This window comes from Microbacterium sp. CCNWLW41 (genome assembly GCF_037083505.1).
Map to the genome: position 1 here is coordinate 115,343 of NZ_JBAOJP010000001.1, position 57,671 is coordinate 173,013.

At 71.5% G+C, this 57,671-nt stretch carries 46 protein-coding genes (2 of these 46 running past the window's edge); 18 read left to right on the forward strand and 28 right to left on the reverse strand.

Going from position 1 to position 57,671, the window contains the following annotated elements; translation table 11 throughout:
* From V6R91_RS00450 to V6R91_RS00470, 5 genes are all read right to left on the reverse strand, one after another.
* A protein-coding gene (locus V6R91_RS00450) for a class I SAM-dependent methyltransferase (RefSeq protein WP_336393630.1) crosses the window boundary here: on the reverse strand, positions 1-914 show its 5' portion. It extends 175 nt beyond the left edge of the window; the window shows 914 of its 1,089 coding nt (coding positions 1-914); its start codon is at positions 912-914; its stop codon lies beyond the left edge, outside the window.
* Positions 915-1,096: 182 nt separating this feature from the next.
* Positions 1,097-2,722, reverse strand: coding sequence for a LuxR C-terminal-related transcriptional regulator (locus tag V6R91_RS00455; protein WP_336393631.1), 1,626 nt, complete (start codon positions 2,720-2,722; stop codon positions 1,097-1,099).
* 52 nt (positions 2,723-2,774) lie between these two features.
* A complete protein-coding gene (gene xylB / locus V6R91_RS00460; RefSeq protein WP_336393632.1) occupies positions 2,775-4,079 on the reverse strand; it encodes a xylulokinase in 1,305 nt (434 codons plus the stop codon).
* Between the two features lie 140 nt (positions 4,080-4,219).
* Positions 4,220-5,410: a xylose isomerase gene (gene xylA, locus V6R91_RS00465; protein WP_336393633.1), complete on the reverse strand. Its 1,191-nt coding sequence runs from the start codon at positions 5,408-5,410 to the stop codon at positions 4,220-4,222.
* Between the two features lie 68 nt (positions 5,411-5,478).
* Positions 5,479-7,881, reverse strand: a complete 2,403-nt coding sequence (locus V6R91_RS00470; protein ID WP_336393634.1) for a glycoside hydrolase family 3 N-terminal domain-containing protein — start codon at positions 7,879-7,881, stop codon at positions 5,479-5,481.
* Between the two features lie 240 nt (positions 7,882-8,121).
* On the opposite strand from V6R91_RS00470, the gene V6R91_RS00475 reads away from it, so the two are divergent.
* Positions 8,122-10,014: a glycoside hydrolase family 30 protein gene (locus V6R91_RS00475; RefSeq protein ID WP_336393635.1), complete on the forward strand. Its 1,893-nt coding sequence runs from the start codon at positions 8,122-8,124 to the stop codon at positions 10,012-10,014.
* Between the two features lie 98 nt (positions 10,015-10,112).
* A complete protein-coding gene (locus tag V6R91_RS00480) occupies positions 10,113-11,312 on the forward strand; it encodes a COG1470 family protein (RefSeq protein WP_336393636.1) in 1,200 nt (399 codons plus the stop codon).
* Here the strand turns inward: V6R91_RS00480 and V6R91_RS00485 are convergent.
* Positions 11,267-12,268: a LacI family DNA-binding transcriptional regulator gene (locus tag V6R91_RS00485; RefSeq protein WP_336393637.1), complete on the reverse strand. Its 1,002-nt coding sequence runs from the start codon at positions 12,266-12,268 to the stop codon at positions 11,267-11,269. The genes V6R91_RS00480 and V6R91_RS00485 overlap by 46 nt on opposite strands.
* A 111-nt stretch (positions 12,269-12,379) precedes the next feature.
* Between V6R91_RS00485 and uxaC the strand changes: the two genes are divergently transcribed.
* Genes uxaC through V6R91_RS00500 form a run of 3 tightly spaced genes read left to right on the forward strand, consistent with a single transcriptional unit; the run spans position 12,380 to position 17,198 of the window.
* Complete coding sequence (gene uxaC / locus V6R91_RS00490; protein WP_336393638.1) at positions 12,380-13,924, forward strand: glucuronate isomerase; 1,545 nt, start codon at positions 12,380-12,382, stop codon at positions 13,922-13,924.
* A complete protein-coding gene (manD, locus tag V6R91_RS00495; RefSeq protein WP_336393639.1) occupies positions 13,921-15,159 on the forward strand; it encodes a D-mannonate dehydratase ManD in 1,239 nt (412 codons plus the stop codon). The genes uxaC and manD (V6R91_RS00495) overlap by 4 nt, the downstream gene beginning before the upstream one ends.
* Before the next feature lie 47 nt (positions 15,160-15,206).
* Positions 15,207-17,198 carry an alpha-glucuronidase gene (locus V6R91_RS00500; protein WP_336393640.1) on the forward strand — a complete coding sequence of 664 codons (1,992 nt, stop codon included), beginning with the start codon at positions 15,207-15,209 and terminating at the stop codon, positions 17,196-17,198.
* A 12-nt stretch (positions 17,199-17,210) separates the two neighbouring features.
* Here V6R91_RS00500 and V6R91_RS00505 read toward each other — a convergent pair whose 3' ends face one another.
* The 5 genes from V6R91_RS00505 to V6R91_RS00525 form a co-directional block, all read right to left on the reverse strand.
* Complete coding sequence (locus tag V6R91_RS00505) at positions 17,211-17,903, reverse strand: DUF624 domain-containing protein (RefSeq protein ID WP_336393641.1); 693 nt, start codon at positions 17,901-17,903, stop codon at positions 17,211-17,213.
* A 35-nt stretch (positions 17,904-17,938) separates the two neighbouring features.
* Complete coding sequence (locus V6R91_RS00510) at positions 17,939-19,951, reverse strand: beta-galactosidase (RefSeq protein ID WP_336393642.1); 2,013 nt, start codon at positions 19,949-19,951, stop codon at positions 17,939-17,941.
* 133 nt (positions 19,952-20,084) lie between these two features.
* Positions 20,085-21,764: an ABC transporter substrate-binding protein gene (locus tag V6R91_RS00515; RefSeq protein WP_336393643.1), complete on the reverse strand. Its 1,680-nt coding sequence runs from the start codon at positions 21,762-21,764 to the stop codon at positions 20,085-20,087.
* A gap of 38 nt (positions 21,765-21,802) precedes the next feature.
* Positions 21,803-22,726, reverse strand: coding sequence for a carbohydrate ABC transporter permease (locus tag V6R91_RS00520; RefSeq protein ID WP_378880243.1), 924 nt, complete (start codon positions 22,724-22,726; stop codon positions 21,803-21,805).
* 20 nt (positions 22,727-22,746) lie between these two features.
* Positions 22,747-23,661: an ABC transporter permease gene (locus V6R91_RS00525; RefSeq protein ID WP_336395008.1), complete on the reverse strand. Its 915-nt coding sequence runs from the start codon at positions 23,659-23,661 to the stop codon at positions 22,747-22,749.
* 286 nt (positions 23,662-23,947) lie between these two features.
* On the opposite strand from V6R91_RS00525, the gene V6R91_RS00530 reads away from it, so the two are divergent.
* From V6R91_RS00530 to V6R91_RS00555, 6 genes are all read left to right on the forward strand, one after another.
* A complete protein-coding gene (locus tag V6R91_RS00530) occupies positions 23,948-24,955 on the forward strand; it encodes an acetylxylan esterase (protein WP_336393644.1) in 1,008 nt (335 codons plus the stop codon).
* Complete coding sequence (locus V6R91_RS00535; protein ID WP_336393645.1) at positions 24,952-26,274, forward strand: mannitol dehydrogenase family protein; 1,323 nt, start codon at positions 24,952-24,954, stop codon at positions 26,272-26,274. Before V6R91_RS00530 ends, V6R91_RS00535 begins: the two co-directional genes overlap by 4 nt.
* Before the next feature lie 30 nt (positions 26,275-26,304).
* The gene (gene manD, locus V6R91_RS00540; protein ID WP_336393646.1) at positions 26,305-27,543 is read left to right on the forward strand and encodes a D-mannonate dehydratase ManD; all 1,239 of its coding nucleotides are present in this window, start codon (positions 26,305-26,307) and stop codon (positions 27,541-27,543) included.
* Positions 27,544-27,650: 107 nt separating this feature from the next.
* Entirely contained in the window at positions 27,651-28,658 is a 1,008-nt protein-coding gene (locus V6R91_RS00545) for a LacI family DNA-binding transcriptional regulator (protein WP_336393647.1), read from the forward strand.
* 254 nt (positions 28,659-28,912) lie between these two features.
* Positions 28,913-29,206 carry a hypothetical protein gene (locus V6R91_RS00550; RefSeq protein WP_336393648.1) on the forward strand — a complete coding sequence of 98 codons (294 nt, stop codon included), beginning with the start codon at positions 28,913-28,915 and terminating at the stop codon, positions 29,204-29,206.
* Between the two features lie 33 nt (positions 29,207-29,239).
* Positions 29,240-30,403, forward strand: a complete 1,164-nt coding sequence (locus tag V6R91_RS00555) for an ROK family protein (RefSeq protein WP_336393649.1) — start codon at positions 29,240-29,242, stop codon at positions 30,401-30,403.
* A 9-nt stretch (positions 30,404-30,412) separates the two neighbouring features.
* Here the strand turns inward: V6R91_RS00555 and V6R91_RS00560 are convergent, their stop codons facing one another.
* A complete protein-coding gene (locus V6R91_RS00560; protein WP_336393650.1) occupies positions 30,413-31,408 on the reverse strand; it encodes a LacI family DNA-binding transcriptional regulator in 996 nt (331 codons plus the stop codon).
* 173 nt (positions 31,409-31,581) lie between these two features.
* Between V6R91_RS00560 and V6R91_RS00565 the strand changes: the two genes are divergently transcribed.
* From V6R91_RS00565 to V6R91_RS00580, 4 genes are read left to right on the forward strand one after another with little or no spacing between them, the layout of a single operon-like run.
* A complete protein-coding gene (locus tag V6R91_RS00565; protein WP_336393651.1) occupies positions 31,582-32,871 on the forward strand; it encodes an ABC transporter substrate-binding protein in 1,290 nt (429 codons plus the stop codon).
* Positions 32,872-32,888: 17 nt separating this feature from the next.
* Entirely contained in the window at positions 32,889-33,887 is a 999-nt protein-coding gene (locus V6R91_RS00570; RefSeq protein WP_336395009.1) for a carbohydrate ABC transporter permease, read from the forward strand.
* Positions 33,888-33,901: 14 nt separating this feature from the next.
* Positions 33,902-34,780 (forward strand): carbohydrate ABC transporter permease, encoded by an 879-nt coding sequence (locus V6R91_RS00575; protein WP_336395010.1) that lies wholly within the window; start codon positions 33,902-33,904, stop codon positions 34,778-34,780.
* Positions 34,777-37,080 carry a beta-glucosidase gene (locus V6R91_RS00580; protein ID WP_336393652.1) on the forward strand — a complete coding sequence of 768 codons (2,304 nt, stop codon included), beginning with the start codon at positions 34,777-34,779 and terminating at the stop codon, positions 37,078-37,080. The genes V6R91_RS00575 and V6R91_RS00580 overlap by 4 nt, the downstream gene beginning before the upstream one ends.
* Before the next feature lie 387 nt (positions 37,081-37,467).
* Here V6R91_RS00580 and V6R91_RS00585 read toward each other — a convergent pair whose 3' ends face one another.
* Genes V6R91_RS00585 through V6R91_RS00600 form a run of 4 tightly spaced genes read right to left on the reverse strand, consistent with a single transcriptional unit; the run spans position 37,468 to position 41,952 of the window.
* Positions 37,468-38,973 (reverse strand): alpha-N-arabinofuranosidase, encoded by a 1,506-nt coding sequence (locus V6R91_RS00585; protein ID WP_336393653.1) that lies wholly within the window; start codon positions 38,971-38,973, stop codon positions 37,468-37,470.
* Positions 38,970-40,049 carry a Gfo/Idh/MocA family protein gene (locus V6R91_RS00590; protein WP_336393654.1) on the reverse strand — a complete coding sequence of 360 codons (1,080 nt, stop codon included), beginning with the start codon at positions 40,047-40,049 and terminating at the stop codon, positions 38,970-38,972. Before V6R91_RS00590 ends, V6R91_RS00585 begins: the two co-directional genes overlap by 4 nt.
* Complete coding sequence (locus V6R91_RS00595) at positions 40,046-40,738, reverse strand: ThuA domain-containing protein (RefSeq protein ID WP_336393655.1); 693 nt, start codon at positions 40,736-40,738, stop codon at positions 40,046-40,048. Before V6R91_RS00595 ends, V6R91_RS00590 begins: the two co-directional genes overlap by 4 nt.
* Positions 40,735-41,952, reverse strand: a complete 1,218-nt coding sequence (locus V6R91_RS00600) for a Gfo/Idh/MocA family protein (protein WP_336393656.1) — start codon at positions 41,950-41,952, stop codon at positions 40,735-40,737. Before V6R91_RS00600 ends, V6R91_RS00595 begins: the two co-directional genes overlap by 4 nt.
* 197 nt (positions 41,953-42,149) lie before the next feature.
* Between V6R91_RS00600 and V6R91_RS00605 the strand changes: the two genes are divergently transcribed.
* Complete coding sequence (locus V6R91_RS00605) at positions 42,150-43,148, forward strand: LacI family DNA-binding transcriptional regulator (RefSeq protein ID WP_336393657.1); 999 nt, start codon at positions 42,150-42,152, stop codon at positions 43,146-43,148.
* 275 nt (positions 43,149-43,423) lie between these two features.
* Complete coding sequence (locus V6R91_RS00610) at positions 43,424-44,839, forward strand: aspartate aminotransferase family protein (protein WP_336393658.1); 1,416 nt, start codon at positions 43,424-43,426, stop codon at positions 44,837-44,839.
* A gap of 12 nt (positions 44,840-44,851) precedes the next feature.
* On the opposite strand, the gene V6R91_RS00615 is transcribed toward V6R91_RS00610, so the two are convergent.
* Both V6R91_RS00615 and V6R91_RS00620 read right to left on the reverse strand, forming a co-directional pair.
* A complete protein-coding gene (locus tag V6R91_RS00615) occupies positions 44,852-45,169 on the reverse strand; it encodes a DUF7882 family protein (protein WP_336393659.1) in 318 nt (105 codons plus the stop codon).
* A 20-nt stretch (positions 45,170-45,189) separates the two neighbouring features.
* The gene (locus V6R91_RS00620) at positions 45,190-45,765 is read right to left on the reverse strand and encodes a TetR/AcrR family transcriptional regulator (RefSeq protein ID WP_336393660.1); all 576 of its coding nucleotides are present in this window, start codon (positions 45,763-45,765) and stop codon (positions 45,190-45,192) included.
* A 102-nt stretch (positions 45,766-45,867) separates the two neighbouring features.
* Between V6R91_RS00620 and V6R91_RS00625 the strand changes: the two genes are divergently transcribed.
* On the forward strand, positions 45,868-46,902 hold the full coding sequence (locus tag V6R91_RS00625; protein ID WP_336393661.1) for an SDR family NAD(P)-dependent oxidoreductase: 1,035 nt from the start codon (positions 45,868-45,870) through the stop codon (positions 46,900-46,902).
* Between the two features lie 51 nt (positions 46,903-46,953).
* On the opposite strand, the gene V6R91_RS00630 is transcribed toward V6R91_RS00625, so the two are convergent.
* The 10 genes from V6R91_RS00630 to V6R91_RS00675 form a co-directional block, all read right to left on the reverse strand.
* On the reverse strand, positions 46,954-49,020 hold the full coding sequence (locus V6R91_RS00630; protein WP_336393662.1) for an oxidoreductase: 2,067 nt from the start codon (positions 49,018-49,020) through the stop codon (positions 46,954-46,956).
* A 165-nt stretch (positions 49,021-49,185) separates the two neighbouring features.
* The gene (locus V6R91_RS00635; RefSeq protein WP_336393663.1) at positions 49,186-50,346 is read right to left on the reverse strand and encodes a cystathionine gamma-synthase; all 1,161 of its coding nucleotides are present in this window, start codon (positions 50,344-50,346) and stop codon (positions 49,186-49,188) included.
* Positions 50,343-51,368 (reverse strand): pyridoxal-phosphate dependent enzyme, encoded by a 1,026-nt coding sequence (locus V6R91_RS00640; RefSeq protein WP_442928081.1) that lies wholly within the window; start codon positions 51,366-51,368, stop codon positions 50,343-50,345. The genes V6R91_RS00635 and V6R91_RS00640 overlap by 4 nt, the downstream gene beginning before the upstream one ends.
* Positions 51,369-51,573: 205 nt before the next feature.
* The gene (gene msuE / locus V6R91_RS00645) at positions 51,574-52,257 is read right to left on the reverse strand and encodes an FMN reductase (RefSeq protein WP_336393664.1); all 684 of its coding nucleotides are present in this window, start codon (positions 52,255-52,257) and stop codon (positions 51,574-51,576) included.
* Complete coding sequence (locus V6R91_RS00650) at positions 52,254-52,880, reverse strand: alkylhydroperoxidase domain protein (protein ID WP_336393665.1); 627 nt, start codon at positions 52,878-52,880, stop codon at positions 52,254-52,256. The genes msuE and V6R91_RS00650 overlap by 4 nt, the downstream gene beginning before the upstream one ends.
* A complete protein-coding gene (locus V6R91_RS00655; protein ID WP_336393666.1) occupies positions 52,877-53,485 on the reverse strand; it encodes a CMD domain protein in 609 nt (202 codons plus the stop codon). The genes V6R91_RS00650 and V6R91_RS00655 overlap by 4 nt, the downstream gene beginning before the upstream one ends.
* Positions 53,482-54,549, reverse strand: a complete 1,068-nt coding sequence (locus tag V6R91_RS00660) for a putative FMN-dependent luciferase-like monooxygenase (protein ID WP_336393667.1) — start codon at positions 54,547-54,549, stop codon at positions 53,482-53,484. Before V6R91_RS00660 ends, V6R91_RS00655 begins: the two co-directional genes overlap by 4 nt.
* A complete protein-coding gene (locus V6R91_RS00665) occupies positions 54,546-56,183 on the reverse strand; it encodes an ABC transporter ATP-binding protein (RefSeq protein WP_336393668.1) in 1,638 nt (545 codons plus the stop codon). The genes V6R91_RS00660 and V6R91_RS00665 overlap by 4 nt, the downstream gene beginning before the upstream one ends.
* Positions 56,180-57,136 (reverse strand): ABC transporter permease, encoded by a 957-nt coding sequence (locus V6R91_RS00670; RefSeq protein ID WP_336393669.1) that lies wholly within the window; start codon positions 57,134-57,136, stop codon positions 56,180-56,182. The genes V6R91_RS00665 and V6R91_RS00670 overlap by 4 nt, the downstream gene beginning before the upstream one ends.
* Positions 57,133-57,671 carry the 3' portion of an ABC transporter permease gene (locus tag V6R91_RS00675; RefSeq protein WP_336393670.1) on the reverse strand. The gene runs 439 nt beyond the window's last position, so 539 of the gene's 978 nt are visible here — the last part of the coding sequence; the start codon falls outside the window, past its right edge; it ends in the stop codon at positions 57,133-57,135. The genes V6R91_RS00670 and V6R91_RS00675 overlap by 4 nt, the downstream gene beginning before the upstream one ends.

The following is a 57,671-nucleotide window of genomic DNA, read 5'->3' on the forward strand; positions in this document are numbered from 1 at the left end:
TACAGCAGACGCTCGAGCTCGCTCGCCTGCGGCGCGAAGCGCTCCTCGGCTGCCTCGTCCATGATGACGACGATGCCGTCGTCGCGGACCGCCTCGCGCGCCGCGGCGAGGACGGCGACCGGATGCGGCATGTCGTGCAGGCACTCGAAGGCGAAGACGGCGTCGAACGGCCCCTGCGAAGCGGCCAGCGCCGCGTCGGAGAGCAGGAACTCGACCCGGTCGCCGACGCCGGCCTCCGCGGCGTTGCGCCGCGCGGCCTCGACCGATGCCTCGTCGATGTCGAAGCCGACGACGCGAAGCTGCGGGTAGGCCTGCGCCAGAGCGATCGAGGACCATCCGCCGCCCGACCCGAAGTCGGCGATCCGGGCCCCGGGGCGCCGCAGCACGTCGTCGATGCGCTCGATGCCCGCGAAGAGCGAAGGGAGCTGCTCGAACCACGGGCGGTTCATATCGGCCTGCGCCTCACGCGCGTGCCGGCCGAGCTGCTCCCAGCTCACGCCCCCGCCCGTGCGATAGGCATCGAGCAGGGCGTCCACCTGCCCCGAGACGGCCGCCGCCATGCGGGCGAGCGGCTCGAGGTACGACAGGCTGCCGCGGTCGAGCAGGACCTCCTCCACGCCGGGCGCGAGCAGGAAGCGGCGGCCGGCGTGCTCCGCGGCGTCCTCAGCGTGCAGGATGCCGCTCGCGGCCTGCTGCTCGAGCCACTCGCGGGCGTACCGGGCGTCGGTGCGCGTGCGTGCGGCGAGCTGCGCCGCCGTGAGTCCGCCCGGCTGCGACAGGGCGGCATACCAGCCGAGCTGCGAGCCCAGGTGCACCGCCATGAGGTCGAACCAGCCGAGCGTGGCGCCCATGAGCCGGTCCGCGAACGCGGCCGTCGCCTCCGGATCGGTCCGGGTGATCGTCGTCGTGGACATCGTGGTCTCCTTCGTCGAGGTCCATCGGGTGTGTGTCTGGGGACGACGCTACGGACGCCACCCGGGCGGCCGCCTCGGGCGAACGGCGCAACTTCGTCCACGCGCCTGCACCATTCCATGCAGACCGCCGCGCCGGCCGGGCGGCGGGCGCCCGCCGCCCGGCCCGCGCGGGGAGCATCGGCCTACCGCCCGCGCGGCCCGCCCTGCTCGTGCCACCAGGCCACCGCGGCGGTGCGCGAGCCGACGTCGAGCTTCACGTACACGTTCGCGAGGTGCCGGCTCACGGTCTTCTCGCTGATGAAGAGCTCCGCGGCTATCTGCCGGTTGGACTTGCCCTGTGCCACGAGCTCCACGATCTGCCGCTCCCGGGCGGTCAGCGGGCCGTCGGACGCGGGCGCCGTCCCCGACCGCACCACGACCGGCGGAGCGCCGAGCCGCTCGAAGATCGCGCCGGCCTGGTCGCGCAGCTGTGTGGCCAGGGCGTCGTCGCCGCGCCGCTCGTGCGCGGACGCGAGCCAGCACAGCACGTTGGCCTGCTCCCATGGCTGCCGCAGGCGCCGGAAGATCTCCAGCGCGGAGTGCAGGCGGCTGATCGCACCGTCGGCGTCGCCGGCGTGGATCAGCGCCATCCCACGGGCGTGCGCGGCCCACGCCCGGAAGCCGTCGCTGCCGAACTCGCGCGCGTCGTCCTCGAGCTCGTCGAGCAGCCGATGCGCCTGCTCCGGCGTGCCGCCCGCGAGCGCGATCTCGACGCCGGGGCGCAGCAGCCGTGCACGGCCCAGGCGATCGCGCTGAGCCAGCGAGGTCGAGATCATCGCCGCCGCCCGCTCGAGGTCGCCCTCCGCGAGCACGAGCAGCGCCTCGCCCGGAACCGGGTCGACACCGGCCGCGCGCGCCCGGTCGTACGCCTGCCGAGCACCCGCGGCATCGCCGCGCAGCCGGCGGACCTCGCCGACCTGGTACCACCCCTCGCCGGCGACCCAGGGATGGTCGGATGCGAGGTCTGCGCATGCCCGCTGCAGCGCCGCCTCCGCGGCATCCCACTCCCCGCTCGCCGACTGCAGCTCGAGGCGGTGCACGCGGCACACCCCGGCGTAGACGACATCGGTGCCGTGCGACGCGCACCATGCTTCGGCGGCGCGCGTCCAGTCGGCCATCCGCCGGAAGTCGGCCAGCTCGTGGCAGACGTGGATGGTCGTGCACAGCACATCGCCCGCCCACTCCGCCTCGAGCTCGCCCGACACCACGCTGAGCATCGCCTCGTCGAGCTCGGCGAAGCCCTCCGCGGTGCGGCCGGCGCGGATGGCGTGCATCCCCGACACGACGGCGCTGAGCGCCGACACCGCGGGGATGCGCAGCGACGACGCCAGCTGCCGCATCCGCGACACGCTCGCGGCGGGCCACAGCGCACCGGTGGCGTCGAGATCCATGCTCGCCGTCAGGTAGACGTCGTACGCGTGCGCCCGGGCGTCGGGGAGGTCCGCGAGGATCCGGTGCGCGCGGCGCGCCCACGCCGTGCCGACCGTCATCTCGGCACGCGTCAGCCGTACGAGGGCGATGACGAGCGCGGCTTCCGCGGCGGCCATCGCCTCGCCGTCCGCCGAGAGGATGCGGTAGGCCTCGTCGAGGATGTCGAGGCACGACTCCTGCCGCCCGAGCCACCACTCGCACGCCGCGAGCGCGCGCAGATCGGGGCCGGTGGCCGCCGCCCCATCGCGCGCGGTGGCGAAGCCGTCCCGCGCCGTCTCCCAGTCACCGGACCGATATGCCGTCCGCGCTCGCTCGAGCACGGCGGAGGTGTCCGCCATGGCGGAATGGTACCGCCGCGGAGGCTCCGGCACCCGGTGTCGGCGTGCGCGCCTAAGGGGAGAGGACGGATGCCGCCTGCCGCGCCGCCCCCAGCGCCACGTACTCGCCCGGCTCGGGCACGTCGACGGGCAGCCCGAGCACGAGCGGGGCGATCCGGCGGACCGCGTCGGACTGGGCGCCGCCGCCGACGAGCAGGGCGCGCTCGAGCGGCACGCCCAGGCCGCGGAGCGCCTCGAGCCCGGCAGCGAGCCCGGAGAGCATCCCCTCGACCGCGGCGCGCGCCAGGTTCTCGCGCGTCGTCGAGGCCAGCGTCATGCCCGTGAGCGACGCGGTCGCGTCGGGCAGGTTCGGCGTGCGCTCGCCTTCGAAGTACGGCACGAGGGTGAGCCCCGCGGCGCCCGGTTCGGCGGCGAGGGCGAGACGCGACAGCTCGGCGTGGTCGACGCCCAGCACGCGGCCGATCGCGTCGAGGACGCGGGCGGCGTTGAGGGTGGCCACGAGCGGGAGGAACCGCCCGGTGCAGTCCGCGAACCCCGCGACCGTGCCGCTGGGGTCGATCGTGCGCTCCTCGCTGACGGCGAAGACCGTGCCGCTGGTGCCGATCGACACGACGACGTCGCCCGGTCCGGCGCCCAGGCCCAGCGCCGCGCCGGCGTTGTCGCCCGCACCGCCGCCGACGCGCCGGCCGTCGGCATCCGTCACCCATTCCGCGGGTCCGAGCACGCGCGGCAGGACCGCGTCGTGGCCGAGCGCCGCGATCAGCAGTTCGCGGTCGTACCCGCCGGTCGCGGGGTCCCAGTAGCCGGTGCCAGAGGCGTCGGAGCGATCGGTGACGAGCTCGTCGAGCACCGCGCCGCGGGACGACTCGCCGGCGGGTCCGAAGCCGCGCAGGCGCCACGTCAGCCAGTCGTGGGGAAGGGCGACGGCCGCCACGCGAGCGGCGTTGTCGGGCTCGTGGTCGCGCAGCCACCGCAGCTTCGTGATGGTGAACGATGCCACGGGCACGAGGCCCGTGCGGTGCGCGAGCAGGTCGGCGCCGAACTCGGCGACGAGGTCGGCGGCGGCCTGCGCGGAGCGGGTGTCGTTCCACAGCAGCGCGTCGCGGACCACCCGGCCGTCGGCATCCAGCGCCACCATGCCGTGCTGCTGGCCGCCGATCGCCCACGCCTCGACGTCGTCGAGCCCGCCGGCGTCCTCGATCGCCCGCTGCAGCGCCGTCCACCAGGCCTCGGGGTCGACCGAGGTGCCGTCGGGGTGCCCCGCACGCCCCTGGCGCACGACAGCGCCGGTCGAGGCATCCGTGATCACGACCTTGCACGACTGCGTCGACGAATCGACGCCCATCACCAGAGCCATCGCTCCTCCTTCTCGCTTCGCGCGCCCCCGACCCGGCTCACGTGCGCTGAACGTACGCCGCACCGGGTGCAGAGCGTGCATTCAGCGCACGTGAACGACGGGAGGGGGCGCGCCGGGGCGTATGACGACGGACGGATGCCTCAGCCGCGGGCGCCGAGCAGGTGCTCGGTGGCCAGCTGCTGCAGGCGGACGAAGCCGAAGCCCTTGCCACCGAGGTAGGCATCGGCGTCGAAGTCCTCGTACGCCGAACGGTCGGCGAGGAAGTCGTCGTAGCTCTCGCCCTCGTTGAGGGTGGGGACCGACAGCTCCGGCACGCGGGCGGCTTCGAGCGCCTCCTGCACCTCGGGGTCGGCACGGAAGGCCGCGGCGCGCTCCTTGAGCAGCAGGTAGGTGCGCATGTTGGCCGCCGCGGAGTCCCAGACACCGGTCTCGTCCTCGGTGCGCGACGGCTTGTAGTCGAAGTGACGCGGGCCGTCGTAGGCGGGGACGCCGCCGGGGCCGCCGTTCTCGAGCAGGTCGACCAGCGCGAACGCGTTGTGCAGGTCGCCGTGGCCGAACACGAGGTCCTGGTCGTACTTGATGCCGCGCTGACCGTTGAGGTCGATGTGGAAGAGCTTGCCGTGGAACAGCGCCTGCGCGATGCCGGCGGCGAAGTTGAGGCCGGCCATCTGCTCGTGGCCGACCTCGGGGTTGAGGCCGACCAGCTCGGGACGCTCGAGCGAGTCGATGAACGCGATCGCGTGGCCGAGCGTCGGCAGCAGGATGTCGCCGCGGGGCTCGTTGGGCTTGGGCTCGATGGCGAAGCGGATGTCGTAGCCCTTGTCGGTGACGTAATCGCCGAGGAGGTTGACGGCCTCGCGGTAGCGCTCGAGGGCGGCGCGGATGTCCTTGGCCGAGTCGTACTCGGCGCCCTCGCGTCCGCCCCACATCACGAAGGTCTTGGCACCGAGCTCGGCGCCGAGGTCGAGCTGGCGGAACACCTTGCGCAGGGCGTAGCGACGCACGCCGCGGTCGTTCGAGGTGAAGCCGCCGTCCTTGAACACCGGAGCGGAGAAGAGGTTGGTCGTCACCATGGGCACGATGAGGCCGGTGTCGGCGAGGGCGCCCTTGAGGCGGTCGATCTGGGTCTGACGCTCGGCGTCGGTCGAGCCGAAGGCGAACAGGTCGTCGTCGTGGAACGTGAGTCCGTAGGCGCCGAGCTCGGCGAGCTTCTCGACCGCGTGCACGACATCGAGGGCGGGACGGGTCGGCCCGCCGAAGGGGTCGGTGCCGTTGTAGCCGATCGTCCAGAGGCCGAACGAGAACTTGTCGTCGCGGGTGGGGGTGGGCATGACGCTCCTTTGCGGGTAAATGTTGCTGACGACAACCTATACCAGAACGGATGCCCCGTCCAGCGGCATCACTCCTCGTCGACGGCCGGCGAGACGTCGATCCCGGCGCGCAGTCGCCGACGGTGATCCACCCGCCGCTCCGGCCCCGCGAGCACCACCGGGTGCGCCGAGACGAGGTCGCCGCTGGACCTGCCGGCCGAGAGCACGATCTCGCCGGCGTCGACGACGCGCTCGCCCGCCGAGCCGGTATACGCGGAGAGGTCGGCGTGCACGCGGAAGCGGACGTCGGCAGCCTCACCCGGCTCGAGGGACACCCGAGCGTAGGCGATCAGCTTCTGCAGCGGCCGCGCCACCGAGGCGACAGGGTCGTGGAGGTACAGCTGCACCACGTCGCTGCCGGCGCGCTTCCCTTCGTTGGTCACGCGCAGGCCGACCGTCAGCTCGCCGTCCGTCGCGATCTCGGCGGCGTCCGCGGTGAGCGGCGACCACGCGAACGACGTGTACGACAGCCCGTGGCCGAACGGGAATGCCGCCGTCGGGTCGATGTTCGAGACGTCGGTGCGGCGCGCCAGCTTGGCAGCGAGGTACGTCGTCGGCTGGCTGCCGGGCGACGACGGCACGCTGACGGGCAGGCGCCCGCTCGGGTTGACCCGTCCGCTCAGCACCCCGGCGATCGCCGCCGCGCCCTCTTCGCCCGCGAAGAACGCCTCGATCACTCCCGCCGCTTCGCTCGCCGCGCGTCCGAGGGCGTAGGGACGACCGGCCAGCAGCACGGCGACGGCGGGGGTGCCGGTGTCGAGGACGGCATCGAGCAGCTGCTGCTGCGCACCGGGCAGATCCAGCGAGGGCGCATCGCATCCCTCGCCGCTCGTCCCCCGTCCGAAGAGGCCGGCGCGGTCCCCGAGCGCCACCACGGCGACGTCGGCGTCGCGGGCGGCGACGAGGGCGGCCTCGAAGCCGTCGCGCTCTCCCCCGTCGACGGAGGTGCCGCGCGCGTGGATGATCCGCGCTCCCGGGAACTCCTCGTGCAGCGCGTCGAGGAGGGTCGGGATGCGGATGCCCATCTCGGTTCCCGGGTGCTGCGTCACGACGTGCGTCGGGAACGAGTAGCACCCGAGCATCGCGTAGGGGTCGTCGGCATTGGGGCCGATGACCGCGATCGTCGCGGGCCGGGCGAGCGGGAGGGTGCCGTCGTTGCGGAGGAGCACGATCGCCTCCTCCGCGAGCCGCGCCGCCAGCGCGCGGTTGCGGGGCGGATCGAGGTCGACGGTGCCGCGCACCGCTTCGGGCGACGACAGGTCCGCGCCCGCGAGCGCGTCCGGAACGGCCGACCAGGCCTCGTCGAGGAGCCCGAGCTGCTCCTTCTGGCGCAGCACGCGACGCAGGGCGCGATCGACGAGGTCCGCATCGACGACTCCCTCCTCCACGGCGCGCCGCAGCGGCTCACCGAAGGTCTTCACGGTCGGCAGCTCGACATCGATGCCCGCCGCCAGCGCCGCGCCCGCGGCATCCGCCCACGAATCGGCCACCCCGTGGAGGAGCTTGAGGAACGCGATGGAGAAGTAGTCGGCGACCACCGTGCCCTCGAAGCCCCACTCGTCGCGCAGCAGGTCGGTGAGCAGGGACCTGTCGGCGGCGGTCGGGACGCCGTCGATGTCGGCGTACGAGTTCATGACGCTGCGGACGCCGCTCTCGCGCACCGCCATCTCGAACGGGGGAAGCAGGACGTCCTGCAGCTCACGCGCGCCGACCGACACGGGCGCCAGGTTGCGGCCGCCTTTGGATGCCGAGTAGCCGACGAAGTGCTTGAGGGTCGCGACGATGCCGGCGGACTCGAGACCGGTCACGTACGCGGTCGCGATCGTCGCCACCAGGTGCGGGTCCTCGCCGATCGTCTCTTCGACCCGGCCCCACCGCGCGTCGCGGACCACGTCGAGCACGGGCGCGAGACCCTGATGCACGCCCACCGAGCGCATGTCGTCGCCGATGTGCCGCGCCATCTGCTGCACGAGCTCGGGGTCGAAGGTAGCCCCCCAGCTCAGCGGCACGGGGTACGCCGTCGCCCCCCAGGCGGCGAACCCGGCGAGGCACTCCTCGTGGGCCACGGCGGGGATGCCGAAGCGGGATGCCGCGCGCAACCGCTGCTGCGTGCGCATGAGGGACAGCGCGCCGACGCCGGCGTCGACCGGCTTGGTGCCGAACGGCCTTGTGAGCTGACCGAGGCCCGCCGGAAGCAGGGCGTCGAGGTCGACGGGATCCTCCACGTCGTGCTGGTGGGGCGCGACGTCGTTCCCTTCATCGGAGGCCCCCACCCACACCCCGTAGAGCTGGGCGAGCTTCTCGTCGAGCGACATGCGCGCGACGAGCGTCTCGACGATGTCGGAGTCGGTGGCGATGGCGTTCCGCAATGAGGACTGCTCGGCGACGCCGGCCGTGGTCGCCTCGAGCTCGGCGGGTTCCGAAAGTTTCATTTCTGCGCCTTCACAGTTCGCTCGATCGAGACGAGACCGTCGATTCGTTCCCAGAACCGGGCGCAGGAGCGAGCGGAAGAGCCTCCGCGGGGTCGGGCCGCGGTCCGCGCGTTCAGTGCCTGATCAAAGGGATAAAAGTCGTTGACCCTCGCTCCATCGCATGGCTAGGTTAACGTTTACATTACACGCCGACAGTTTCGAAGGAGAACTGTGAAGAAGACATTGTCGTTAGTCGCCGCTGTGGCACTGACAGGATCGGCCCTGGCCGTTCCCACCATCGCCACAGCCAATGACGCGACGGAGATCGACCTGCAGCCCGAAAGTGTGCAGCAGACCATCGACGGCTTCGGCTACTCCGCCGCCTTCCAGCGCACGCACCGCCTGAACCTGCTCTCGGACGAGAAGAAGGCGGAAGCCGTCGAGCTCTTGCTCGGCGATACGGGCGTCGACCCGTCCATCCTCCGGCTCGGCATCGGCGGGCAGTCGATCAACACGTACGACGTCATGCAGTCGATCCAGCCCACCGACCCGGGCGGCCCGGATGCCGAGCCGAACTATCAGTGGGACGGCTACGACAACGGCCAGGTCTGGTTCGCCCAGGAGGCCGAGGCCGCCGGCGTCGAGTACATCTACGGCAACGCCTGGACCGCGCCCGGCTACATGAAGACGAACAACTCGCCCACCAGCGGCGGAACGCTGTGCGGTCTGAGCGGTGCGACCTGCGAGAGCGGGGATTGGACGGACGCCTACGCCGACTATCTCGTCGCCTGGGCGGACTTCTACAAGCAGGAGGGCGTCGAGATCGACGGGCTCGCGTTCGCGAACGAGCCGGACTACACCGCGACCTACGAGGCCATGCGGCTGACTCCGGCGCAGGCGGTCGAGTTCACCAAGACGGCGGGACCGGTCTTCGACGCTGCGGGCTACGACCTGCTGTGCTGCGAGTCGTTCGGCTGGAGTCAGGGCAAGAACTACCACAGTGCGATCCAGGAGGATGCCGAGGCGGCGCAGTGGGTCGACGTCCTCACCGCTCACTCCTACGCCAGCCGCTCGGACACCACCTTCGAGACCGACAAGCCGCTCTGGATGTCGGAGTGGGCCGCCTCCGTGGCCGGCCTCACGCAGTTCAACGCGAACTGGGACGGCAGCCCCGGCGCCGGCTCGGACGGCATCCGCATGGTGGATCACATGATGGACACCCTGACCCGTGCGAACGCGACCGGCTACCTGTGGTGGCTCGGTGTGAGCCAGGGCGGATCCGGATCCCTCATGGTGGTGGACGTCGAGAACGACACCTACACGGTGGGTGCGCGGCTTTACGGGATGGCCGCGTTCAGCCGGTTCATCCGCCCCGAGGCGGTGCGTTTCGACGCGGTGCACGGCATTGCGGACCTCAAGGTCGCGGCGTTCGACAACGCCGACGGCACGCGGGTGGTGCAGCTGCTGAACAACGGCACCGTGCCCATCTCGACCGACATCGACATCGACAGCCAGCCCACGGTTTACTTGAACGACCAGACCCACCAGCTGGTCCAGAGCGAGGGCATCGCCACGACCGCCGACGGCAAGACCGACCTCGAGCTGCCCGCGCGGTCGCTCGTGACGCTCGTCGTCGAGCCGCAGGAGCCGGCGGGCGAGGGGATCCCGCTCGAAGCGACCGTGGCCGAGCCCGGCGAGCCCGGCTCGCTGTCGATGACGGTGGCCGATTTCGGCGAGGGGGTCGTGCTGGAAGAGGGCGCGAACGCGGGCGACCGGATCCGGTTCGAGGGGGAGCTTCCCGTCGTGACGGTCACCGACTCGCGCAACGCAGAGCAGGCGGGAGACGGCGGCTGGTCGGTCTCGGGCCAGGCGAGCGACTTCGACGCGGGCGGAGAAGTGCTGGGCGCCGGGCATCTCGGGTGGTCGCCCGAGGTCCTCACCCCGCGTGCGGGGGTGACCGCGGGTGACGCGGTGCCGACGATCCTCGACGGCGGCACGGGTCTGGCAGGCCCGAGTCAGCTCGCGGGGGCGTCGACTGAAGGCCGGTTCGGCTCGACGGAGCTCAGCGCGGACCTCGCCCTCGAGATGCCGGTGGACACCGCACCCGGCACATATGCGGGCGTGCTGACCGTCACCCTCTTCCCCGAGGACTGACCCGCACCCCACCCGGCGCGGCCGGCCGCCCCAGGTCGGCCGCGCCCCCTTCCCGCATCACCCATCGACGTATCCCCCCGCTCACATCGGAGTCCGCGATGAATATCCCCCATCTGCTCCCCCGTGCCGGAGCGGCGATCCTCGTCGGCCTGATCATCGCGGCACCGTCCGGTGCCGTGGCCGATGACACCGCTCCCGGCACGACCTGGTCGCTCTCCCCAGCCGGCACAGACGGCGACAGCGGAGCCGACGACCGCATCTCCCTGCGCCACGTCATCGAGCCGGGCGGGAACGCTGACGATCAGGTGGCCCTCACCAACTTCAGCCCGCACCCCGCGACGTTCGCGGTCTACGCGAGCGACGGGATCGTCACCCCCGACGGCAGCTTCGACCTGCTGCCTCCCGGCGAGCGTCCTGTCGACGGCGGTGCGTGGATCGACATCGGCGCCGTCGGCGACGACGATCCCTCTCCGGGCGAGACCCTGACGATCGAGGTACCCGCCGAGGAGACGGTGGTCATCCCTCTGCGGATCGCCGTGCCCGCCGACGCCTCACCGGGCGATCACCCCGCCGGACTCGTGGCGCAGTTCGTGCCCGCCGAGGGTTCCGGCGTCGAGATGGCGAGCCGCGTGGGCGTGCGCGTGCATCTGCGGGTCGACGGGCCGGTCGTGACCGCGCTCGCCGCCGATGCCGTCTCGGTCACCTACGAGCCGTCGTGGAACCCGTTCTCGCCCGGCACGGCTCGCGTCGAGTACACCCTCGGCAATGCCGGCAACGTCCGTCTCGGTGCGACCTCCACCACCACGATCGTGGGACCGTTCGGCATCGCACCCGTGTCGGAAGCGACGACGATCCGCGAAGTCCTCCCCGGCGAGGTCGTGCGGGCCTCCTCGACGTTCGACGTCTGGCCCCTTCTCCTCGGCTTCGGCGGAGTGCAGGTGACACCTGAGGCGGTCGGCGAGGACGTGCTCCCGGGGACGGTCGCCGCGTCGACGACGTCGTTCACCGTCTGGACGGTGCCGTGGTCGCAGATCCTCCTGCTCGCCGCAGTGTCGGGGGCGATCGTCCTGACCGTGCGAGCGCGCCGAAGGTCGTCCGCGCGCGTGCAGCGTCGGATCGACGAGGCGGTGGCCAGGGCGGTCGGCTCCGATCACCCCGTCACGGCGGGGGCGCAGTCGAATGCCGTCGACGCCCCTCCCCGCGAGGGTGACCACTCGACGGCGTCGGCCCCTGCTCCCGCGGGCGCGGCGGCTCAGCCCGGCGGCGCCGTGGAGGCGCGGACGGCGAGCCGCGGGTGAAGCGACCGGTGGATGTCGCCCTCGGGATTCGCGCCGCGCGCGTCGATCCGCTCGAGCAGCAGCTCGACCGCGGCGTCGCCCAGCTCGCGCAGGTCGGCCCCGACGCTCGTGAGCGGCGGCGAGGCGAGCCCCGTCACGAACGTGTTGTCGAAGCCGACGAGGCTCACCTGGCCGGGCACGCGGATCCCCGACTCGGACCACTGCGCCAGCATCCCGAGCGCGACCAGGTCGTTGTAGGCGATGACGGCCGTCGCTCCGGTCTGCAGCGCGCGGTCGGCGACCGCCCGCCCGCCGGCAGACGTCGGCGTGCAGTCGTCCAGCTGGTGCAGGGCGAGATCGGGGTGAACGGCCGAAGCCTCGGCGATGCTGCGCGAGCGGCGGGCCTGCGACCACGAGGTCACCGGGCCGCCGACGTATGTGATGCGCCGATGGCCGAGCCCGTACAGGTGCTCGACGGCCGCCCGGCCCGCCGCCGACTCGTCGATCGTCACCGACGGCGTCGCCGGACCGTCGTCGCCGAGATCGCGGTTGATGAGGACGCACGTGTTCCCGGCGACCACCTCGGCCAGCCGTTCGTCCGACAGCCGCGACGAGACGAGGATCAGCCCGTCGATCTGCGAGCGCAGCGCGCGGATCTCCTCATCCTCGACGTCGGCGCGTTCGGTGGTGTCGACCACGACCAGACCGTACCCGCGCTCGCGCGACGTGGCCTGGGCGCCCTTGGTCATCGACGAGAAGTAGGGGTTCTCGATGTCGGGGACGACGAGCGCGATGACGCCGGTGCGGCCGCGGCGCAGGCTCGCCGCGGCGCGATTGGGCCGGTACCCCAGCTCGTCGATCGCGGCGAGGACCCGGTCGCGGGTGTCGCCCGAGACCCGATGCGGCTCGCGCAGCGTGCGCGACACGGTGGCGATCGAGACACCCGATCGGGCCGCGACGTCGTGGACGGTCACCATGTCGAACGGACACCTCGCTAGCGGTTCAGAGCTCCATCATCCCAACCGCCGGTGACGGAATGCGAGATGGACACTAGGATAATAACGTTTACATTCGTGAGGAGCTCCCCCATGTCGGTCCACGGCCGCGACGACGCGCCCACCGCCCAGCAGCGTTTGCACCCCGATCGCGCCCTGCCGGCGGACCCCGGCGTGCGGGCTCTGGCCCGTCGCATCCTCGATCGGACGGCGGCGCTTCCCATCGTCTCGATGCACGGTCACGTCGACGTCGACATGCTCGCCGACGACGAGGCCTTCTCCGACCCGTCGTCGCTGCTCGTGAGCCCCGACCACTACCTGGTGCGCATGCTGGTCTCGCAATCCACCGCACCCGGAGCGGTGCGGGATTCGGGGGTGCGCACGGTGGCCGACCTCGGCGCGGGGGCCTCACGCGGCGCGGCGGTCGAGACCGACCCGCGCGCGATCTGGCGGCGCTTCTGCGCCGGCTGGCCGGCGCTGCGCGGCACGCCCACCCGCTTCTGGCTCGAGCACGTCCTCGCCGAGGTCTTCGAGGCGCCGCAGCGCCCCTCCCCCGAGACGGCGGATGCCCTCTACGACCACATCGCGGACCGTCTCGGCCGCCCGGAGTACCGACCGCGGGCGCTGTTCGAGCGCTTCGGCATCGAGCTGCTCGCGACGACGGACCCGGCCACCTCCGACCTCGCAGGCCACGGCCGGCTGGCGGCGGACGGGTGGGGAGACCGGGTCATCCCGACGTTCCGACCCGACCCGCTCCTGGAGCCTGTGCGCGGGGACTGGACCCGGCAGCTCGATGCCCTCAGCGAGAGCGCGGGGATCGACGCGCACGACTATGACGGCTACGTCGACGCCCTCCGCGCGCGACGGCGGGCATTCGCGGACGCGGGCGCCCGCGCCTCCGATCACGGTCACCGCTCCGCCGTCATGGCGCCGCTCGAGACCGACGAGGCCCGCAGGCTGTTCGCCGCGGCACGTGACGGCGGCATCGATCCGGCATCCGCGTCTGCGTTCACCGGCCACATGCTGTTCGCGATGGCCGAGATGGCCACCGACGACGGCCTGGTGATGCAGCTGCACCCCGGCGTCATGCGCGACCATGACCGCGGCGTCGCGGAGCGCTTCGGGCACGACATCGGCTACGACGTCCCGGTCGCCGCCGAGTTCACGCGCGCGCTGCGTCCCGTGCTCGAGGCGTTCGGTCACCACGAGGACTTCCGTCTCATCGTCTTCACCGTGGATGAGACGGTCTACTCGCGCGAGCTCGCCCCGCTCGCCGGCGTGTACCCCGCGATGCGCCTCGGCGCGCCGTGGTGGTTCCTCGACACGCCCGACGCCATGCGCCGATTCCGTGAGGCGATCGGAGACACCGCGGGCCTGCGCAACACGAGCGGGTTCGTCGACGACACCCGCGCCTTCTGCTCCATCCCCGCCCGTCACGACCTCTCGCGCCGCATCGACGCCGGGCATCTCGCCCGGCTGGTCGCCGAGCACCGGCTCGACCTCGACGAGGCCATCGAGTCGGCGGTCGAGCTCGCCTACACCCTGCCGCGCGAGAGCTACCCCGCGCCGAGACGCGCCGGCGCGGCCCAGGCGGCAGCCGGCGCGGTGTCCCACCCGGCGTCCGAGGCGCTCGCATGACGACGGTCGCGCGCATCCGATCGGCGGAGGTGCTGGTCAGCAGTCCGTCCCGCAACTTCGTCACCCTGCGCATCACGACCGACGACGGCGTGGTGGGCCTCGGCGACGCCACGCTGAACGGCCGCGAGCTCGCCGTCGCGTCCTACCTGCGCGACCACGTCGTGCCGCTGCTCATCGGTCGAGACGCGCACCGCATCGAAGACACCTGGCAGTTCCTGTACCGCTCGGCATACTGGCGCCGCGGACCGGTCACGATGAGCGCCGTCGCCGCGGTGGACATGGCACTGTGGGACATCAAGGGCCGGCTCGCGGGCATGCCGGTCCACCAGCTGCTGGGCGGAGCGTCCCGCGACGGATGCCTCGTCTACGCGCACGCGTCGGGCGCCGACCTGGAGGACCTCGGCGATTCCGTCCGCGCGCGCCTCGACGAGGGGTATCGCGCGATCCGGCTGCAGGTCGCGGTGCCCGGGATGGGCGGCGGGTACGGCATCGCCTCCGCGCGTGCGAGCGGCGGTCGTTACACCTACGAGCCCGCCAAGCGCGCAGGCCTCCACATCGAGGAGGGGTGGGACTCGCGTCGCTACCTGCGGTACGCCCCCGAGCTCTTCGAGTGGGCACGGGCCGAGTTCGGGCCCGAGGTGATGCTCCTGCACGATGTGCACCATCGCCTGACTCCGATCGAGGCGGGGCGGCTCGGGCGCGCGCTCGAGCCCTACGACCTGTTCTGGCTGGAGGACTGCACCCCGGTGGAGAACCAGGAGTCGCTCCGGCTCGTGCGCCGGCACACGACGACGCCGTTGGCGATCGGCGAGGTGCTGAACTCGGTGTGGGACTTCCGGACCCTCATCCAGGAGCAGCTCATCGACTACGTCCGCGCGTCGGTCACCCACACCGGCGGCATCACGCACCTGAAGCGCCTGTTCGACTTCGCCGCGCAGTACCAGGTCAAGTCGGGAAGCCACGGCCCCACCGACATCTCGCCGGTGGGGATGTCGGCCGCCCTGCACCTGGGCCTGGCGATCCACAACTTCGGAATCCAGGAGCACATGGCGCACCACGAGCTGACCCACGAGGTCTTCCGCACGTCGTACCGCTTCGCCGACGGCTTCCTGCACCCGGGCGATTCCCCGGGGCTCGGCGTCGACTACGACGACGCGGCCGCCGAGCGCTTCCCCTACGAACCCGCCTTCCTGCCCGCGGCGAGGCTGGTCGACGGCACCGTCCACGACTGGTGAGCCCCGGGCGCCGGCATCCATCCCCCACCACCGACGATGAGGTACGCATGACTTCCGACGCATCCGGCCATCCCGTGCGCGAGCACCCGATGTGGCTGCCCGACGACCGCCTGGCGGCCCTGCGCGGCCGCACCGTCTCCGTCCTCGGGGAAGGGGACGTGGTCGACACCGTCCGCGCCGAGGCGGCGAGGGCGGGGATGACGGATGCCACAACCGCTGCGGACGTGCTGATCCTGTCGGCCGACGACGCCGCCGCTCACGGTCTCGCGGATCTGCCGACCGCCGGACTGGGCGCCGAGGGCTTCGTCCACGAGGTGCGGGATGGCCGGGTCGTGGTCGCGTACGGCGGGCCGAACGGAGCGCTCTACGGCTGGTTCCACCACGTGCGGCACCTCGCACTCGGCGGCGGCGACGGGACCACGCGGCACGAGCCGCTGCACGAGCTGCGGATGCTGGACCACTGGGACAACGTCGCGGTCCATCCCTATATGGGGCAGGTCGAGCGCGGCTATGCCGACGGGTCGGTCTTCTACGAGGACGGGATGCTGCGTGACGACCTCTCGCGCGTCGAGCGCTACGCGCGGCTGCTCGCGTCGATCGGCATCAACCGCGTCACGATCAACAACGTCAACGTCGGGCGGCGCGAGGCACGCCTGCTCACCGACGACCTCGGCAGCGTCGAGCGCCTGGCCGCGATCTTCCGCCCCTGGGGCATCCGGACGCACCTGTCGATCAACTTCGCGTCACCGCTGACGCTGGGCGATCTGGACACCTCGGATCCGCTCGATCCCGCAGTGCAGCGCTGGTGGACGGATGCCGCGGCCCGCGTCTACGCGCGGATCCCCGACTTCGGCGGGTTCCTGGTGAAGGCCGATTCGGAGGGGCAGCCCGGGCCCTACGCGTATGGCCGCGACCACGCCGACGGCGCGAACATGCTCGCCCGCGCGCTGGCGCCGCACGACGGCCTCGTGCACTGGCGGGCGTTCGTCTACAACCACCGGCAGGACTGGCGCGACCGCACGACCGACCGGGCGCGCGCCGCCTACGACACCTTCGCGCCCCTCGACGGACGCTTCGACGACAACGTCGTGCTGCAGGTGAAGTTCGGCCCGCTCGACTTCCAGGTGCGGGAGCCGGTCTCGCCGGTCATCCCGGCGATGACCCGCACGCGGGTCGCCCTTGAGCTGCAGGTGACGCAGGAGTACACCGGCCAGCAGCAGCACGCGGTGTACCTCGGCCCGCAGTGGAGCGAGATCCTCGCGTTCCGGCCGACCGGCGACGACGGGCCGGAGCTCGCCCAGATCGTCCGCGGTGGGATCGCGGCGGTGGCGAACGTGGGCGCGGACGCGTTCTGGACGGGCCACCCGCTCGCGCAGGCCAACCTGTACGCCTACGGGCGACTGGCGTGGGATCCGGCACTCGAGCCCGGGACGATCCTGGACGAGTGGATCGCACTCACCTTCGGTGAGGACGAGACGACGCGCCGCGGCATCCGCTCGATCCTGGACGACTCGTGGCGGACGTACGAGTCGTACACCGCACCCCTCGGCGTGTGCTTCATGGTGAGCCCGCTGAACCGCCACTACGGCCCCGACGTCGACGGTTACGAGTACTCCGCGTGGGGCACGTACCACTTCGCCGATCGCGACGGCATCGGCGTCGACCGCACGGTGGCGACCGGCACCGGATACGCGGGCCAGTACGCCGAGCCGTGGGCGAGCCGGTACGAGTCCCTCGACACGGTGCCCGACGAGCTGATCCTCTTCTTCCATCACGTGCCCTACACCCACCGGCTCCACAGCGGCCGGACGGTCATCCAGCACATCTACGACACCCACTTCGCCGGCGTCGAGCGCGTGCGCGAGATGGTGGCGGCGTGGGACGCGCTGCAAGGCCGCCTGCCGGAGGACGTGCACGCCCGCGGGCGGGAGCGCTTCGCGGAGCAGCTGCGTTCGGCGACCGAGTGGCGCGATCAGATCAACACGTACTTCTGGCGCAAGTCCGGGATCGCCGACGAGGCCGGGCGCACGATCTTCTGAGCGCGACCGGCGTCACTCGGCGTCGGCGGTGAACCGGGCCGTGACGTCGGCGATCATCGGACGCGCGTTGGCGCCCGCGAACACCGCGAAGACGACGGCGGCGAGCGCCAGCATCCAGTCCGACCCGAACGTCACGAGCGCGGTCGCCAGCACGAGGTACGAGGCGGCGCCGAGGGTCACGAGCGGCTTCGCGGCGAGGTAGTACAGCGCGAGGCGGGCGATGTCGCGCGCTCGGAAGCGGAAGAACGACGCGATCACCAGGGCGTGCGACGACCACAGCGCGAGGGCGACCAGCAGCACGATCGCGGCCCCTCCGAAGAACAGGTCCACGCCCGCCGCCGTGCCGAAGGCGATCGTGGTGCCGAGCACCGTCGCGAGTGCGAGGGCAGGGATCCAGACCCAGAGCACGTCGCGGAGGTTGCGGACATACGCGCGCCAGTATCGCGGCCAGACGTTCGCCTCGTCGGCCGACGCCCGCGCCGCCATCGTCGAGACGGCCGCCGAGAACGCGGGGCCGAGCGGCACGAGGCACAGGGCGTACAGCGGGATGTTGCTCGGATGACGCTCGAGCAGCAGGATGCCGGCGAGCCCCGGTGCGGCCGCCAGCAGGAAGCAGCACTCGACGACGACGTACCAGTACACCACCGTCGTCGCGCGCCAGAACGCGCCCTGGCGAGGGTCCGGAGACGACGCGGGAGTGGTCACGCGATCCATCCTGCCGGGCGTCGGCGCACCCGGCATCAGCCCGCCTCGATCACGGCCACACCGTTCACGCCGAGCCGCAGGGGCTCGCCGGCGGTCACGACGCGCCCCGACAGGATGTCCGTCCCGGTGAACGGGGAGTCCACCTCCACCTCGGCTCCGCTGTGGTTGAGCACGAACTCGTACCGGCGCCCGTCGATCTCGCGCGTCGTGTGCTCGAGGTCCGGCACGTCGGCGAAGACTCCCAGCAGCCCTTGCTCCCCCAGCGCGTGGCGGATCACCCAGTCGACGCCGCGCTGGTCGAGGCAGGCGCCGACGTACCAGGCCGAGCCGTCGCCGATGTCGTTCCGGGTGACGGCGGGCGTGCCGGCGTAGAAGTCCTGCGTGTAGGAGCCGACCGGCTCGGCGCCCTGCGGGATCACCAGATCGAAGACGAGGGAGGCCTCGCTGCGCACCTCGGGCTCACCGGGACGCGAGAGCACGACGGTGTTCGTCTGCGCCGGCGGCAGCGAATCGGTCTCGTCGACCCGCACGCCGACGATCGGGGCGAGGGGACCGGGAACGTCGAGGAGGAAGGCGTTGTCGTCCTCGTCCACGCGTCCCGAGAGGACGGTGGTCACGACGGTGCCGCCGCGGCGTGCGACCGCTTCGAGCCGGGCGGCGGTGTCGCCCTTGACCATGTGGAGGAACGGGGCGACCACGACGTCGTAGCCCGACAGGTCGGCGCTGACCGGCACGACGTCGAGCACGGCGCCTGCCTGCCACAGCGCCTCGTGATAGAGCACCATCTGCTTCTCGTACTTGACGAACCGACTGGGCCCGTCCGAGATCTCGAGGGCCCACCAAGAGTCCCAGTCGAACAGCACGGCAACCCGCGCCGGCGTCCGCGAGCCCAGCAGCCGGTCCCCGACCGCCGCGAGCTCCGCGCCGAGGTCCGCGACCTCGCGGAACGCCCGGGTGTCGGTGCGGCCCGCGTGGTTGAGGACCGCGCCGTGGTACTTCTCCGACGCCCCCTTGCTGTGGCGCATCTGAAAGAACAGCACCGAGTCCGAGCCGTGGGCGACGGCCTGCCACGACCAGAGCCTCATCTGGCCCGGTCGCTTGACCGGGTTGTAGTCGCGCGTGGATGTCATGGTCGGCGTCTGCTCCATGAGCCAGAACGGCTGGCCGCCCTTGATCCCGCGCATGAGCGCGTGGCTGAGCGCCTGACGCGAGACCGGCGACCCGTCGGTGGGGTAGTTGTCCCACGAGGCGAAGTCCAGGTCGTCGGCCCACCGGTGGTAGTCCAGGTGGCGGTAGATCGCCATCATGTTCGTGGTCGCAGGCAGGTCCGAGTGCTCGCGGATCGCCGCCTTCTCGTCGCGGTACGACCGCAGGATGTTGTCGGTGTTGAACCGGTGGTAGTCCAGCGTGATCCCCTGGAAGGCCGTGTGGTCCGGGCTCTTCCAGTGCTCGGAGAGGGTGTTCGGCGGCACGATCTGGTCCCAGTCCGTGAACCGGTGCGACCAGAAGGCGGCGTTCCACGCGTCGTTGAGGCGGTCGAGCGATCCGTAGCGGTCCCGCAGCCAGAGGCGGAACTCCGCCGCGCACAGCTCGCAGTAGCACAGCCCGCCGTACTCGTTGTTGATGTGCCACGCGACGACCGCGGGATGACCGGCGTACCTCTCGGCGACCCGGCCGGCCATCGCCGTGGCGAGCCGGCGGTAGTTCGGCGAGCTCGTGCAGGCGTTGTGGCGCACGCCGTAGACGTGGCGGCGCCCCTCGAAGTCGACGCGGCACACGTCGGGGTACGCGGTCGCCAGCCACGGCGGCACCGCGGCCGTCCCGGTGGCCAGGCAGACCTTCCGCCCCTCCGCGTGGGCGCGCTCGATGATGCGGTCGAGCACCGAGAAGTCGTAGGTCTCCTCGTCGGGCTGGGTCAGCGACCACGAGAACACCCCGACGGTCAGCAGGTCGATGCCGGCGAGGTCGAAGGCGCGGTGGTCCTCGTCCCACACCTCCTCGGCCCACTGCTCCGGGTTGTAGTCGCCCCCGTAGGGGATCTTGTCCATGGCGGGGAGTGTCATCGTTTGCGGCTCCAGGTGGCGGTTCGGCAGGGTGGCAGAGGGCGGATGCCGTAAGCCGGCGTCCGGTCGCGGGAACGGCCCCGCGTCCAGACAAGGACGCGGGGCCGCACGGGCCGTATCAGTTGTTCGCGGCGTAGCGCTCCTGCGCGGCGTTGACGATGTCGAGGTACGCGGGCATGTTCATTCCCTCGAGCTCGGAGACGTAATCGTCCCACTCATCCATCGAGCGCTGGCCCAGGATGAACGACGCCGTGTTCTGCCAGACGTGGTCCTTGAGCGCCGACTGGTACAGCGACACCTGCTCGCGCTCGATCTCGTCGAGCGGTGCGGGCGGGGGCAGCTCGAGGACCTTCTTGGACGACATCGACTCGACGAACTCGAGCGCCTCCGGTCGCAGCATCGACCGGTCGAGGGCGAGCGTCGATCCGTGCACGAGCGTGAACACGCCGTTGGAGAAGCCATAGTCGGCCTGCAGGTTCTCAGGCGCGCCCGGGTTGAGGCCCATCGCGGTGATGTTCTCGTTGAGCACCCAGGTGTCGTCGCCCTCCTTCTCGTAGGTGACGCCCTCGACGCCCCACTTGGCGAACTCGAGTCCTTCGTCGGAGTAGTAGAGCCAGTCCAGGAACTGCAGCAGCGCGAGGAAGTTCTCCGACTCCGCGACCTCCGACGAGAGCATGAATCCGCTCACGAGCCGCTGGCCGGACTGGAAGTTGTCGCCGGCGGGTCCTGCGGGCACGCGGATCATGCCGATCTCGGCATCCGTTCCGAGCTCTTCGATCGTCGACCGATAGCGCACGATCTCCTGGTCGTTGGTCCCGATCGCGAGGGCTTGGCCCGACGCGAACTTCTGCAGGGCCTGGTCATCATCCTGCGTGATGGCTTCGGGGTCGAGAAGACCCTCCTCGACGAGCGAGGCGTAGTACTCGACCAGGTCGCGATAGCCGTCGGTCGCGCCGGTGTACTCGAACTCCTCGCCGTTCCACCACAGACCCTCGCCGAAGCCCCAGCCCGCCGAGGTGCCGAAGTTCGGCGACACGAAGCCGAGCGTGCCCTCGATCGGCCCGTTGGCCGACCACCGGTCGGTCATGGGGTAAAGGTCCGGGTAGGCCTCCTTGACGGTGCGGAGCTGCTCGGCGAACTCCTCGAAGGTCGCCGGCTCGAGGCTGAGGCCGAGCTCCTCCCAGATGTCGGTACGCACCGCGTACGAGTATTCGGGACGCGGCTCCTCACGGAAACCGGGGAAGACGTAGTACTTGCCGTCCTCCTGACGGAGCTGGTCGAGGTCGGCCTCCATGTCCCACTTCTCGACCTTGTCCATGTAGTTGGGCATGTACTGCACGAAGTCGCTCGCCGGGAGGATGGCACCGCCCGAGACGAACGCGACCTCTTGGCCCGGGTACGTCACGGAGATGATGTCGGGCGCGTCGCCGGCGCCGATCACGAGCGACTTGCGCTGATCCCACTCCGACAGCGGCGCGCTGACGACGTCGAATGTGACTTTCTGGTTCGCCTCGAGCTCTTCGAAGATCAGCCAGTTCTCGTCGATCGGGTAGTTGGGGTGATCCCGATAGAACAGCCCGAATTCGAGCGGCTCGGTCGCAGTGAAGGTGTCACCGACCCCGTAGTCCTCCATGGCCCCGACGTCCTTGCCGGTGAAGTCGAAGTCGCCGCCTTCAGCGGCTCCGCCGTCGTCGGGCGCGCTGCAGCCGCTCAGGACCAGGGCGCCGGCGGCGAGCAGCGCACCGGCGAGCATCGCGCCGCGTCGCGCGCGTCCCTTCGGTCGTATCTGCTGTGTCATCGGGATTCCTTTCTTGGGGGTGGTTCCGGGGGAGGGTGTCACTGCTTGACGGAGCCGAGCATGACCCCGGAGACGAAGTACTTCTGGATGAACGGGTAGAGGCACACGATGGGCAGCACGGTGAGGAGCATCGTCACGGCCTTGACGTTGGAGGCGACCTGCGCCGTCTCGCCGGAGCCCATCCCCGCGCCGAGGGACTCCCCGCCGGTCGCAGCCGCAAGCAGATTCCGCAGGTAGACCGTGACGGGGTACAGCTCCGACCGGTCCATGTAGAGGAACGCCGTGAACCACGAGTTCCAGAACGAGACCGCGTAGAAGAGCACCATGGTCGCGATCACCGCCTTGCTGAGAGGCAGCACGATTCGCAGCAGGATGCCGTAGGTGGTGAGCCCGTCGATCGCGGCGGCCTCCTCGAGGTCCTCGGGGAAGTTCTCGAAGAAGGCCTTCATCACCAGCAGGTTGAAGATGCTGATCGCGTTGGGGATGACGATCGCCCAGATCGTGTTCTTGAACCCGAGGGTGTTGATGAGGATGTAGTTCGGGATCAGTCCGCCGTTGAAGAACATCGTGAAGACGGCGATCCCGATGAAGACGGCGCGCCCCTTCAGATGCCTCTTCGACAGCGCGTAGGCGAACGACGTGGTGAGCACCATCGCGATCGCGGTCGCGACGACCGTGTAGATCACGGTGTTGCCGTAGTTGCGCCAGAACAGCGGATCGCTCATCACGTAGCCGAACGTGGTGACGTTGAATCCCATCGGGATCAGGTTCACCTGGCCCGAGTTGATGTACGCCTCCGAGCTGAACGCCTGCGCGACGACGTTGAGGAACGGGTACAGCGTGATGAAGCAGATGGCGACGATGAGGACGCCGTTGACCACCCGGAAGGCCGTGTAGCTGCGGGAGTCCTTGATCCCGCCGTGGGTCGACGGCCGGAAGATGCGGTCGGCGCGGCTGCGCACCGGAGTGCGGATGCTGGAGGTCACCACAGGCTCGTCCCCACGGTTCGACGCGAGATGGCGTTGGCGGTCAGAATCAACGTCAGGCCGATCAGCGCCTCGAACAGGCCGATCGCCGTGGCGTAGGAGAAGTTGCTGGAGATGATGCCCACCCGGTAGAGGTACGTGGATATGACGTCTGCTGTCGGATACAGCAGCGGGTTGTACAGCAGCAGCACCTTCTCGAACCCGACGGCCATGAACGTGCCGATGTTGAGGATGAGCAGCACGATCATGGTGGGCCGGATGCCGGGCAGCGTGACGTGCCAGATCTGCCGCCAGCGGCTCGCGCCGTCGATACGGGCTGCTTCGTAGAGCTGCGGGTCGATGGTGGTGAGCGCGGCGAGATAGAGGATCGTCCCCCAGCCCACCGTCTGCCAGATCTCGGAGCTCACATAGATGGTGCGGAACCACTCGGGCAGCTGCATGAAGGGGATGGCCTCGCCGCCGAAGAACTCGATCCCCTGGTTGATCGACCCGCGCAGCGCCGTGAGCTGGAGCACCATGCCGGCGACGATGACGATCGACATGAAGTGGGGGAGGTACGAGATCGACTGTGCGACCCGCTTGAACCGGTGGGACCGCAGCTCGTTGAACATCAGGGCGAGGATGATCGGGAGCGGGAAGACGATCGCGAGGGTGAGTCCGCCGAGGATCGCGGTGTTCCAGAACGCGCGCCAGAAGGTCGGGTCGTTGATGAAGAGCTCGACGTAGCGCAGCCCCACCCACTCGTCGCCGAACATGCTGCCGCCCGGGCGGAAGCGGCGGAAGGCGATGATGTTGCCCGCCATCGGCACGTAGCGGAAGATCAGCAGGAAGACGATCGGCAGCACCAGCAGCGAGTAGAGCCGCCAGTCCTTCTTGAGGGCTCGCCGCCAGGTCCTGCGCTGCTTCGGCACGCGAGAGCGCCCGCCGCGACCGGCGTTGCGCCGCTCGTCCTCGGCCTCTTCGCGCAGCTCGATCGCGTCGGCGATGACGACGTTGCTGTTGACGGACACTGCGCTCCTTTGCGGGGTGGTCGGCAGCCTCGGAAGGGCCTCGATTCGTGCAGAAAGTTTCGACTTCCCGTTCGATACACGATGACGGTAGCCTCTGGGGAAGGCAATGTCAACGTTTTCATTTGGCAGCGCCGACGAGGGACCGCCGAGTCGGGCGCCCCTCGAGATGAAGGGAGAACCGCCGCCGATGGCGCACTTCGACTTGCCCGAGCCGCAGCTGCGGGCATACCGCCCGGAGGTCTCCGAGCCCTCCGGATTCGACGATTTCTGGCGCGAGACGCTCGCGACGTCGCGAGCCGCGGGAAGCGGCATCCGTCGCTCTCCGGCGCCGTCGCCGCTCGACCTCGTGACCGTCGAGGACGTCGTCTTCCCCGGATTCGCGGGCGAGCCGGTGCACGCGTGGCTGATCCTGCCCGCAGGCGTCCGCGAGCCGCTGCCCGCCGTCGCGGAGTTCGTCGGCTACGGTCGCGGCCGGGGCCTCCCGCACGAGCGGCTGCACTGGCCGACGGCGGGTTTCGCGCAGCTCATCGTCGACACGCGAGGCCAGGGGTCGACCTGGGGGACCGGCGGGCAGACGCCCGATCCGCACGGCGCCGGGCCCGCGACGGCGGGATTCCTCACGCGCGGCATCGAGGACCCGCGCGAGTTCTACTACCGGCGCGTCTTCACCGACGCGGTGCGGGCCGTCGACGCGCTGCGCGAGGTGGCGGAGGTCGATCCCGAGCGCATCGCGGTCACCGGCAACAGCCAGGGCGGAGCGATCGCGATCGCGGCCGCCGGCCTGTCCGACGGGCTCGCCGGCGCGCTCCCCTCGGCGCCGATCCTGTGCGACCTCCCCCGCGTGGTCGGGCTCACCGACGCCGACCCGCACGCCGAGCTCACGCGGTATCTCTCGGTGCATCGCGACTCGGCCGAGCGGGTGTTCCAGACGCTGTCGTACTTCGACGGCGTGGCCTTTGCACGGCGGGCGACGGCTCCCGCGCTCTTCGGCGCGGGCCTCATGGACACCGTCGCGCCGCCCTCGGGCGTCTTCGCGGCCGCGAACCACTGGGCGGCCGGCGCCGACGTGGTCGCGTACCCGTGGAACGGCCACGAGGGCGGCGAGGGGGCGCACTGGGTGCGTCAGGCGGAGTGGCTCCGCGACCGCGTCGGACAGCCGGACCGGATGCCGGTGGGCGCGAAGGCGGCGTCATGACTCCCGATCCCCTCACCCGCCTGCACCGCGACCGGCTCGTCACCGCGGGGCTGGCCCGCCCCGCGGCGCCGGTGCGGATCGTCCACCTCGGCATCGGCGCCTTCCACCGCACGCACCAGGCGTGGTATACCGCGCGCGCCGGCGACGCCGCCGGCTGGGGGATCGCGGGATTCACCGGCCGCGGTCCGCGGGTCGCCGAACAGCTCGAGGCCCAGGGTGGCGTGTACACCCTCATCGAGCGGGACCGCGACGGCGACCGGTTCGCCTTCGTCGACAGCATCGCCGAGGCCCGGCCCGCGAGCGACCTGGCGCGGTTGGTCGAGCTGGTGTCGCACCCCGCGACGGCGATCGTCACCCTCACCGTCACGGAGGCGGGCTACCACCTCGGCGCCGACGGCCTCATCGACCCCGCCGATCCCGACCTCGCCGCGGACCTCGCCGCGCTGCGCGACGGTGATCCGGCACGCCTGCGCACACCGGTCGGCCGGCTCACCCACGCCCTGGCCGAGCGGGCCGCTCGCGGCGGCGGACCGATCGCCGTCGTCCCCTGCGACAACCTGCCCGGCAACGGCGCCACGATACGCCGCGCCGTCCGCGACATCGCCGCCGCAGCCGGGTGGGATGCCGCGTCCTGGCCGGTCTCGTTCGTCTCGACGAGCGTCGACCGCATCACCCCCCACACCACCGACGAGGACCTGCGCGCGGTCGAGGCGTCGACCGGCTTCCGCGACGAGGCCGCCGTGGTGGCGGAGCCCTTCTCGGACTGGGTGCTCGCCGGCGACTTCCCGGCGGGACGGCCGCGTTGGGAGGACGCCGGCGCCCGATTCGTCGACGACATCGAACCCTTCGAGCGCCGCAAGCTCCTCGTGCTGAACGGGGGGCACCTGGCCCTGGCGTTCCGCGGCCTGCTGCGCGGCCATGAGACGGTCGCGGACGCCATGTCCGATCCCGCGTGCCGCGAGGTGCTCGACCGGTTCTGGGACGAGGCCGAACGCGCGGTCGGCGGGGGCGCCGACACCGCCGGTTACCGGCGCGACCTCGTCGAGCGCTTCGAGAACGGACGGATCGCGCACCGCCTCCGTCAGATCGCCGTGGACACCGCGACGAAGGTGCGGCTGCGGATCCTGCCGGTCCTCGCCGCCGAGCGCGTCGCCGGCCGCGACGCCGGCGGTGCGCTCGCCGTCATCCGCGACTGGGCCGAGGGTGCCCGGCGAGGGGCCTTTCCCGCCGGGGACCCCGACGGCCTGCTCGACCGGCTGATGACCGGAGCGAACGCGGCCGACCGCGAGCTCATCTCGTCCGCGATCGCCGCGGACTGACCCGTAGAACCGACAGAAGAGGAGACCGACATGATCATCGATCGTGCCGAGGTCATCGTGACCAGCCCGGACCGCAATTTCGTGACGTTGAAGCTCACGACCGACGACGGCCTGACCGGGCTGGGCGATGCGACGTTGAACGGGCGGGAGCTGGCGGTGGTCGCGTACCTCAGCGAGCACGTGGTGCCGCTGCTGCTGGGCAGGGACGCGCACCGCATCGAGGACACCTGGCAGTTCCTGTACCGGTCGGCGTACTGGCGGCGCGGGCCGGTCACGATGGCCGCGATCGCCGCGGTCGACATGGCGCTGTGGGACATCAAGGGCAAGGCCGCCGGCATGCCGGTGTACCAGCTGCTCGGCGGCGCGTCCCGCACCGGCCTGCTCGCCTACGGGCACGCGTCCGGCAAGGACCTGCCCGAGCTGTTCGACTCCATCCGCGCCCATCAGGCGCAGGGCTACAAGGCCATCCGGGTGCAGACCGGCGTGCCCGGCCTGAAGTCGATCTACGGCATCGCCTCCAACGCGACCTACCAGGCCAACACCGGTGTCCGCTACGACCACGAACCCGCCCAGCGCGGTGACCTGCCCAACGAGGAGGACTGGGACACCCGCTCCTACCTGCGGCACGTGCCCACCGTGTTCGAAGCGGTCCGCCAAGAGTTCGGCCCGGAACTGCCCCTGCTCCACGACGCCCACCACCGCCTCACCCCCATCCAAGCCGCGCAGCTGGGCAAGAGCATCGAACCCTACGACCTGTTCTGGCTCGAAGACTGCACCCCCGCAGAGAACCAGGAGGCGCTGCGCCTGGTCCGCCGGCACACCACCACGCCGCTGGCGATCGGCGAGATCTTCAACACGGTCTGGGACTACCAGCAGATCATCCGTGAACAGCTCATCGACTACGTCCGCTCCGCCGTCACCCACACCGGCGGCATCACCCACCTGAAGAAGGTGCTCGACTACGCCGCGCAGTACCAGATCAAATCCGGCATGCACGGTCCCACCGACGTCTCCCCCGTCGGCATGGCCGCCGCCATGCACCTCGGACTCGCGATCCACAACTTCGGCATCCAGGAGTACATGCGGCACGGCACCAAGACCGACGCGGTGTTCCAGCAGTCCTTCACCTGGACAGACGGCTTCCTCCACCCCGGCGACGAACCCGGACTCGGTGTCGACCTCGACACCGACGAAGCCGGCAAATACCCCTACATCCGCGCCTACCTCCCGTACAACCGCCTCGCCGACGGCACCATCCACGACTGGTGAGCGAGCCGGAACCCCTCGCACCGGACAGCGAAACCCGGTATGGCATCCTGAACGTGGTCCCGGCGACGACGCCCAGGACAGGCGCACCACGACGCAAGGATCCGCCCATGTCGACACCGCCGCGCGTGACGCTGGCAGAGATCGCCGCGGAGGCGGGCGTCTCCCTCGCGACGATGTCGAAGGTTCTCAACGGCAGACCCGACGTCTCGCCTGCCACGCGCGCCCGGCTCGAAGAGCACCTCGCCCGGCACGGCTACACCCGGCGCAGCCAGACCCCGCGCAGCGAGTTCGTCGAACTGGTGTTCCACGAGCTGGAGCCGAGCTGGTCGATGGAGGTCATCGAGGGGGTCGAGGACATCGCGCACGCCGCCGGGCTCTCGGTCGTGCTCACCGTGAGCGGCGACCGCCACTCCCCCGCGGCGGACTGGATCGACGGGGTCCTGCGCCGCAGGCCGGTGGCTGTGGTGCTGGTGTTCTCCGACCTCGCCGAGCGCTACCGCGACAAGCTACGCTCGCGCGGCATCCCCTTCGTGATCGTCGACCCTGCCGGCGACCCGGCCCCCGACGTCCCGTCGGTCGGGTCGGCCAACTGGGCGGGCGGCCTGATGGCGACGCGCCACCTGATCGAGCTGGGGCACCGCCGGATCGCGGCCATCACCGGCCCCGAAGACATGATGTGCTCGCTCGCGCGCGTGGACGGCTACCGGTCGGCGATGAATGCGGCGGGGCTTCGCATCGACCCCGCGCTCATCCGGTTCGGCGATTTCCACACAGCCGGCGGCGAGGCCCACACGCGAGAGCTGCTGGCGCTCCCCGACCCGCCCACGGCGATCTTCGCCGGCAGCGACCTGCAGGCCCTCGGCGCGATCGCCGCGGGCTCGGCGGCGGGGCTGCGGGTGCCCGACGATCTGTCGATCGTCGGGTACGACGACATCGCGCTGGCGCGGTGGGTCAGCCCGCAGCTCACCACCGTGCACCAGCCGCTGCGACGCATGGGCGAGGAGGCGACCCGTCTCGCGCTGCGACTCGCCGACGGCGCCACGCCCGAGACCCTGCGGATGGATCTGGCGACGCACCTCGTGGTGCGCGGCAGCACGGCGCCGTATCCGTCCTGACCTCCGGCTGCGCTCCTGACCGGCGAACCCGGGCGTTCACCGGTGCGAGGCTCGGCATTCATCCGCCTCGGGTAGAACAAGGGGTGGCGGACGCCGGCTCGCGGAATCGCTTAGCGGCACCGTCCCGCAAGGTCAACCCCGATGCGCCGGAATCGTGCGGGGACCAGGATCGTTTCATCGACGAGAGGAGGCGGTCCATGGTCCTCGAAAGGCCGTCCTCACCCGCACGGCGCAGCGGTCTCCGCTCGCGCGCCATGCCTTCGCTCCGCGAGCTGCCGCCCCGCATGCCGGAGCCGCCCGCTCCCCGGGATTCCGCCGTGCGATGGGAGCGCATCGACGTCGACCGCTACGAGGTGAAGGTGCGCGGCGCCACCGTCGGCTTCATCGACGTCGTCGGCGCCGTGTTCGTCGTGCTGCAGGGCGCGCGCTACGACCGCGCCTTCGAGGTGCTCCAGACACTCGACTTCGCCGCCGCGGTGCAGTCGATCTGCCCCTCAGCCGTCGCGGACCAGACGCGGGAGAAGCCCGCAGCGCCGACCCGCCGCTGATCGCCCGCCGACGTCCGCCTCTACAGTGAGGGGATGAACGATCCGGTCGGCAGCCGCCAGGCGAATCTCTCGCGTCTGCTGCGCCTCATCCACCTCAAGGGCCCGGTCTCGCGCGCCACGTTGACGGCTGCGACCGGCCTCAACCGCTCCACCATCGCCGATCTCGTCGGCGACCTGGTCACCTCCGGCGTCGCGGAAGAGCGCGCACCCGATCCCAGCCGGCGCGTGGGGCGCCCGTCTCCGCTGGTGACCGCCGCCCCGCGCGTCATCGCCGTTGCGGCCAACCCCGAGGTCGACGCGCTGTCGATCGCCGCGGTCGGCCTCGACCGCCGCGTCCGCCGCCGCGAGCGCATCGAGATGACGGAGCTGCTGAGCCCCGAGCGCACGGCCGAGCTGATCGGCGAGCGCATCTCGTCGTGGCGGCGGGACGACCTCGCCGGATCGGTCGTCGCAAGCATCGGGATCGCCGTGCCCGGCCTCGTGCGCGGGTCGGACGGACTCGTCCGCGACGCCCCTCACCTGAAGTGGAGGGACGTCGCGCTGCGCGAGCTGGTCCAGGACGCCACCGGGCTCCCCGCGGTCGTGGGCAACGACGCGGCGATGGGCGTGGTCGCCGAGCACCTCTTCGGGGCTGCCCGGGGCATCGACGACGTCGTCTATCTCAACGGCGGCGCCAGCGGCATCGGCGGCGGGCTCATCGTGCAGGGCATCCCGGTCGGCGGCGCGTCCGGGTACTCCGGCGAGTTCGGCCAGAACCGTCCGGGCATCGCGTCCCCCACCGACAGGCGGGCGGCAGACGGCGTGCTGGAGGACGAGGTGAGCCGCGCACGCCTGCTCGCGGCGCTCGGGCGGCACAACGCCGACGAGCCGGAGCTCGCCGAGCTGCTGCGCACCTCGGACGCACCCGACGTGCTCGACGAGATCGCCCGTCAGCGCCGGATCCTCGCCACCGCCCTGGCCAACGCGGTCAACGTGCTCAACCCCGCGGTCGTGGTGCTGGGCGGCTTCCTCGCGATGCTCGCGGAGCATGACCCGTCGGGGCTGCGGCAGGCCGTCGTCTCGCAGACGATGCCGGCGAACGGCGAGGACCTGGAGATCCGGCCAGCCGCGCTGGCCGAGGACCGGCTGCTGATCGGCGCGGCCGAGGCCGCGTTCGCGGAACTGCTGCGCGATCCGTCCGTCATCGCGCTGCGCTGACCACCGCGATCAGGGCGGCGGCGCTGTCGTGGCGCGCGGCACGAGCCGGGTCGGCAGCGTCACGTGCGTGACCTCGGGGGTGTCGCCCTGCATGAGCGAGAGCAGCAGCCGCGCAGCCTCCGCGCCGAGCGTCTGCATCGGCTGGCGCACCGTCGACAGCGCCGGCGTCACCTTGGAGGCCTCCGGCACATCGTCGAATCCGATGATCGAGAGGTCGCGGGGAACATCGAGGCCGAGCTCGGCGGCCACCTTGACGATCTCCATCGCGGAGATGTCGTTCGCGGCGAAGATCGCCGTCGGCCGGTCAGGCCGTCGCAGCATCTCCAGCGCCGCCATGCGCACCGCGTCCTGGCGGTAGCTGCCCGAGCCCACCAGTGCCGGATCGATCGGCAGTCCGGCATCCGTCAGCGCACGCCGATAGCCGGCGTCGCGCGCGATGGAGGAGCGCAGGTCGGGGCGGCCGGCGATGAAGCCGATGCGGAAGTGGCCCAGCTCGATCAGATGCCGCGTCGCCTGGAGCGCCCCGCCGAAGCTGTCGCATTCGACGGTCGGCAGGTCGGCGGGACCGGTGTGGGGGTCGATCGCGACGAGCGGCACCTCCGCCCCCACGTTCACCACGGTCGGGGTGACCATGATCGCGCCGTCGATGAGCGTCCCGCTCAGCCGCGACAGCGAGCGGCGCTCCCAGCCGTCCGCCGCTCCGCGCGACCCCGAGTACGCCAGGAGGTCGTAGCGCGACTCGCGCAGCGCCTGGCCGACGCCCTTGAGGATCTCGGCGCTGAACGGCTCGAAGTCGGCGACGAGGACCCCGATGACGCCGGTCGTGCGCGAGCGCATGCTGCTGGCGATGAGGCTCGACTCGTAGCCGAGCTCCGCCACGACGGCGAGCACCCGGTCGACCGTCTCGCTGGCCACTCCGTAACGGCCGTTGACCGCCTTCGACACCGTCGCCACCGAAACGCCCGCCGCCGCGGCGACGTCGGTGATGGTGGGGCGGCGCTTCATGATCTCGAAAGCATAACGTGGTCGAAACCGTTTTCGAAAACGTTTGACAAACCTTTTGTTGCCATTTCAGACTTTTCAGGTCCGGGCCGAGCTCCGGACCGCGCGACCCCGAATCGCGCAGACCAAGGCACCGCGAAGCAGAGGTGCTCCTCGAAGGAGAGAACGGGAATCACATGAAGCGCAACAGGATCCTCGCGGGTTCGGCTGCACTCGTCGCCGGCGCGCTCGCGCTCGCCGGCTGCAGTGCGGGCGGCTCCGGCGAGAACAGCGACGGCAGCGTCGAGATGACGCTGTGGCAGAACTCCACCACGGGCCCCGGCCAGCAGTTCTGGAAGGACGCGATCGCCGCGTTCGAGGAAGAGAACCCCGGCGTCACGATCAAGATGCAGTCGGTCCAGAACGAGGACATGGACGGAAAGCTGCAGACGGCACTGAACGCCGGCGACGCGCCGGACATCTTCCTCCAGCGCGGCGGCGGCAAGATGACCGCGATGGTCAACGCCGGCCAGCTGATGGACCTCACCGACCTCATCTCGGACGACATCAAGGCCGAGATCCCGGAGGGCTCCTTCGCCGCCGAGACCTACCAGGACAAGGTGTGGGCGATGCCCCTGTCCGTGCTGCCCGGTGGCTTCTTCTACAGCCAGGACGCCTTCGACAACGCCGGCATCACCGAGACCCCCGAGACCATCGACGACCTCAAGGACGCGGTGGCCAGCCTCAAGGAGACGGGCATCGAGCCCATCGCCCTCGGCGCGAAGGCCGCGTGGCCGGCCGCGCACTGGTACTACTTCTTCGCGATCCGGGAGTGCAGCCCGGAGGTCATCGAGGAGACGGGCGACACGAAGGACTTCAGCGACGAGTGCTGGCTGCGCGCCGGCGAGGACCTCGAGGACTTCGCGGCGATCGACCCCTTCAACGACGGATTCCTCACCACCGAGCCCCAGCAGGGCGCGGGCAGCTCGGCCGGCCTCATCGCCAACCGCAAGGCCGCGATGGAGCTCATGGGCGCGTGGGACCCGGGCGTGATCGCCTCCCTGACGCCCGACGAGAAGCCGCTCCCCGACCTCGCGTGGTTCCCGTTCCCCGAGATCTCGGGCGGCGAGGGTGAGCCGGGCTCGATGATGGGCGGCGTCGACGGCTACTCGTGCTCGGTCGACGCCCCGGAGGAGTGTGCGGACTTCCTGAACTTCGTCGCCAGCGCCGAGCAGCAGACCGCCTACTACAAGGCATTCAACTCGCCGCCGGTCAACACCGTGGCGCAGGAAGCCGTCACCGAGCCGTACCTGCAGCAGATCCTCGAGGCGTACAACAGCGCTCCGTTCGTCTCGCAGTGGCTCGACACCGTGCTCGGCCAGAATGTCGGCAACGCGCTCAACGTGGCGGTCGTCGACATGCTCGCCGGCAACAGCGACCCGCAGCAGCTCGTCGACGCGGTCAACGCGGCAGGCAAGCAGGGCTGATCGTGTCCACCCGCGAGATGTCATCCGACGCTCGCGGCCTTGCAGAGCACGACGGGGGCGGCACCACGCCGCCCCCGTCGGTGCCGCGAGGCCGCCGACGCCCGCGAGGCCTGGGCTGGGCCGGCCGCCTCGAAGTCATGATCCTGGTGGGGCCGGCGCTGATCTTCTTCGTCGGCTTCGTGATCTTCCCGGTCATCATGGCCGCGTACTACGGTTTCTTCCGCTGGTCCGGCTTCGGCCCGGCGACCGAGTTCATCGGCCTGCAGAACTACGTCACGATCTTCACCGACACGATCTTCCAGCAGGCGCTCGGGCACAACTTCTTCATCGTCGTCGCGTCGCTGGTGATCCAGGGCCCGGTCGCGATCCTGCTGGCGCTGCTGCTCAACCGCAGGATGCGCGGTCAGTCCGTGATCCGCGTCCTCATCTTCGTCCCCTACGTGATCGCCGAGGTCATCGTCGGCACCGGGTTCAGCCTCATGCTGGCCACGAACGGAGCGCTGAACGGCTTCCTCGAGAAGATCGGGCTCGACGGGCTGGCGCAGGACTGGCTCGCCGACCCGAGCATCGCGATCTGGACGCTCATGGCGATCCTCACCTGGAAGTACATCGGGTTCGCCGTCATCCTCTTCCTCGCCGGGCTGCAGGGGATCCCCCAGGAGCTGTACGAGGCCGCTGCGATCGACGGCGCGTCCTACTGGCAGATCCAGCGGACCATCACCCTGCCGCTCCTGGGCCCGACGCTGCGCATCTGGGCGTTCCTCTCGATCATCGGCGCGCTGCAGCTCTTCGACCTGGTGTACATCATCTGGGGTCAGTACGTGTCGTCCGTGGCGGGAACCAACACCATGGCGATCTACATGGTCGCGACCGGACGGAACTCCGGCAATTTCGGGTACGGCAGCGCCGTGGCCGTCGTCATCTTCGTCATCTCGCTGGTGGTCGCCCTGATCTACCAGCGCACGATCCTGCGCCGTGACACCGCGGGGGCCATCACAGAGAGGGGCGTCAAGTGAGCTCCACGGACTCGATGAGCACCCGGACCATCACGATCCGCGACACGGTGCCCGCCCGCCGCCGCGACGTCAACAAGCTCCCCTGGGGAAGCCCGGCGGTGTACTTCGTCGCCCTGGTCATCATCGCGCTGATGCTCGGGCCGGTGCTGTACATCATCATCGGCGGCTTCCGCAGCAACTCCGAGATCACCGTCGACCCGTCGGGCCTGCCGGTGAGCTGGAACCCGCAGAACTATGTCGAGGTCCTGACCAGCGGGCTGTTCTGGAACGAGGTGCTGAACTCGACGATCGTCGCCCTCGCGACGACCGCGGGTGCGGTGGCGCTCGGGCTCATGGCCAGCTACGTCATCGCCCGGTACACCTTCGCCGGGCGGGGAGCGCTGTACGCGCTGTTCGCCGCGGGCCTGATGTTCCCGATCACGGTGGCGATCACGCCGCTGTACATCGTGGTGCGCAACCTCGGGCTCATGAACTCGCTGCCGGGGGTGATCCTGCCGCAGATCGCGTTCGCACTGCCGACGACGATCATCATCCTGGTCCCGTTCCTGAGGGCGATCCCCGACGAGATCCAGGAGGCCGCGTACATCGACGGCTGCGGTCGCCTGTCGTTCTTCTGGCGGATGGTGCTCCCCCTGGCGGTGCCCGGTGTCATCACCGTGGCCATCCTCGCCTTCATCGGAAGCTGGAACGGCTACCTGCTGCCGCTGTTCATCCTGAACGACGAGGCGCAGTTCACCCTCCCGCTCGGTGTGCAGGCCTTCTCGTCGCAGTACTCCGTCGACACGGCGAAGGTGCTCGCGTTCACGTCGCTGTCGATGCTGCCCGCGCTGGTGTTCTTCAGCCTCTTCGAGCGGCGGATCGTCGGCGGCCTGACGGGGGCGGTCAAGGGATGAGCGACGTCGTGATGCCCGCGGTCTCGCCGCGGGTGCAGTCCCTCCATGCGCAGATGACGCTGGACGAGAAGCTCGCGCAGCTCGTCGGCTACTGGGTCGACAAGGGCGGCGAGGTCGTCGCCCCGATGGCCGGCGAGCGCGGCAACACCGGCCCGTACGAGGAGGCGACGGCCCACGGCCTGGGCCACCTCACCCGCGTGTACGGCACGCGGCCCGTGGACCCGGTCGCGCGCGCCGAATGGCTCTGGGCGGAGCAGCGGCGTCTGCGTACCCAGACCCGCCTGGGCATTCCAGCCGTCGTGCACGAGGAGTGCCTGACCGGGCTCGCGGCGTGGAAGGCCGCGACGTTCCCGACGCCGCTGGCGTGGGGCGCGGCCTTCGATCCCGAGCTGACCGAGGAGCTCGGGGCGGCGATCGGCCGGTCCATGGCGGCGCTGGGGATCCACCAGGGCCTCGCCCCCGTGCTCGACGTCGTCACCGACCCCCGCTGGGGCCGCGTCGACGAGTGCATCGCCGAGGATCCCTACGTCGTCGGCACCATCGGCACCGCTTACGTGCGCGGGCTGCAGTCGGCCGGTGTCGATGCGACCCTCAAGCACTTCGCGGGGTACTCGGCCTCGCAGGCCGGTCGCAACCACGCCCCCGTCCAGATGGGCCGACGCCGCCTGCAGGACGTCGTGCTGCCGCCCTTCGAGATGGCCATCCGCGACGGCGGCGTGCAGTCGGTCATGAACTCGTACGCCGAGATCGACGGTGTCCCCGTCGCCTCCGACCCGACGCTGCTCACAGAGCTGCTGCGGGAGGAGTGGGGCTTCGAGGGCACCGTGGTCGCCGACTACTTCTCGGTCGCGTTCCTGCACTCGCTGCACGGCGTCGCCGCCGATCTCGGCGAGGCGGCGGTGCTGGCCCTCCGCGCCGGCATCGATGTGGAGCTGCCCACCGCGGACGCGTTCGCGGGGCCGCTGCGCGCCCGGCTCGCCGCCCATCCCGAAGAGGTGGAGCTCGTCGACCGCGCCGTGCTGCGCGTGCTCGCCCAGAAGGAGCGGCTCGGCCTGCTCGACGCCGACTTCGAGACGCCGCCCACCGAGATCGACCTCGACGATCCCGCGCTGCGCGCCCTGGCGCGGCGGGCGGCCGAGGAATCCGTCGTCCTGCTGACCAACGACGGCGTGCTGCCGCTCTCGGCTCCCGGGCGGATCGCGCTGATCGGCCCCAACGCCGACTCGGCCGAATCGCTCATGGGGTGCTACTCCTTCGCGAACCACGTGCTCGCGCACCACCCGGGCACTCCGCTCGGCTTCGAGATGCCGTCCATCGCCGAGGCGCTGCGCGGCGAGTTCGCGGGAGCGGACCTCGTGGTCGAACGCGGCTGCGACGTCGAGGACCCCGACACGAGCCGGATCGCCGCGGCCGCTGAGGCGGCGGCCGCCGCCGACGTCGCGATCGTCGTCGTCGGCGATCGTGCCGGCCTGTTCGGCCGTGGCACGGTGGGCGAGGGCAACGACGTCGACGACCTCGAGCTGCCCGGCGCACAGCGCCGCCTCGTCGAGGCCGTGATCGCCACGGGCACGCCGACAACCGTCGTGGTGGTCTCGGGACGCCCGTACGCCATCGGCTGGATGCTCGAAGGACCGGGCGCCGCGAGCGCGGTCCTGCAGGCCTTCTTCCCGGGCGAGGAGGGCGGCCCCGCGATCGCGGGGATCCTCTCCGGCCGCACCGCGCCGTCGGGGCGCCTGCCGGTGTCGCTCCCCCGGTCGGCGGGCGCACAGCCGTACACGTACCTGCACCCGGTCCTGGGCGGCCCCACCGAGATCACGAGCGCTGACAACACCCCGGCCCTGCCCTTCGGCCACGGCCTGACGTACACGACGTTCGAGCGCGGAGCGCTGACGGCGACGGATGCCGCGACCGACGGCATCCTGGAGGTGTCGGTCGTCGTCACCAACACCGGCTACCGGCCGGGAGCGGATGTCGTCCAGCTGTACGCGCGGGACCGGGTCGCATCGGTCACGCGTCCGGTCGCGCAACTGCTGGCGTACCAGCGGGTGCCGCTGGAGCCGGGCGAGTCGGTGTCGGTGAGCTTCGCCGTGCCGGCCACGCGCCTCGCGTTCACCGGACGTGACGGCCGCCGCATCGTCGAGCCGGGCGAGATCGAGCTCTGGGTCGGCCCCTCGTGCGCCCGGCGCGACGCCGAGGTACAGGTCGAGCTGACCGGCGAGGTGCACGTCGTCACGGCGGCCGACCCGAGGGTGGCGATGGCGACGGTCCGTACCGGCGCAGACGCCCTCGCCGCCCGCTGAGAACCGCACGAAGAGGGCCCACGGCATCGCGCCGCGGGGCCCTCTTCGTGCCCATTCCACAGGTCAACCGGCCCTCCGCCGGAGGTTGGACCGATCCAACCTCCTGCGGAAGCGCGGTTGACCTGTCGAACGGAAGGGAGCCAGCGGATGCCGTCATCCCAGGCGCGAGCTTGCTCCCCGGTCGCCGCGGGGCGCCTTCGTGCCCGTTCCACAGGTCAACCGGCCCTCCACAGGAGAGTGAACCGATCCAACCTCCTGCGGAAGCGCGGTTGACCTGTCGAACGGAAGCGGACGAGGGGATGCCACCCACCCACCCGCCGGCCCGCTGCTTCGGACGCGAGGAGGCCCGCGGCGATGTGCCGCGGGCCTCCTTCGTCTCCGCGCCGGCTACGCCAGGTCGAGCTCCACCGTCGCGAACGCGTGCGGCGGCAGCGACACCGAGAGCACGCCGCCGTCGAGCGACGTCTCCAGCGGCGCCGGCGCGACGGCGTCGGGCGTCTCGGGCGTGTTGTGGGCGGCGGCATCCGTCCCGGTCAGCACCCGCGCGCGGCGCACCGTCGCGGCGCGCCCGCGCAGGTCGACGCGCACGTCGAGCGTCTCGTCGAGCGAGAGGTTCGACAGCGACACCAGCGCCGCGCCCTCGGTGGTCGAGGCCGAGACCGACAGGCCCGGCACGCCCTCGGATGCCGACGGCGACGACAGCACGTGGGTGCCCAGCGCCGTGGCGTCGTGGTGGCCGCGGTTCATCTCGAACACGTGGTAGGTCGGGGTCAGCACCATCGCACCGGAGTCGTCGGTGAGGATCATCGCCTGCAGCACGTTGAGCGTCTGCGCGATGTTCGCCATCTTCAGACGCCCGGCGTGCCGGTGGAAGGCGTCGAAGTGCACGGCGGCCACGAGCGCGTCGCGCACGGTGTTCTGCTGGAAGAGGAACCCGGGGTTGGTGCCCGGCTCGACGTTCCACCACGTGCCCCACTCGTCGAGGATCAGGCCGACCTTGCGGTCGGGATCGTACGAGTCCATCACCGCCTCGTGCCGGCGGATGACGCGCTCGACATCGATCGCCTTGCGCATGGTGCCGTAGTACTGCTCGGCGTCGAACTCCGTCGCCGACTCTGTGTTGATGCCCGCTCCGGCGTGCGCGTAGTAGTGGAACGACACGCCCTGGAACACCGGGGACGGGTTGGAGCCGCAGGTGAGGCATCCGAGCGACTCCATGAGCGCCCGCGTCCAGGTGATGTCGTCGTCCGACGCGCCGGCCGCGATGCGGTAGAGCTCGTTGCCGCCGTGGTTGCGGCAGAAGGTGCCGTAGCGGCGTGCCTCCAGCGCGTACTGCTCGGCGGTCATGTTGCCGCCGCAGCCCCACGCCTCGTTCCCGATGCCCCAGAACGGCACCTTCCACGGCTCGTCTCGGCCGTTCTCGCGACGCAGGCGCGCCATCGGGCTGTCGCCGTCGCGCGTGAGGTACTCGACCCACTCGCTCATCTCGCGCACCGTGCCGCTGCCGACGTTGCCGTTGACATAGGCGTCGGCGCCGAGCATCTCGCAGAGGTCCATGAACTCGTGCGTGCCGAAGTGGTTGTTCTCGACGATGTCGCCCCAGTGGGTGTTCACCATCTGCGGGCGACTCTCGCGGGGACCGATGCCGTCGCGCCAGTGGTACTCGTCGGCGAAGCAGCCTCCGGGCCAGCGGAGGTTCGGGATGCCGAGCGCTCGGAGCGCCTCGACGACGTCCGAGCGGATGCCGCGCACGTTCGGGATCTCGGAATCCTCGCCGACCCAGAAGCCGCCGTAGATGCAGCGGCCGAGGTGCTCGGCGAAGTGGCCGTAGAGGTGGCGGCTGATGACGTCGCCGGGGACGTCGAGGTCGATGACGGCGCGGGCCGTGGTCACAGGCTTCTCCAGGTGTCTGCAGGGGTGAGGGGAACGAGGGAGGGGCGCTCGACGGTCGTGTGCAGCGGTTCGCGCGCGCCCGAGGCGGCCGAGGCGGCGAGCGCCGTCATGATCTCGAGCACGTGGTGGGCCATCGCCCCGCTCGCGCGCGCGTGGCCGGCGGCGAAGTCGATGAGCCCGATGCCGCGACCCGCGTCGGCGTATCCGGCCGACGGCTGCAGCGTCTGCCACTCGCCGCCGCGGGGGTGCAGCTGCACTGCGCCGGTGAACATGTTCGGGTCGGGCACCAGGAGCGAGCCGTCGACGCCGTGCACCTCGATGGGCGCCGCCGTCGACCGCACCCCGTCGAAGCTCATCGTCACGGTCGACAGGGCACCGGAGGCGTGGTGCAGGATGCCGGTGAGATGCGTGTCGACGTCGACGGCGATGGACTCCCCGGCACGCGGGCCGGATCCGATGACGCGCGTGTCGCGCGACCGCGACGCCGCTCCCGAGACGGAGGCGACCGGCCCGAGCAGCTGCACGAGGGACGTGACGTAGTACGGTCCCATGTCCAGCAGCGGGCCGCCGCCTTCGCGATAGTAGAAGTCCGGCTGCGGATGCCACGACTCGTGGCCGGCCGAGATCCACATCGCCGACGCCGAGACCGGGCGGCCGATCAGACCCTCGTCGATCGCAGCCCGGGCGGTCTGCACGCCCGTGCCGAGCACCGTGTCGGGCGCGGCGCCGATGCGGACGCCCGCGGCGGCCGCGGCATCCATCACCCGCGCGGCATCGGGGAGCGTCGCCGCGAGCGGCTTCTCGCCGAAGACGTCCTTGCCGTGGGCGATGGCGGCGAGCGCGACCTCGGCGTGCGCGGCGGGGATCGTGAGGTTGAGGACCGCGTCGACCTCGGGGTCCGCGACGAGCTGGTCCGTGGTCAGCACGCGCGCGCCGGGGATGGTCTCGGCGACCGCATCGGCCCTGGCCGTGTCGAGGTCCGCCACCGCGACGATGCGCACGCTCGAGACGCCCTTGAGGGTGTCGAGGTACTGGCGCGAGATGACGCCCAGCCCGACGATGCCGACCCCGGTCACCGCGCCGCCCACAGCAGCCCCCGCTCGATGATCGTGCGGACGTTGGCATCCTGCAGCACGTCGACGCTGTGACCCGGCGTCGCGACGAAGACGCGCCCCTGTCCCCACTCGCGCGTCCACACCGCGGGCGAGGTGATGGGGCGGTGCCAGGGGTGGTACGGCTGCACCGGATGCGTGGTGGTCGCCAGCACGTCGATGAGGTCGTCGTGGAGCACCCAGTACTGCTCCGTCGTCAGGACGAAGTCGTCCAGGCCGGCGGTGATCTCGTGGGTGCGGCCGAGGTCGGTGAGCTCGACGGTGTACTCGAGGTAGTTGTCGCTCTGGTCCCCGTGCACCTCGTCGGGGTGCTTCGAGGGGTGGGTGGCGAACTGGCCGCCGACGAGCTGGAGGTAGTCGGAGCTGGCCCGGAACGAATCGGCGATCCCGCCGTGCCAGCCGGCGAGGCCGGTTCCGGCGGCGACGGCGTCGCGCAGCCCGCGGACGGCCTCCTGAGAGGCCTGCGACATGGTGACGCACTGCAGCACGAGGTCGACCCCCGCCATGCGGTCGGCGTCCGCGTACACCTCGGGGCTCTCCTCCACGGAGACGTCGAAGCCGCTGTCACGGAGGAACGGCAGGAACAGCTCGGTCGCCTCGACCGGGTGATGGCCGTCCCATCCGCCGCGGACGACGAGGGCGGTGCGGGTCATGAGGGGTTTCCTTCCACGGGGTTTGCAGGGGCGTCGACGGCGCCGGCGGCGACCGTCGTCAGGATGCTGTCGTGCGCGGCGCTCTGCTCGACCGCGGCGAGCACGCGCTGCACCTGGGTCGCGTCGGCGAAGGTGGGCGACGCGGGGATCTCACCGGCGACGGCGCGCACGAAGTCGACCGCCTGGTGCGTGAACAGGTGCTCGTACCCGAGTCCGTGACCCACGGGCCACCACGCGCCGGCATACGGATGCTGCGCCTCGGTGACCTGCACGCGCCGGAAGCCCTGGGCGACGTCGGCGGCGGCGTCGTACACCTCGAGCTCGTTCATCCGCTCGAAGTCGAACGCGATCGCGCCGCGGTCGCCGTTGATCTCGATGCGGTTGGCGTTGCGGCGTCCGGTCGCCAGGCGCGTCGCCTCGAAGACACCCAGGGCTCCGCCGTCGAAGTGGGCGGTGAACGCCGCCGCGTCGTCGACGGTGACCGGGAGCCGGTCGGTGGTGTCGGCGGCCACGCCGCCCAGGCCTTCCACAGCCCCGCGTCGGGGCCGCGAGGTCACGAAGGTGCGCAGGGTCGCCGACACCGCCGTGATGTCCTGACCGGTGAGCCATTGCGCGGTGTCGATGCTGTGCGCGCCGATGTCGCCCAACGCGCCCGAGCCCGCCCGATCACGGTCCAGCCGCCAGGTGTGGGGCGCGTCTGCGTCGCTCAGCCAGTCCTGCAGGTACTGCGCCCGGACGTGGCGGATCTCGCCGACACGGCCTGCCGCGATGAGCTCGCGCGCGAGGGTGAGTGCGGGGGTGCGGCGGTAGCTGAAGCCGCACATGGCGACGACGCCGGCGCGGGCTGCGGCATCCGTCATCTCCTCCGCCTCGGCGACCGAGTTCGCCAGCGGCTTCTCGCACAGCACATGCTTTCCGGCGGCGAGCGCGGCGAGCGCGATCTCGGCGTGGGTCTGGCCGGGGGTGCAGATGTCGATCACGTCGATGTCGTCGCGTTCGACGGCCTCGCGCCAGTCGACCGAGTGCTCCGGCCACTCCCAGCGCGCCGCGGCCTCGGCCGTGGCGTCGGCGCGATGCCCGACGAGCAGCGCCGGCTGCGGAGTCAGCGGCAGGTCGAAGAAGCGCGGAGCGGTGCGCCAGGCGTGGGTGTGCATGCGGCCCATGAAGCCGGTGCCGATCAGTGCGATCCGCAGCGGTGATGTCGTCGTCGTCATCGGGAGTGTGCCCTTTCCAGCCACAGACGATGCCATCGCCCGGTCGGCGTCGCGACAATGTTGCGCAAAACCTCGACCGTGCGCCAAGGTGGTGCGATGGCCGTGAGGCGTCATCCGATCGCCGAGACCGTGGGGTTCACCCGCGGTCGCGGCGGCCCGGTGACGTCTCACGAGGAAGCGTCGAGCGGAGGCGTCCGGTGTCGGCGCGCGTGAGCCTGGCGGCCGTGGCGGCGGCGGCAGGAGTCAGCGTGGCGACGGCATCCCGCGCACTGTCCGGTCGCGGCGACCTGGCCCCTGCCACTCGACGTCGGGTGCTGGCGACGGCCCGCACGCTCGGCTACGCGCGTGACCCCGCCGTCGGCGGGCGGCCGCCGGGATCCGCGCGCCTGGTCGACCTGGTGCTCGGCTGGTTCCACAACGCCTACTCCGACGAGGTCACCGCCGGCGCCCGCAGCGCCGCGGCCGCCGCCGGCTACGACCTCGTGCTGACCGAGGAGCGCGACACCCCCGACGACGACTGGCCGATGCGCATCCGCCGGCGCGGTTCGGCCGGCGTGGTGCTGGGACTCATCTCGCCGACGGCGTCGCAGCTGGCGGCGCTGAACGACGCCGAGATCCCGGTCGTGCTGATGGATCCGCAGGCCGAGACGTCGCGGGGTCTTACGAGCGTTCGCACGACCGACAGGGAGGGCGGTGCGGCAGCGGCGATGCACCTGGCCGAACGCGGCGCCACCCGGTTCGCGGTGGTGCTGGGGTCGCCGCCGTACCGCTACGGCCGTGCACGGAACACCGGCTTCCGCGAGGCGCTGCGCCTGGTCCGCCCCGACGCCGACCTCGTCGCGGTGCAGGCCGACTGGGGCGGAGCGGCGGCGCGCGAGGCCGCGCTGCCCGTCCTGCGCGGCCTCCGGCCGGGAGAGCGGCTGGGGGTCTTCGCATGCTCCGACGAGATGGCGGCGGGCGTGTACTCCGCAGCCGCGGCGACCGGGCGGCGCATCCCCGACGACGTGCTCGTCGTCGGGTTCGACGACCTGCGCGGCGCCCGCTGGCTCACGCCGCCGCTCACCACCGTGCGCCAGCCCATCCGCGAGATGGCCGCGGCGGCCGTCACCGCGCTCACCGAGGCCGCCGCGGGTGCGACCCTGCCGCCTGGACCTATCCTTCTTCCCACCCGCCTCATCGAGCGCGGCTCGACCTGAGCGCTCCCGGGGTCACCGGATTCCGCGCCCGACCCGATCCCGACAGGTCAACCACGCTTCCGCAGGAGGTTGAACCGTTCCAACCTCCTGTGGAGTCGCGGTTGACCTGTGGCGCGACGGGGTGAAGACCCGAACCACAGAGAAGAGCGGATGCCGCGGCGCCACGGCATCCGGACGGACCGACGGCCGCGGCATCCGAACCGGACGAAACGTCCCCTCCGGGCCCGTGGGGCACGCGAGTAGCGTGGGAGAACCTCCGACGGAAGGGCTCTCCCATGTCCACCACCGCGCAGTCCGTGACCCGACGCCCGGCCCGCAGCGACGCGGAGCTGCAGCAGATGGCGAAAGACCACCTGTGGATGCACTTCGCCCGCCAGTCCGTCATGACCGACGGCCCCGGCGTGCCCATCATCGTCAAGGGCGAGGGGCACCACATCTGGGATTCGCAGGGCAAGCAGTACATCGACGGCCTGGCGGGTCTGTTCGTCGTCGCCGCGGGCCACGGCCGCCGCCGCCTCGCCGAGGTGGCCGCCAAGCAGGCCGAGGAGCTGGCGTTCTTCCCGATCTGGTCCTACGCCCACCCCGCCGCGATCGAGCTCGCCGACCGCCTCGCCGGCTACGCGCCCGGCGATCTGAACAAGGTGTTCTTCTCGACCGGCGGCGGAGAGGCGGTCGAGACGGCGTTCAAGCTCGCCAAGTACTACTGGAAGATCCAGGGCAAGCCCACCAAGCACAAGGTGATCTCCCGCTCGGTGGCCTACCACGGCACGCCGCAGGGCGCGCTCGCGATCACCGGCATCCCGGCGATGAAGGAGATGTTCGAGCCGGTCACGCCCGGCGGCTTCCGCGTGCCGAACACCAACTTCTACCGCGCCGCCGACATGGGCGCGCCTGCCGACGACCTCGAGGCGTTCGGCGTGTGGGCGGCCGACCGCATCGAGGAGATGATCCTGTTCGAGGGCCCCGACACCGTCGCCGCCGTGTTCCTCGAGCCCGTCCAGAACTCGGGCGGCTGCTTCCCGCCCCCTCCCGGATACTTCCAGCGCGTGCGCCAGATCTGCGACAAGTACGACGTGCTCCTGGTGTCGGACGAGGTCATCTGCGCGTTCGGACGCATCGGCCACATGTTCGCCTGCGACGCGTACGGCTACGTGCCCGACATGATCACGTGCGCCAAGGCGATGACCAGCGGCTACTCGCCCATCGGCGCCACCATCGTGAGCGACCGCATCTACGAGCCGTTCGCGCACGGAGACCGCGCGTTCTACCACGGCTACACCTTCGGCGGCCATCCGGTCTCGGCGGCGGTGGCCCTGGAGAACCTCGACATCTTCGAGGAGGAGGGCCTCAACGAGCACGTGCGCGAGAACTCGCCGCTGTTCCGCTCGAGCCTCGAGAAGCTCACCGATCTGCCGATCGTCGGAGACGTCCGCGGCGACGGCTACTTCTTCGGCATCGAGCTGGTCAAGGACAAGGCGACGAAGGAGACCTTCGACGACGACGAGTCCGAGCGGCTGCTGCGCGGGTTCCTGTCCAAGGCGCTGTTCGACGCCGGGCTGTACTGCCGCGCGGACGACCGCGGCGACCCCGTCATCCAGCTCGCGCCGCCGCTGACGGTCGGCCCGGCCGAGTTCGATCAGATCGAGCAGATCCTGCGCAGCGTGCTGACGGAGGCGTGGACGCGCCTGTGACGCCTGGCGGGCTCAGTCGTCGGAGTCGGACTCGGATTCGTCGGGCTCGGGGATGACGGTGAGCCCGTTCGGGCCGCTCGCGGTCCGCATGAGCTCCTCGACCCAGCGCCGGTTGATGCGGGGCTGGCGGCCGCCGAAGAAGTGGAACTGCAGCGGCACCGACGGATGGATCCAGAAGCTGCGACGGCCGCTCCCGTCCCCGATCTCGACGTCGAACATGAAGGGCTCGGAGCGCCGCAGCTTGTTCATCATGACGATGCGGAGATGGGCGAGAGTGCGGTCCTCGATGTCGACCGCGTTCGCGTTCGTGTCGTAGATGAACCTACCCATGGCAGGAGCCTACTGGGTCCTCATCGCGGGGCGAACGCCGCGGCGAAAAGGGCCCGCGCACGCCGCGCGACCGCCGGTCGCTGCGCCGGGTCGGCCCGCGCCAGCTCGGTGGCGAGCATCCCCGCCGCGAGCGTGACGTCCTCCGCCTCGATGTGCGAGCCGACGCGCCCCGCCGTCCGGTCGCGCGTCAGCAGGCGGTCGACGAGCACGCGGAACCGCTCACCCATCGCCGCGACCCGCCCGTCGGCGGGATCCGCCGTGACCAGCTGGATCAGCGCGGTCGAGCCCACGGCCTGATCGACGACGCGATCGAGCAGGTCCTCGATCGTCCGGTCGGACGCCGCCGAGTACTCCTCGAGCTCGCGCACGTTGTCTTCGAAGACGGCGACCGCGAGCGCCGTGCGGTCGGGGAAATGACGGTAGAGGCTCCCCTGGCCCACTCCGGCGCGCTTGGCCACGGCGCTGAACGGCGCGCCGAGGCCGCCCTCGGCGTAGACCTCGCGGGCGGCGGCGATGAGGGCGCGCCGGTTGTCGGCGGCCGCGGCCGGCCCGCGATTGCGGCGGGGAGTCGAATCGGGGACTGCTGTGCGGGGCACGGGTGTAGCCTAGTACCGGACATAGATGTCCGGTAGGAGCCGCCCCGAAGGTCCCGCACCCGCATCCCGGACGTCCCGCTGCCGGCAGAAAGGGAAGAACTCATGACCACCGACACCGCGCTCCTCACCGGAGCGTCCACCATCCAGGCGTGGCTCGACCACCCGGCCGGAGGCCCCGCACTGCGCGGCCTCCTCTCCCAGGGCGGCCAGAGCACCGACGCCCTCGCCCCCGTGGCGGGCCTCCCCATCCGCAACCTCGTCGCGATGAGCGGCGGCGCCTTCCCCCAGGCCGCGCTGGACGCCCTGGTCGCCCAGGTGAACCCGGACGGCATCGCGGCCGAGGCGGACACCGACCCCGGCGACGCGCCGGCCGCGGAGTGGGCCGAGAAGATCACGTCGGGCCGCTTCACCGGTCAGACCGTCATCGTCACCGGCGCCGGATCCGGCATCGGCCGCGCGACCGCTTCGCGCGTCGCGCGCGAGGGCGGCCGCGTGATCGCCGTCGACGTGAGCCAGGAGCGTCTGGACGAGTTCGTCGCGGCGCATCCCGGCGCGGACGTCGTGGCGCTCACCGCCGACATCACCGACGATCAGGGCGTCGCCCGCATCGTCGAGGCCGCCGGCGACCGCATCGACGCCCTCGCCAACATCGCCGGGATCATGGACGACATGACACCAGTCGGCGAGGTCACCGACGCCGTGTGGGACCGCGTGTTCCGGGTCAACGTCACCGGCACGATGAAGCTCATGCGCGCGGTGCTCCCCACGATGCTCGCGCAGGGCAGCGGCTCGATCGTGAACACCTCGTCGGAGGCATCCCTTCGCGGCTCCTCGGCCGGTGCCGCCTACACCGCGTCCAAGCACGCGGTGGTCGGCCTGACCAAGTCCAGCGCGTTCATGTACGGCCCCAGCGGGATCCGCGTCAACGCCGTCGCACCGGGCCCGGTGATCACCAACATCGAGGCCGCCTTCAACTCGCCCCTCGGCGCCGACCGCGTGCGCGCCGGCATGGCGATCATGCCGCCGCCGGTGACCGCCGACCGCCTCGCCGCGTCGATCACGTTCCTGCTGAGCGACGACGGCGTCAACGTCAACGGCCAGAACCTCGCCAGCGACGGCGGCTGGTCGGCGGCCTGACCTGCGGCCGGTGGTCGGCGCCCGCCCTTGGTCGTGGGGCGGGCGCCGTCGTCAGCCGCGGAGGCGAGCCAGGCCGGCGACGTCGTAAGCGAGCTCGACGGCCTCGAACACCGCGGCGTCGATCGTGCGGGGCGCGAACGCGTCGCCGATCGTGAGGACGCGGGGCGCGGCATCCGTCATCCCGCCGGGGATCGTGACCGACGCGCGCGGCTCGATCGCCACGACGGCCTCGAGCGCCCCGATCGTGTCGGCGACGCCGGTCAGCGCATCGCTCACCCGGACCGCACCGGCCGCGACCCCCTCGACGCGGTGGGCGGTGCGCCGGCGGAAGCCGCCGTGGGCACCCAGACGCTCGAGCAGCAGCGGACGGTCGTAGCCGGCGCCGATATGGGGGAACACGGTCTCGAACGGCGTGACGAGCTCGAGCTCGTCGACGTGCGGCAGGAGCGTCAGGACGATCCCGGCGGCATACGCGGTCCCGTCGGCGTCGACGACCGCGATCCTCCGCCCGAGCGGCCGGGCACGGGTCTCGGCGCCGGCGGTGCGGGACACCGCGGCGAACGCGTCGATCGTGCCCGCCGCCGGGAAGCCGCCCGCGTAGGCACCCCCGAGCGCGAGCGACGTCGACGCGGGGGCGACGGCGCCGGTCGCGACGACGATGCCGTCGGCGCCGAGTCCGCGCAGCGACTCGGTCGTCGCCTCGACGCCGAGCCGCACCTCGACGCCGGCGGCGGCGAGGTCGCGCTCCAGATCGTCGACGAGCAGCCCGACGCTCTCGCGCCCCGGCACGCGGCGAGCGAGCCGCAGCTGGCCGCCGAGCTCGCCGGAGCGCTCGATGAGCGTCACGGCGTGGCCGTCGGTCGCGAGCTCGACGGCGGCGCGCATGCCCGCCGGTCCCCCGCCGACCACGACCCACCGCTGCGCGGTCGCCGCCCGGGGCCGCGCGCCCCGCTCGAGCTCCCGCCCCGCGAGCGGGTTCACGGTGCACGACATGGCCAGACCGCGGCTGCCGCGGCCGAGGCATCCCTGGTTCAGCCGGATGCAGTGACGGATGCCGGGCTCCGCGACGCCGGCGGGCCCCGGTCCGTGCGCGGTCCCGGGTCCGATGAGCTTGCGGCCGAGGTCGGGGTCGGCGATCTGCGCGCGGGTGAGCGCCACCATGTCGGCGATGCCCGAGGCGACGACTTCCTCGGCGTCCTCGACCGTGCGCGCGGCGCCGACCCCGAAGACCGGAACGTCGGGGTTCGCGGCCTTGACGGCGGCGACGTCGTCGCGCAGCCAGGCGTAAGGCATCGGCGACGACGGGAAGACGTAGTGGACGTTGTGGTACCCGCCGCCGGCGAGGTCGAGGAAGTCGATGCGGGCCTCCGCGCGGAGCCGGTCGATGACCTCGCGCATTCCCGCGCCGTCGACGCCGTCGGGGTGGAACTCGTTCGCGACGATCCGGATGCCGACGGTGAAGTCGTCGCCGACCCGCGCGCGCACCGCGCGCAGCACCTCGCGCGGGAAGCGGGTGCGCCCCTCGATGTCGCCGCCGTACTCGTCGGCGCGCGCGTTGTAGAGCGGCGAGAGGAACTGGTGCAGCAGATAGCCGTGCGCCATGTGGATCTCGACGCCGTCGAACCCGCCGTCGCGGGCGTGCTCGGCCGACAGCGCCCAGCCGTCGACGAAGGCCGCGATGTCGTCGTGGTCCATCTCGCGCGTGGCGTGCGCGGTCGACGGCGAGAGCAGTCGCGACGGGGCGTACACCGCCCGGGGGCCGTCCGGACCGTCGGGCTGCGCCTGCGCGCCGTGGTGGTTGAGCTGCACGAAGATCTTCGCGCCGGCCTCGTGGACGGCATCCGTCATCTTCTTGGATGCCGCGACGCTCTCGGGGCGGTAGGCGTCCTCGAACCCGCGGATCGACCCGGTGGGGTGCACGAAGTGGTTGCCGGCGACGAAGAGCCCGCACCCGCCCTGCGCCCGCCGCACGTAGTACGCCGTCTCGCGGTCGGACTCGACTCGGTCGGAGTACTGCTTCGAGTGCGCCGTCTGCATGATGCGGTTGGGCACCGTCACGGCCCCGATCCGCAGCGGCTCGGCGAGGACGGAGGAGCGGATGCCGGGACTCGCGGTCATCCTCCGAGCCTACGTCGCCGCCCCGCGGCGCCCGCCGAGGAACCGCGACGTCGTCGAACGACCACGCTGTCGGCGACGGTGACGTGGTCACTCGCCGAGATCGTGGTTACTGGGCAGGGGTGCATACGCGCGGATGCCGCGGCCGGCGGCGGCCTGCGGGCGGCGTCAGAGGCGGTCGAGGGCCTGGTCGAGGTCGGCGACGAGGTCGTCGATCGACTCGATGCCGACGGAGAGCCGCACCACCTCCGGAGGGACGGCGAGCTCGGTGCCGCGCACCGAGGCGTGCGTCATCTCGTCGGGGTAGTTCATCAGCGACTCGACCCCGCCGAGCGACTCGGCCAGCTGGAACAGGCGCGTCGACTCGGCGAGACGGCGCGCGGAGGCGGCATCCGCCAGCGCCACCGAGACGATCCCGCCGAACCCGCTCATCTGCCGCGCGGCGACCTCGTGACCGGGGTGCGAGGGCAGGCCGGGGTAGTACACGCGCTCGACCGCGCCGTGGCCCGAGAGGAATTCGGCGATCGCGTGCGCGTTCTCGCTGTGGCGCCGCATGCGAAGGGGCAGCGTCTTGATGCCGCGGGTCGTGAGCCACGCGTCCAGCGGGCCCGACACGGCGCCCACGGCGAACTGCAGGAACTTCGCCTGCTCGTACAGCGCGTCGTCGTTCAGCACGAGCGCGCCGCCGACGACGTCGGAGTGCCCGCCGAGATACTTCGTGGTGGAGTGCACGACCACGTCCGCGCCGAGCGACAGCGGCTGCTGCAGCGCGGGCGACGCGAAGGTGTTGTCGACCACGACGAGCGCACCCGCCTCGTGGCCCAGCCGCGCGAGCCCGGCGATGTCGGTGATGCGCAGCAGGGGGTTGCTCGGGGTCTCGACCCACACGATGCGCGCGGGGCGCTCCTCGAGCGCCGCCCGCACCGCGCCCAGGTCGCTCATGTCGACGACGCGCACGCCGATGCCCCACGCGCCCAGCACGCGCGCGATGAGCCGATACGTGCCGCCGTAGACGTCGCTGCCGAGCAGCACCTCGTCGCCGGGCTCGAGCGCGGCGCGCAGCAGCGCGTCCTCGGCGGCGAGGCCCGAGGCGAACGACAGGGCGTGCGCGCCCCCCTCGAGTGCGGCGAGCTGCGTCTCGAGGGCGGTGCGCGTCGGGTTGCCGCTGCGGCCGTACTCGTAGCCGCCGCGGAGCCCGCCGATGCCGTCCTGGGCGTACGTGGTCGAGAAGTGCACGGGCGGGATGACGGCGCCCGTCGCCGGGTCGAACGCCTGGCCGGCGTGCACGGCGCGGGTCTCGAAGCCGGCGTCGCTGTTGTGATCGGTCATTCGGTCGCTCCTTCGTGGGGGGCTTCGGCGGTGGTGCGGTCGTCGGCGAGAGCGGATGCCGCGGGCTCGACGTCGAACCCGTGCTCGCGCATCCAGTCGTCGTCGTAGAAGCGCTTGAGGTAGCCGCGGCCATGGTCGGGCAGCAGCACGACGACGACCGCGTCGGCCGGAAGGCCGCGCGCCGTGCGCAGCGCCGCCACGACGGCCATGCCGCTCGATCCGCCGACGAGTAGCCCCTCCTCGCGGGCGAGGCGGCGCGTCATCGCGAACGTCTCGGCGTCGGGTATGCGGTGGATCTCGTCGGGGACCGAGGGGTCGTAGCTGTCGGGCCAGAAGTCCTCGCCGACGCCCTCGACGAGGTAGCCGTGGATCGGGCCGCCGGAGTAGATCGAGCCCTCGGGGTCGGCGCCGACGACACGGACCCTCCCGCCCGAGACCTCGTGCAGGTACCGCCCGGTACCGGTGATGGTGCCTCCCGTGCCGATCCCGGCGACGAAGTGCGTCACGCGGCCGTCCGTGTCGCGCCAGATCTCGGGCCCGGTCGTCTCGTAGTGGCTGAGCGGCCCGTTGGGGTTGGCGAACTGGTTCGGCTTGAAGGCGCCCGGGATCTCGCGCACGAGGCGGTCCGACACGCTGTAATACGAGCGCGGGTCCTCCGGCGGCACGCTGGTGTCGGTGACGACGACCTCGGCGCCGTAGGCCCGCAGCACGTCGACCTTCGCGCCGGCGAACTTGTCGGGCACGACGAAGATCATGCGATATCCGCGCTGCAGGGCGACCAGCGCGAGACCCACGCCGGTGTTGCCGCTGGTGGGCTCGACGATCGTTCCGCCGGGCCGCAGCTGCCCGTCGCGCTCGGCGGCGTCGATGATTCGGCGCGCGATGCGGTCCTTGGCGGATCCGCCGGGATTGAAGTACTCGACCTTCGCCAGCACGGTGGCGGCGATGCCGTCGGTGACACGGGTCAGGCGGACGAGAGGGGTGTTGCCGACGAGGTCGGCCACGCTTTCGGCGTAACGCACGGGTAGGTCCTCGGTGTTGCCGCGCGGGTGCACGGGGAGTGATCGGGGTCGCGGAGGTCTGCGTGAAGCACGGGCTTCAACAGCAGGGGCGACAACACCGACAGGTCAACACGCGGACGAGTCTAGTCCGACGGCGGACGGGAAGCGACGGATGCCGCGACCCGGCGCTCTGCCGCCGGTCGCGGCACCCGTCGGCCGTTCCGGGTCACCAGGTCCTCACGTCCTCCGATCGTCCGACGTGCGCGGCCTGCGCGATGAGCGGCAGGGAGCGGTCGACGGCCTGTGCGACGCGACGGGTCACCGCGGGGTCGACGAGCTCGTAGCCCGCGAAGTCGGCATCCGACGCGTACACGCCCATCGGCAGTGTGAGCGCCTGGAAGAAGCCGAACAGCGGGCGCAGCTGATGCTCGATCATGAGCGCGTGTCGCTCGCCCCCACCGGTGGCGCCGAGCAGCACCGGCGTGCCGACGAGCCCGTACTGACCGACGAAGTCGAACAGATGCTTGAAGAGACCGGTGAAGGAGGCGCGGTACACCGGGCTGGCCACGACCAGCAGATCGGCCGACTCGATCGCCTGCAGCGCCGCCTCGACCTCAGTGGCGACGTCGGCGCGCCGCAGCGCGCCAGAGAACCCGGGGCCCAGCGCTGCGACCTCGACCAGCTCGGTCTCGGCAGGGACCCGCTCCGCCACGGCGTCCAGGATCGCGCCGATCAGAGCCGTCGTCCGGCTCGGTGCCTGCAGCGAGCCCGAGACGCCGACCACACGCAGCCGCCGTGACGCGGATGGACCCGGCGTGGGGTCAGTGGACCCGGACGGTGTCCCCGCATCGCGCCACGCCCGGACCCCGAGCGGAGCAGCGAGCGTCGCCTGGGCGTCGAACGTGCTCACGAGTTCTCCTCCGGCGGCGCGGCCGGACGCCCGATCGACAGCATCAGGCGGTTCGCCCAGTTGAAGAACGCGGCGCCGTGCACGACGTCGGCGATCGCGAGCTCGTCCAGGCCCGCGGCGCGCAGGCGCGCGACGTGAGCGACGTCGAACGCGAGCGGCGTCGCGGTGAGCGCTGCGGCGGCCGCCACGATGGCGTCCCAGCGCTCGCCCAGCTCGGCGCCGATCCCCTCGGCGAGCAGGCGGTCCACCAGCTCGGGAGCTTTCGAGTGGTGGGCGGCGAAGCGTGCGTGCACCGAGGCACAGAAGACGCAGCCGTTGATCCGCGAAGCGGCGGTGGCTGCGAGTTCCCGTTCGGCCCGCGGGAGCCCGTCGGCCGTGTTGTAGAAGATGTCCTTGTCGACGAGCGTGCGCGCACGCAGGATCTCGGGGTCGCGCGCCAGCAGCCGGAAGTAGTCGCTCCCGGCGCGCTGCCGGTCGACCAGACCGTCGTAGTGGCGCTGGGTGAGCTCTTCGATGAGAAGCGGCTGGAGCCACGGCAGCCACCCCACCTCCGCGCGCGTGAACGCGTGTGGGTGCGCGGCATCGTGGGCGAGGACGGCTGATGCGGTCGTGCTGCCGGTCATGCGGAGACCTCCTGGGTCGCGGCGATCGCGCGGAGCCCGGCGGCGACGCGCTGCTGGAACGCGAGGAACGACACCAGCTGCGACAGCGTGACGATCCCGTCGGGGGTCCACCCCGCCTCGAGCAGACGCGCGTGATCGGCGGCATCCGCCTCACGTGGCCGGAACGTGAGCAGGTGCGTGTGGGCGAGCGCGGCCGCGAGCCGCTCCCCGAGCACGTCGCGCGTGTCGGGGGACGGCTCGTACCGTCGGCCCTCGCTGCTCTCGCCCCGCAGTCCCTCCTCGCGATACGCACCGAACGGCCCTGCCGTCGCGGCGAAGGATGCCTCGGCGAGGACGAGCGCGGCACGCTCGGAGTCGGCGTCGCGAGCGGCGTCCGCGTAGTGGCGCGCCGTCTCGTCGTCGGCCGTGGAGCGCGTCGCGAACGCGGCGACGAGCACGCGGTCGGCGACGGCGAACGTTCTGTCGTCGACCGGTGCGAAGAGGGCGTCGTAGCTGGCCTGCAGCTGGTCGCGCGTGACAGGTCGCCGGCGGCGAAGCTCGTCGAGCACGTCGCCTCGGCGCACGCCGACGAGCTCGTCGACGACGTCGGTGGTCGCGGTGGTCATGGGGTCTCCTTTCCGAGACGTCCGAGTGGTTCGAGGGTTCCTTCGCGCGCTCTCCAGCCGAGTGCGGGGGCGACCTCGGTGGCGAACAGCTCGATCGACCGCAGCACGAAGTCGTGCGGGGCGTCCACCGAGTGCACCTGGAAGGCGACCTCGGTGGCCCGCGAGAGAGTCGTGTCGGTGGCAAGCGATGCGGCCACCTCTTCGGGGGTCCCGAGGTGCGTGTCCGTCGCGGCGATGAGCTCGTCGAGCGTGTCGCCGGGGATGTGCTGTCCGGCGCGCCGGAAGCCCTCCGCCGCGCGGCGCAGCCCCACCGCGGCGAAGCGCACCGCGTCGGCGCGGTCGTCGGCGACGAACACGGTGCGGGATGCCGTGATCCGCGGCGCTGCGCCGGTCGGGAGCGCGTCGAGATAGCGGTCGATGATCGGATGCTGCAGGTCGGCGAGGGTCGCGCCGACGGCGTCCGCCGCGCGAGGCTGCGTGCGCGACAGCAGCAGGCCGTGGCCGTGCACGCCGGCGCGCGCGCCTCCCGCCGCGGAGAACGTCGCCTGCCACACGCGCGAAGACAGGGGTGTGGCGGTAGGCGGTGTCACCGCGCTCGGATCGGGGTAGAGCCTGTTGCCCGCGCCGATCTCACGCCCTGCGAGTGCGTCGAGCAGGAGCGCGAGCTTCGCGTCGTAGACGGCGGCCTTGGCCGCCGCGTCCTGACCGAAGGGCGCGAACGACGACGGGGTGCCGCCGCTGCCGAGACCGAGGTCGATCCGCCCGCCGGAGAGCAGGTCTGCCACGACGGCGTCCTCGGCGACGCGCACCGGGTCTTCGAGCGGCAGCGTGATGACGCCGGTGCCGAGCCGGATCTCGCTCGTCGCGGCGGCGACGTGGGCGAGGAACACGAGGGGTGCCGGCAGGCCGCCCTCGGCCGCGCGGAAGTGGTGCTGCGCGACCCATGCGCGCCCGATGCCGAAGCGTTCGGCATGCCGGATCTGGTCGGCGGCGAGGCGGTATCGCTCGGAGGCGGGCGCGTCGTCGAGCAGGCGGGTGAAGAAGGCGAGAGACGACACGGTCATGCCGCGACCTCCGATCGTCCGGGCACGGCGGCCAGCAGCTCGCGCGTGTAGTCATGGGCGGGTGCGGTGAATATGTCCTCGGTGCTGCCGGCCTCGACCACCCTCCCGCGGCGCATCACCGAGACCGTGTGGCTGATGCGACGCACCACCGCGAGATCGTGCGAGATGAAGAGGTAGGTGAGACCGAGTTCCTGCTGCAGCGATCCGAGCAGCTCGAGGATGCGCGCCTGGACGGTGACGTCGAGGGCCGAGACGGCTTCGTCGAGCACGACGACCTCGGGGCGGATCGCGAGTGCTCTGGCGATCGCGACGCGCTGACGCTGTCCACCCGAGAGCTCCCGCGGCGTGCGCTCGAGCACGTCGGCGGGGAGCGAGACGCGGTCGATGAGCTCGGCGGCGCGCGCCCTCCGCTGGGGCCGCGTGCCCTCCCGGAAGTTGTGCAGCGGCTCGGCCACGATCTGCGCCACGCTCTGCCGCGGGTCCAGTGACGAGAACGGGTTCTGGTACACCAGCTGCACGCGCCGGCGCAGTCGCCGAAGGTCTTCGCCCTTCAGGCCGGCGATGTCTGCGCCGTCGAGCTGGATGCGCCCGGCGTCAGGATGCAGGAACCGCGTCACGAGCCGTGCCGTCGTCGTCTTGCCGGAGCCCGACTCCCCCACCAGCGCGTGGGTCGTGCCCCGGCGCACCTGGAACGACACGTCGTCCACGGCGCGGAACGGCTCGCGTCCACGCCCGTGCACGGCGAACTCCTTCACCAGCCCCTCCGCTGCGACGGCATAGGGGTTCTCGGCTGCGGCGGCCGCAGCATCCCGCAGGAACAGCGGTGCCGCCGGCCCCCGGAACTCCCCGGTCGCGAGGGACGGCGCGTCGGCGAGCAGCTGACGCGTATAGGGGACAGCGGGAGACGACAGGATGCCGGCGCTCGGCCCCTGCTCGACGACGCGCCCGTGATTGAGCACCACGATGCGCTGCGCGCGGTCCGCCGCGACCCCGAGGTCGTGGGTGACGAGGAGCACCGACGTGCCCTCCTCGCGCCGCAGATCGTCGATGAGATCGAGGATGCGACGTTGCACGGTGGCGTCGAGGGCGCTCGTCGGCTCGTCCGCGATGATCAGGCGCGGCCGCAGCGCGATCGCGGTCGCGATGAGCACCCGCTGCCGCATGCCGCCGGACAGCTCGTGAGGATGCTGACGCGCCCGCAGCGCGGGGTCGTCGAGGCCGACCCGGTCGAGCAGCTCCAGCACGCGGCCGCGGCGGGTGGCGGCATCCCGCACCCCATGAAGCCGGAGGATCTCGCCCACCTGCACGCCGACCGGGCGCACCGGGTCGAGGGACGACACCGGGTCCTGCGGGACCAGGCCCACTTGTGCGCCACGCACCGCGCGCAGCCGCTTCTGGCTCCATCCGGTGATGTCGACACCGCCGATCGTGATCGATCCGCCGTCCACGCGGCCACCTTCTGGGAGCAGACCGATGAGGGCGTGAGCGGTGGTGGACTTGCCCGAGCCGGACTCGCCGACGAGTGCGACCACCTCCCCTTCGCCGACCGAGACGTCCACGCCGTGGACGACCTCTCGGCGTCCGGCCCGCGTCTGATACGACACGCGCAGATCCTGCACGTCGAGCACGCTCATCGCGCTCCCCTTCCGATCGACTGGCTGATGCGGTTGGCGCTCAGCACCACAACGAGCACGACAAGACCCGGCAGGGTGGTGAGCCACCAGGCGGTGGCGACGTAGTTGCGTCCCTCCGCGATGAGCAGCCCCCACTCCGGCGTCGGCGGCGGTGCGCCGTAACCGAGGAAGCCGAGCGTCGAGATCGCGAGGATCGCGGTGCCGAACTGCAGGGCCCCGAGCCCGACGACGGCTGTGGTCGAATTCGGGAGCACGTGCCGGCGCAGCACCGAGACGTACGACCCGCCGCTGCCGAACGCGGCCTCGACGTAGTCGGTGCGGCGCACGCGCACGACCTCGGAGCGGGAGACTCGTGCGAATGACGCGACGCTGACGACGCCGACGGCGATGGCCGCGTTGACCGTCCCGAATCCGAGCAGGATGATCACCGACAGCATGAGCAGCAGCCCGGGGATCGACAGGAGCACGTCGACAAGGCGCATCAGCACGTCATCCACCCAGCCGCCGACGGACCCGGTGACGACGCCGACGACCGTGCCGGCCGCGAGCCCCACCGTGACGGCGATGAGAGCCCCCGACAGCGAATGGATCGCGCCGTAGACGACGCGCGCGTAGACGTCGCGTCCGATCGCATCGGTGCCGAACCAGTGCGCCGCGCTCGGCGGCAGCAGCTTCTCGGCAGGCACTCCCGCGATCGGGTCGTGCGACGTGAACAGCCACGGCGCGACCGCCCACAGCACCGCGACGAGGATCACCGCCACCGCGGCGACGAGCGTCCACGACGGCCGCCGCCTGCGGGCGAACAGCCGCGCGGCCGACGCGCGTCGCTCGGGCAGGCCGTCGGGCGCCCCGGCCTCGCGAGCGACCGGATCGAGGACCACACCGGAGGCCTCGTCCCGCGCGATCGCGGCGGTGGAGGCATCCGTGACCTCTGTCGTGGTCTGCGCGTTCATGCGGTCGCCTCCTGCAACGCGATGGGGGACCGGTTGCGGGCAGCGCGTCTGCCGCTGCGCAGCCGGGGATCGAGCACGGGGTAGAGCAGGTCGACGAGGAGGTTCACGACGACGAAGGTCAGCGCGGCGAGCACGACGATCCCCTGCAGCACCGGGATGTCCTGGTTCGCGACCGCCTGCTCCGTCACGCGCCCGATGCCGGGTCGTCCGAACACCGTCTCGGTGACCACCGCGCCGCCGATCAGCTCGCCGAACAGCACGCCGGCGATCGTGAGCGTCGGCAGCAGGGCGTTGCGTGCGACCGAACGCCACAGCACCCAGGACGGCGACGCGCCCTTCGCCCGCACGACGGTGACGAACGGCTGCAGCTGCACCTCATCGATGCTGCGCACGAGGATCTGGGCCAGGGGCGCCGAGATGGGCACCGCGAGCGTGACCACCGGGAGGATGAGGCCCGCCACCGGATCGGCGCCGACGATGGGCACCCAGCCGAGGCCGAACGAGAACACCTGGATGAGCAGGATGCCGAGCCAGA

What these genes read in the sequence shown, in the direction of transcription:
- V6R91_RS00455 (WP_336393631.1), bottom strand. Translation starts at nt 2,722, where the DNA reads ATGGCGGACACCTCCGCCGTGCTCGAGCGAGCGCGGACGGCATATCGG.
- xylB (WP_336393632.1), bottom strand. Translation starts at nt 4,079, where the DNA reads ATGGCTCTGGTGATGGGCGTCGATTCGTCGACGCAGTCGTGCAAGGTC.
- xylA (WP_336393633.1), bottom strand. Translation starts at nt 5,410, where the DNA reads ATGCCCACCCCCACCCGCGACGACAAGTTCTCGTTCGGCCTCTGGACG.
- V6R91_RS00470 (WP_336393634.1), bottom strand. Translation starts at nt 7,881, where the DNA reads ATGAAACTTTCGGAACCCGCCGAGCTCGAGGCGACCACGGCCGGCGTC.
- V6R91_RS00480 (WP_336393636.1), top strand. Translation starts at nt 10,113, where the DNA reads ATGAATATCCCCCATCTGCTCCCCCGTGCCGGAGCGGCGATCCTCGTC.
- V6R91_RS00485 (WP_336393637.1), bottom strand. Translation starts at nt 12,268, where the DNA reads ATGGTGACCGTCCACGACGTCGCGGCCCGATCGGGTGTCTCGATCGCC.
- uxaC (WP_336393638.1), top strand. Translation starts at nt 12,380, where the DNA reads ATGTCGGTCCACGGCCGCGACGACGCGCCCACCGCCCAGCAGCGTTTG.
- manD (WP_336393639.1), top strand. Translation starts at nt 13,921, where the DNA reads ATGACGACGGTCGCGCGCATCCGATCGGCGGAGGTGCTGGTCAGCAGT.
- V6R91_RS00500 (WP_336393640.1), top strand. Translation starts at nt 15,207, where the DNA reads ATGACTTCCGACGCATCCGGCCATCCCGTGCGCGAGCACCCGATGTGG.
- V6R91_RS00510 (WP_336393642.1), bottom strand. Translation starts at nt 19,951, where the DNA reads ATGGACAAGATCCCCTACGGGGGCGACTACAACCCGGAGCAGTGGGCC.
- V6R91_RS00515 (WP_336393643.1), bottom strand. Translation starts at nt 21,764, where the DNA reads ATGACACAGCAGATACGACCGAAGGGACGCGCGCGACGCGGCGCGATG.
- V6R91_RS00530 (WP_336393644.1), top strand. Translation starts at nt 23,948, where the DNA reads ATGGCGCACTTCGACTTGCCCGAGCCGCAGCTGCGGGCATACCGCCCG.
- V6R91_RS00535 (WP_336393645.1), top strand. Translation starts at nt 24,952, where the DNA reads ATGACTCCCGATCCCCTCACCCGCCTGCACCGCGACCGGCTCGTCACC.
- manD (WP_336393646.1), top strand. Translation starts at nt 26,305, where the DNA reads ATGATCATCGATCGTGCCGAGGTCATCGTGACCAGCCCGGACCGCAAT.
- V6R91_RS00545 (WP_336393647.1), top strand. Translation starts at nt 27,651, where the DNA reads ATGTCGACACCGCCGCGCGTGACGCTGGCAGAGATCGCCGCGGAGGCG.
- V6R91_RS00550 (WP_336393648.1), top strand. Translation starts at nt 28,913, where the DNA reads ATGCCTTCGCTCCGCGAGCTGCCGCCCCGCATGCCGGAGCCGCCCGCT.
- V6R91_RS00555 (WP_336393649.1), top strand. Translation starts at nt 29,240, where the DNA reads ATGAACGATCCGGTCGGCAGCCGCCAGGCGAATCTCTCGCGTCTGCTG.
- V6R91_RS00560 (WP_336393650.1), bottom strand. Translation starts at nt 31,408, where the DNA reads ATGAAGCGCCGCCCCACCATCACCGACGTCGCCGCGGCGGCGGGCGTT.
- V6R91_RS00565 (WP_336393651.1), top strand. Translation starts at nt 31,582, where the DNA reads ATGAAGCGCAACAGGATCCTCGCGGGTTCGGCTGCACTCGTCGCCGGC.
- V6R91_RS00570 (WP_336395009.1), top strand. Translation starts at nt 32,889, where the DNA reads ATGTCATCCGACGCTCGCGGCCTTGCAGAGCACGACGGGGGCGGCACC.
- V6R91_RS00575 (WP_336395010.1), top strand. Translation starts at nt 33,902, where the DNA reads ATGAGCACCCGGACCATCACGATCCGCGACACGGTGCCCGCCCGCCGC.
- V6R91_RS00580 (WP_336393652.1), top strand. Translation starts at nt 34,777, where the DNA reads ATGAGCGACGTCGTGATGCCCGCGGTCTCGCCGCGGGTGCAGTCCCTC.
- V6R91_RS00595 (WP_336393655.1), bottom strand. Translation starts at nt 40,738, where the DNA reads ATGACCCGCACCGCCCTCGTCGTCCGCGGCGGATGGGACGGCCATCAC.
- V6R91_RS00600 (WP_336393656.1), bottom strand. Translation starts at nt 41,952, where the DNA reads ATGACGACGACGACATCACCGCTGCGGATCGCACTGATCGGCACCGGC.
- V6R91_RS00610 (WP_336393658.1), top strand. Translation starts at nt 43,424, where the DNA reads ATGTCCACCACCGCGCAGTCCGTGACCCGACGCCCGGCCCGCAGCGAC.
- V6R91_RS00615 (WP_336393659.1), bottom strand. Translation starts at nt 45,169, where the DNA reads ATGGGTAGGTTCATCTACGACACGAACGCGAACGCGGTCGACATCGAG.
- V6R91_RS00625 (WP_336393661.1), top strand. Translation starts at nt 45,868, where the DNA reads ATGACCACCGACACCGCGCTCCTCACCGGAGCGTCCACCATCCAGGCG.
- V6R91_RS00630 (WP_336393662.1), bottom strand. Translation starts at nt 49,020, where the DNA reads ATGACCGCGAGTCCCGGCATCCGCTCCTCCGTCCTCGCCGAGCCGCTG.
- V6R91_RS00635 (WP_336393663.1), bottom strand. Translation starts at nt 50,346, where the DNA reads ATGACCGATCACAACAGCGACGCCGGCTTCGAGACCCGCGCCGTGCAC.
- V6R91_RS00650 (WP_336393665.1), bottom strand. Translation starts at nt 52,880, where the DNA reads ATGACCGGCAGCACGACCGCATCAGCCGTCCTCGCCCACGATGCCGCG.
- V6R91_RS00655 (WP_336393666.1), bottom strand. Translation starts at nt 53,485, where the DNA reads ATGACCACCGCGACCACCGACGTCGTCGACGAGCTCGTCGGCGTGCGC.
- V6R91_RS00660 (WP_336393667.1), bottom strand. Translation starts at nt 54,549, where the DNA reads ATGACCGTGTCGTCTCTCGCCTTCTTCACCCGCCTGCTCGACGACGCG.
- V6R91_RS00665 (WP_336393668.1), bottom strand. Translation starts at nt 56,183, where the DNA reads ATGAGCGTGCTCGACGTGCAGGATCTGCGCGTGTCGTATCAGACGCGG.
- V6R91_RS00670 (WP_336393669.1), bottom strand. Translation starts at nt 57,136, where the DNA reads ATGAACGCGCAGACCACGACAGAGGTCACGGATGCCTCCACCGCCGCG.